Source organism: Rhizobium sp. M10 (assembly GCF_002531955.1).
Taxonomy (GTDB): domain Bacteria; phylum Pseudomonadota; class Alphaproteobacteria; order Rhizobiales; family Rhizobiaceae; genus Rhizobium; species Rhizobium etli_C.
This window is the reverse complement of record NZ_NWTA01000007.1, coordinates 228,112-284,883: the sequence shown is the minus strand read 5'-3', so window position 1 is coordinate 284,883 and position 56,772 is coordinate 228,112. Positions and strand designations below refer to the sequence as shown.

General features: G+C 61.8%; 50 protein-coding genes, 3 tRNA genes and 1 riboswitch (2 of these 54 cut by a window edge). Of the genes, 15 read left to right on the top strand and 38 right to left on the bottom strand.

Features of this window, described 5'->3' with window-relative positions:
* The 6 genes from dprA to rpmG form a co-directional block, all read left to right on the top strand.
* Positions 1-1,040: the 3' portion of a DNA-processing protein DprA gene (gene dprA, locus CO671_RS14600; RefSeq protein WP_097606495.1), read on the top strand. 103 nt of this gene lie to the left of the window's left edge; the window shows 1,040 of its 1,143 coding nt (coding positions 104-1,143); the start codon falls outside the window, past its left edge; its stop codon occupies positions 1,038-1,040.
* A 249-nt stretch (positions 1,041-1,289) separates the two neighbouring features.
* Entirely contained in the window at positions 1,290-3,944 is a 2,655-nt protein-coding gene (gene topA, locus CO671_RS14595; RefSeq protein WP_097606494.1) for a type I DNA topoisomerase, read from the top strand.
* A gap of 1 nt (position 3,945) precedes the next feature.
* The gene (rnr, locus tag CO671_RS14590) at positions 3,946-6,318 is read left to right on the top strand and encodes a ribonuclease R (protein WP_097606493.1); all 2,373 of its coding nucleotides are present in this window, start codon (positions 3,946-3,948) and stop codon (positions 6,316-6,318) included.
* Positions 6,319-6,382: 64 nt separating this feature from the next.
* Positions 6,383-6,835 carry a DUF983 domain-containing protein gene (locus CO671_RS14585; RefSeq protein ID WP_064682240.1) on the top strand — a complete coding sequence of 151 codons (453 nt, stop codon included), beginning with the start codon at positions 6,383-6,385 and terminating at the stop codon, positions 6,833-6,835.
* A gap of 255 nt (positions 6,836-7,090) precedes the next feature.
* A complete protein-coding gene (locus CO671_RS14580; RefSeq protein ID WP_097581573.1) occupies positions 7,091-8,275 on the top strand; it encodes an MFS transporter in 1,185 nt (394 codons plus the stop codon).
* Between the two features lie 93 nt (positions 8,276-8,368).
* The gene (rpmG, locus tag CO671_RS14575; protein WP_003587245.1) at positions 8,369-8,536 is read left to right on the top strand and encodes a 50S ribosomal protein L33; all 168 of its coding nucleotides are present in this window, start codon (positions 8,369-8,371) and stop codon (positions 8,534-8,536) included.
* A gap of 750 nt (positions 8,537-9,286) precedes the next feature.
* Here rpmG and CO671_RS14570 read toward each other — a convergent pair.
* On the bottom strand, positions 9,287-10,660 hold the full coding sequence (locus CO671_RS14570; protein WP_097606492.1) for a PleD family two-component system response regulator: 1,374 nt from the start codon (positions 10,658-10,660) through the stop codon (positions 9,287-9,289).
* Between the two features lie 18 nt (positions 10,661-10,678).
* Positions 10,679-11,050: a response regulator gene (locus tag CO671_RS14565; protein WP_003547430.1), complete on the bottom strand. Its 372-nt coding sequence runs from the start codon at positions 11,048-11,050 to the stop codon at positions 10,679-10,681.
* A 133-nt stretch (positions 11,051-11,183) separates the two neighbouring features.
* Between CO671_RS14565 and CO671_RS14560 the strand changes: the two genes are divergently transcribed.
* Both CO671_RS14560 and CO671_RS14555 read left to right on the top strand, forming a co-directional pair.
* Positions 11,184-11,492, top strand: a complete 309-nt coding sequence (locus tag CO671_RS14560; RefSeq protein WP_010030555.1) for a DUF3572 domain-containing protein — start codon at positions 11,184-11,186, stop codon at positions 11,490-11,492.
* Positions 11,489-12,163, top strand: coding sequence for a hypothetical protein (locus CO671_RS14555; protein ID WP_170964984.1), 675 nt, complete (start codon positions 11,489-11,491; stop codon positions 12,161-12,163). The genes CO671_RS14560 and CO671_RS14555 overlap by 4 nt, the downstream gene beginning before the upstream one ends.
* Here CO671_RS14555 and CO671_RS14550 read toward each other — a convergent pair.
* Positions 12,138-12,725, bottom strand: coding sequence for a GNAT family N-acetyltransferase (locus CO671_RS14550; protein ID WP_097606490.1), 588 nt, complete (start codon positions 12,723-12,725; stop codon positions 12,138-12,140). The two genes, CO671_RS14555 and CO671_RS14550, sit on opposite strands and share 26 nt — an antisense overlap.
* Before the next feature lie 75 nt (positions 12,726-12,800).
* Here CO671_RS14550 and CO671_RS14545 point away from each other — a divergent pair, with 75 nt between their 5' ends.
* Positions 12,801-14,093, top strand: coding sequence for a DNA polymerase IV (locus tag CO671_RS14545; RefSeq protein WP_097606489.1), 1,293 nt, complete (start codon positions 12,801-12,803; stop codon positions 14,091-14,093).
* A gap of 197 nt (positions 14,094-14,290) precedes the next feature.
* Entirely contained in the window at positions 14,291-15,547 is a 1,257-nt protein-coding gene (locus CO671_RS14540) for a L,D-transpeptidase family protein (RefSeq protein ID WP_097606488.1), read from the top strand.
* A 91-nt stretch (positions 15,548-15,638) separates the two neighbouring features.
* Here the strand turns inward: CO671_RS14540 and dnaE are convergent, their stop codons facing one another.
* Positions 15,639-19,136, bottom strand: a complete 3,498-nt coding sequence (dnaE, locus tag CO671_RS14535; protein WP_097606487.1) for a DNA polymerase III subunit alpha — start codon at positions 19,134-19,136, stop codon at positions 15,639-15,641.
* A gap of 484 nt (positions 19,137-19,620) precedes the next feature.
* Here dnaE and CO671_RS14530 point away from each other — a divergent pair, with 484 nt between their 5' ends.
* Positions 19,621-20,085 (top strand): DUF5680 domain-containing protein, encoded by a 465-nt coding sequence (locus tag CO671_RS14530; RefSeq protein ID WP_097606486.1) that lies wholly within the window; start codon positions 19,621-19,623, stop codon positions 20,083-20,085.
* Positions 20,086-20,179: 94 nt separating this feature from the next.
* Here CO671_RS14530 and CO671_RS14525 read toward each other — a convergent pair whose 3' ends face one another.
* The 26 genes from CO671_RS14525 to CO671_RS14400 form a co-directional block, all read right to left on the bottom strand.
* Positions 20,180-20,863 carry an ABC transporter ATP-binding protein gene (locus CO671_RS14525; RefSeq protein ID WP_097581582.1) on the bottom strand — a complete coding sequence of 228 codons (684 nt, stop codon included), beginning with the start codon at positions 20,861-20,863 and terminating at the stop codon, positions 20,180-20,182.
* Between the two features lie 14 nt (positions 20,864-20,877).
* Positions 20,878-22,182: a lipoprotein-releasing ABC transporter permease subunit gene (locus CO671_RS14520; RefSeq protein WP_097581583.1), complete on the bottom strand. Its 1,305-nt coding sequence runs from the start codon at positions 22,180-22,182 to the stop codon at positions 20,878-20,880.
* A gap of 15 nt (positions 22,183-22,197) precedes the next feature.
* Positions 22,198-23,520: a proline--tRNA ligase gene (proS, locus tag CO671_RS14515; RefSeq protein WP_097606485.1), complete on the bottom strand. Its 1,323-nt coding sequence runs from the start codon at positions 23,518-23,520 to the stop codon at positions 22,198-22,200.
* A gap of 589 nt (positions 23,521-24,109) precedes the next feature.
* Complete coding sequence (locus CO671_RS14510; protein WP_004668399.1) at positions 24,110-24,385, bottom strand: DUF1467 family protein; 276 nt, start codon at positions 24,383-24,385, stop codon at positions 24,110-24,112.
* Positions 24,386-24,547: 162 nt separating this feature from the next.
* Entirely contained in the window at positions 24,548-24,952 is a 405-nt protein-coding gene (gene mce, locus CO671_RS14505; RefSeq protein ID WP_097606484.1) for a methylmalonyl-CoA epimerase, read from the bottom strand.
* A gap of 2 nt (positions 24,953-24,954) precedes the next feature.
* Positions 24,955-26,625, bottom strand: coding sequence for a ribonuclease J (locus tag CO671_RS14500; protein ID WP_097606483.1), 1,671 nt, complete (start codon positions 26,623-26,625; stop codon positions 24,955-24,957).
* 17 nt (positions 26,626-26,642) lie between these two features.
* A complete protein-coding gene (locus CO671_RS14495; protein ID WP_010029132.1) occupies positions 26,643-27,407 on the bottom strand; it encodes a biotin--[acetyl-CoA-carboxylase] ligase in 765 nt (254 codons plus the stop codon).
* Positions 27,407-28,852 carry an NADH-quinone oxidoreductase subunit NuoN gene (gene nuoN, locus CO671_RS14490; protein ID WP_097606482.1) on the bottom strand — a complete coding sequence of 482 codons (1,446 nt, stop codon included), beginning with the start codon at positions 28,850-28,852 and terminating at the stop codon, positions 27,407-27,409. The genes CO671_RS14495 and nuoN overlap by 1 nt, the downstream gene beginning before the upstream one ends.
* 18 nt (positions 28,853-28,870) lie before the next feature.
* Entirely contained in the window at positions 28,871-30,382 is a 1,512-nt protein-coding gene (locus tag CO671_RS14485; RefSeq protein WP_097581592.1) for an NADH-quinone oxidoreductase subunit M, read from the bottom strand.
* The gene (gene nuoL, locus CO671_RS14480; protein ID WP_097606481.1) at positions 30,382-32,382 is read right to left on the bottom strand and encodes an NADH-quinone oxidoreductase subunit L; all 2,001 of its coding nucleotides are present in this window, start codon (positions 32,380-32,382) and stop codon (positions 30,382-30,384) included. The genes CO671_RS14485 and nuoL overlap by 1 nt, the downstream gene beginning before the upstream one ends.
* A gap of 7 nt (positions 32,383-32,389) precedes the next feature.
* Positions 32,390-32,698: an NADH-quinone oxidoreductase subunit NuoK gene (nuoK, locus tag CO671_RS14475; protein ID WP_049734055.1), complete on the bottom strand. Its 309-nt coding sequence runs from the start codon at positions 32,696-32,698 to the stop codon at positions 32,390-32,392.
* A gap of 23 nt (positions 32,699-32,721) precedes the next feature.
* Positions 32,722-33,336 carry an NADH-quinone oxidoreductase subunit J gene (locus CO671_RS14470; protein WP_064682221.1) on the bottom strand — a complete coding sequence of 205 codons (615 nt, stop codon included), beginning with the start codon at positions 33,334-33,336 and terminating at the stop codon, positions 32,722-32,724.
* A gap of 141 nt (positions 33,337-33,477) precedes the next feature.
* Positions 33,478-33,969, bottom strand: a complete 492-nt coding sequence (nuoI, locus tag CO671_RS14465; RefSeq protein ID WP_003573902.1) for an NADH-quinone oxidoreductase subunit NuoI — start codon at positions 33,967-33,969, stop codon at positions 33,478-33,480.
* 40 nt (positions 33,970-34,009) lie between these two features.
* Positions 34,010-35,053 (bottom strand): NADH-quinone oxidoreductase subunit NuoH, encoded by a 1,044-nt coding sequence (gene nuoH, locus CO671_RS14460; protein WP_038688207.1) that lies wholly within the window; start codon positions 35,051-35,053, stop codon positions 34,010-34,012.
* A 12-nt stretch (positions 35,054-35,065) separates the two neighbouring features.
* Entirely contained in the window at positions 35,066-37,147 is a 2,082-nt protein-coding gene (gene nuoG / locus CO671_RS14455) for an NADH-quinone oxidoreductase subunit NuoG (RefSeq protein WP_097606480.1), read from the bottom strand.
* A 224-nt stretch (positions 37,148-37,371) separates the two neighbouring features.
* Complete coding sequence (locus tag CO671_RS14450; RefSeq protein ID WP_097606479.1) at positions 37,372-38,073, bottom strand: 5' DNA nuclease; 702 nt, start codon at positions 38,071-38,073, stop codon at positions 37,372-37,374.
* Between the two features lie 2 nt (positions 38,074-38,075).
* Complete coding sequence (gene nuoF / locus CO671_RS14445; RefSeq protein WP_097581597.1) at positions 38,076-39,380, bottom strand: NADH-quinone oxidoreductase subunit NuoF; 1,305 nt, start codon at positions 39,378-39,380, stop codon at positions 38,076-38,078.
* A gap of 10 nt (positions 39,381-39,390) precedes the next feature.
* Positions 39,391-40,548, bottom strand: coding sequence for an NADH-quinone oxidoreductase subunit E (locus tag CO671_RS14440; protein WP_097606478.1), 1,158 nt, complete (start codon positions 40,546-40,548; stop codon positions 39,391-39,393).
* Between the two features lie 16 nt (positions 40,549-40,564).
* Positions 40,565-40,837: a hypothetical protein gene (locus CO671_RS14435; RefSeq protein ID WP_097581600.1), complete on the bottom strand. Its 273-nt coding sequence runs from the start codon at positions 40,835-40,837 to the stop codon at positions 40,565-40,567.
* Positions 40,837-42,027, bottom strand: a complete 1,191-nt coding sequence (locus CO671_RS14430) for an NADH-quinone oxidoreductase subunit D (RefSeq protein WP_097581601.1) — start codon at positions 42,025-42,027, stop codon at positions 40,837-40,839. The genes CO671_RS14435 and CO671_RS14430 overlap by 1 nt, the downstream gene beginning before the upstream one ends.
* A 62-nt stretch (positions 42,028-42,089) precedes the next feature.
* Positions 42,090-42,473, bottom strand: a complete 384-nt coding sequence (locus CO671_RS14425; protein WP_097606477.1) for a four helix bundle protein — start codon at positions 42,471-42,473, stop codon at positions 42,090-42,092.
* Positions 42,474-42,513: 40 nt separating this feature from the next.
* Positions 42,514-43,116, bottom strand: coding sequence for an NADH-quinone oxidoreductase subunit C (locus CO671_RS14420; protein ID WP_097606476.1), 603 nt, complete (start codon positions 43,114-43,116; stop codon positions 42,514-42,516).
* A gap of 18 nt (positions 43,117-43,134) precedes the next feature.
* Positions 43,135-43,719 (bottom strand): NADH-quinone oxidoreductase subunit B, encoded by a 585-nt coding sequence (locus CO671_RS14415; protein ID WP_008521904.1) that lies wholly within the window; start codon positions 43,717-43,719, stop codon positions 43,135-43,137.
* Positions 43,710-44,075, bottom strand: a complete 366-nt coding sequence (locus CO671_RS14410; RefSeq protein ID WP_010055493.1) for an NADH-quinone oxidoreductase subunit A — start codon at positions 44,073-44,075, stop codon at positions 43,710-43,712. The genes CO671_RS14415 and CO671_RS14410 overlap by 10 nt, the downstream gene beginning before the upstream one ends.
* A 247-nt stretch (positions 44,076-44,322) precedes the next feature.
* Positions 44,323-44,399: transfer RNA gene (locus CO671_RS14405), tRNA-Asp, on the bottom strand.
* 51 nt (positions 44,400-44,450) lie between these two features.
* Positions 44,451-44,527 (bottom strand) — tRNA-Asp (locus tag CO671_RS14400).
* A 414-nt stretch (positions 44,528-44,941) separates the two neighbouring features.
* On the opposite strand from CO671_RS14400, the gene CO671_RS14395 reads away from it, so the two are divergent.
* A tRNA-Val gene (locus CO671_RS14395) sits at positions 44,942-45,017 on the top strand.
* A gap of 295 nt (positions 45,018-45,312) precedes the next feature.
* A complete protein-coding gene (locus tag CO671_RS14390; RefSeq protein ID WP_097606475.1) occupies positions 45,313-45,525 on the top strand; it encodes a hypothetical protein in 213 nt (70 codons plus the stop codon).
* Positions 45,526-45,585: 60 nt separating this feature from the next.
* Here the strand turns inward: CO671_RS14390 and CO671_RS14385 are convergent, their stop codons facing one another.
* Positions 45,586-46,134, bottom strand: a complete 549-nt coding sequence (locus CO671_RS14385; RefSeq protein ID WP_097606474.1) for a glutathione peroxidase — start codon at positions 46,132-46,134, stop codon at positions 45,586-45,588.
* Between the two features lie 137 nt (positions 46,135-46,271).
* A complete protein-coding gene (locus CO671_RS14380) occupies positions 46,272-46,631 on the bottom strand; it encodes a hypothetical protein (RefSeq protein ID WP_097581608.1) in 360 nt (119 codons plus the stop codon).
* A 164-nt stretch (positions 46,632-46,795) separates the two neighbouring features.
* On the opposite strand from CO671_RS14380, the gene CO671_RS14375 reads away from it, so the two are divergent.
* On the top strand, positions 46,796-47,401 hold the full coding sequence (locus CO671_RS14375) for a class I SAM-dependent methyltransferase (RefSeq protein WP_097606473.1): 606 nt from the start codon (positions 46,796-46,798) through the stop codon (positions 47,399-47,401).
* Here the strand turns inward: CO671_RS14375 and CO671_RS14370 are convergent.
* On the bottom strand, positions 47,398-47,808 hold the full coding sequence (locus tag CO671_RS14370; protein WP_010030374.1) for a cupin domain-containing protein: 411 nt from the start codon (positions 47,806-47,808) through the stop codon (positions 47,398-47,400). The two genes, CO671_RS14375 and CO671_RS14370, sit on opposite strands and share 4 nt — an antisense overlap.
* 250 nt (positions 47,809-48,058) lie before the next feature.
* Here CO671_RS14370 and CO671_RS14365 point away from each other — a divergent pair, with 250 nt between their 5' ends.
* The gene (locus CO671_RS14365) at positions 48,059-49,045 is read left to right on the top strand and encodes an aldo/keto reductase (protein ID WP_097606472.1); all 987 of its coding nucleotides are present in this window, start codon (positions 48,059-48,061) and stop codon (positions 49,043-49,045) included.
* Between the two features lie 276 nt (positions 49,046-49,321).
* Here CO671_RS14365 and CO671_RS14360 read toward each other — a convergent pair whose 3' ends face one another.
* From CO671_RS14360 to clpX, 5 genes are all read right to left on the bottom strand, one after another.
* Positions 49,322-51,520, bottom strand: a complete 2,199-nt coding sequence (locus tag CO671_RS14360) for an esterase-like activity of phytase family protein (RefSeq protein WP_097606528.1) — start codon at positions 51,518-51,520, stop codon at positions 49,322-49,324.
* 81 nt (positions 51,521-51,601) lie between these two features.
* On the bottom strand, positions 51,602-52,507 hold the full coding sequence (locus CO671_RS14355) for a DMT family transporter (RefSeq protein ID WP_097606471.1): 906 nt from the start codon (positions 52,505-52,507) through the stop codon (positions 51,602-51,604).
* A 91-nt stretch (positions 52,508-52,598) separates the two neighbouring features.
* Positions 52,599-52,750: riboswitch (FMN riboswitch) on the bottom strand.
* A gap of 123 nt (positions 52,751-52,873) precedes the next feature.
* Positions 52,874-53,149, bottom strand: coding sequence for a DNA-binding protein HupB (gene hupB, locus CO671_RS14350; RefSeq protein WP_003547346.1), 276 nt, complete (start codon positions 53,147-53,149; stop codon positions 52,874-52,876).
* A gap of 206 nt (positions 53,150-53,355) precedes the next feature.
* Positions 53,356-55,773 (bottom strand): endopeptidase La, encoded by a 2,418-nt coding sequence (gene lon / locus CO671_RS14345; RefSeq protein ID WP_097606470.1) that lies wholly within the window; start codon positions 55,771-55,773, stop codon positions 53,356-53,358.
* 397 nt (positions 55,774-56,170) lie between these two features.
* A protein-coding gene (clpX, locus tag CO671_RS14340; protein ID WP_004680013.1) for an ATP-dependent Clp protease ATP-binding subunit ClpX crosses the window boundary here: on the bottom strand, positions 56,171-56,772 show its 3' end. Its footprint extends 676 nt past the window's final position; the window shows 602 of its 1,278 coding nt (coding positions 677-1,278); its start codon lies beyond the right edge, outside the window; the stop codon is at positions 56,171-56,173.

Here is a 56,772-nt window from a genome sequence, read left to right as displayed (position 1 = left end):
TTCGCGACCTCATCAATCATTTCGGTTCGGCCGAAGCGGCACTCGCGGCGCTGCCGGAGCTTTCGGCGCGCGGCGGCGCGACGCGGGCAATCCGCATTGCCAGCGAGGCCGAGGCGCACCGGGAACTGGAGGCGGCGCATCGTTTCGGCGCCCGCTTCGTCGGCATCGGCGAACCGGACTATCCGCAGGCGCTGAAACAGATCGACGGCGCGCCGCCGCTTCTTGCCGTCAAAGGCGCGCTTGCCGCCGCCAAACGGCCGGCTATCGGCATTGTCGGCTCGCGCAACGCCTCGATCGCCGGCGCCAAATTCGCGGCGATGGTGGCGCGCGACTGCGGCCGGGCGGGTTACACGGTGGTTTCCGGCCTGGCGCGCGGCATCGACACGGCAGCGCACCGGGCAAGCCTCGAGACAGGCACGATCGCGGCCCTTGCCGGCGGCCTCGACAAGCCCTACCCGCCGGAGAATCACAGCCTCATCGAGGAGATAGCCGGCGGCAACGGCCTGGCGGTCAGCGAAATGCCGTTCGGCTGGGAGCCCCGCGCCCGCGATTTTCCGCGCCGGAACCGGCTGATAGCCGGCATCGCGCTCGGTCTCGTGGTCGTCGAAGCGGCGACGCGCTCGGGCTCACTGATCACCGCACGCCTTGCCGGCGAGTTCGGCCGGCTGGTGTTTGCCGTGCCCGGCTCGCCGCTCGATCCGCGCTGCCATGGCACCAACGGCCTGCTGAAGGACGGCGCTTCGATCGTTACCGAACCTGCCGATGTTATCGAGGCCCTGGCGCCGCTGGCGCAACTCGAGCTGTTCCCCTCGTCGAGGGCGGAGGAACCGGCAGGCGAGAGCAGGCCAATAACGATGCCGCCCGGCGATTCAGACCGGATGCGCATCATCGATGCGCTCGGACCGACGCCGGTCGAGATCGACGACGTCATCCGCCACACCGGCCTTCCGGCATCCGCCGTCTATCTCATTCTTCTGGAACTCGACATATCAGGCAGGCTGCATCGGCATCAGGGCGGCCTCGTTTCGCTTTCCGACTGAGCTTTGCGCGATATGAGAGAGCCGCCTCGGGAGTTGCAGGAGCCGCGTGTCGAATTCGACAGGCGCGCCACCTGAAATTGTATTCAGCGCACAATCTTCCCTCGATTGCACCGTACGCAAGAAGTAAAATTGTAGCAAACCCCTTGACCGCAGCGATTTCCCTGTCCATGTCGGAGGGCCAGTATCCAAGTTGCGCTGCGTGTTGCGCTGGCTTCCACGCCGGCGCGGAGTCTTTTTTAGAGAATCATCATGAATGTTGTAGTGGTGGAATCGCCTGCCAAGGCCAAGACGATCAACAAGTATCTGGGTTCGGGATACAAAGTGCTCGCTTCCTTCGGCCATGTGCGCGATCTGCCTGCCAAGGATGGCTCGGTCCTCCCCGATCAGGATTTCGAAATGCTCTGGGAGGTCGATGGGGCCTCGGCCAAGCGGATGAAGGATATTGCCGACGCGGTGAAATCCTCCGACGGGCTTTTTCTGGCGACCGACCCGGATCGCGAAGGCGAAGCGATTTCCTGGCACGTCCTTGACATGCTGAACAAGAAGCGGGTGCTGAACGGCAAGTCGGTCAAGCGCGTCGTCTTCAACGCGATCACCAAGAAGGCGGTGCTCGACGCGATGGCCGACCCGCGCGACATCGACGTGCCGCTGGTCGACGCCTATCTGGCGCGCCGTGCGCTCGACTATCTCGTCGGCTTCAATCTCTCGCCGGTCCTATGGCGCAAGCTGCCCGGCGCGCGTTCGGCCGGACGCGTCCAGTCGGTGGCGCTTCGTCTGGTCTGCGACCGTGAATCCGAGATCGAGCGCTTCATTTCGGAAGAATATTGGAATCTCTCCGCACTTCTGAAGACGCCGCGCGGCGACGAGTTCGAGGCAAGACTGGTTTCGGCGAACGGCAAACGGCTGCCGCCGCGCGCCATCGGCAACGGCGAAGATGCCGGCCGCCTGAAGGCATTGCTCGAAGGCGCGAGCTATATCGTCGACACGGTCGAGGCGAAGCCGGTCAAGCGCAACCCGGGACCGCCGTTTACGACCTCGACACTGCAGCAGGCCGCCTCCTCCAATCTCGGCTTCTCCGCCTCGCGCACCATGCAGATCGCCCAGAAGCTCTATGAAGGCGTCGATATCGGCGGCGAGACGGTCGGTCTCATCACCTATATGCGAACCGACGGCGTGCAGATGGCGCCCGAGGCGATCGACGCAGCGCGGCGCGCCATCCTCGACCAGTTCGGCGAACGCTACCTGCCTGAGAAGGCGCGCCTTTATTCGACCAAGGCGAAAAACGCCCAGGAGGCACACGAGGCGATCCGTCCGACCGATTTCTACCGCTCGCCCGATCGTCTGCGCAAATTCCTCGACGCCGACCAGATCCGGCTCTACGAGCTGATCTGGAAGCGCGGCATCGCCAGCCAGATGGCGTCGGCCGAGATCGAACGCACGACGGCTGAAATCACCGCCGCCAACAAGGGCGAGAAGGCCGGCCTGCGCGCCGTCGGCTCGGTCATCCGCTTCGACGGCTTCATCGCCGCCTATACCGACCAGAAGGAGGACGGCGAGCAGAGCGACGACGGCGACGAGGATGGCCGCCTGCCGGAGATCAATGCGCGCGAGACACTCGCCAAGCAGAAGATCAATTCGACGCAGCATTTCACCGAACCGCCGCCGCGTTATTCGGAAGCCTCGCTGATCAAGAAGATGGAAGAGCTCGGCATCGGTCGGCCCTCCACCTATGCTGCGACGCTGGCGACGCTGCGCGACCGCGACTATGTGACGATCGACAAGCGCAAGCTGATCCCGCAGGCCAAGGGCCGGCTGGTGACCGCCTTCCTCGAGAGCTTCTTCACCAAATATGTCGAATACGACTTCACGGCCGACCTCGAGGAAAAGCTCGACCGGATTTCGGCCGGCGAGTTGAACTGGAAGCAGGTGCTGCGCGATTTCTGGAAGGATTTTTTCGCGCAGATCGAGGACACCAAGGAATTGCGCGTCACCAACGTGCTCGATTCGCTGAACGAGGCGCTGGCGCCGCTGGTCTTCCCGAAGCGCGAAGATGGCAGCGACCCCAGGATCTGCCAGGTCTGCGGCACAGGCAACCTGTCACTGAAGCTCGGCAAATACGGCGCCTTCGTCGGCTGCTCGAATTATCCGGAATGCAACTACACCCGTCAGCTCTCCTCCGAAAACGGCGGAGAAGCGGAAGGTGTCGCCCTCAACGAGCCGAAGAACCTCGGCACCGATCCGACGACCGGCGAAGAACTGACGCTGCGCTCGGGCCGCTTCGGCCCCTATATCCAGCGCGGCGACGGCAAGGAAGCCAAACGCGCGTCGCTGCCGAAAGGCTGGAAGCCGGAGGATATCGATTATGAAAAGGCGATGGCGCTGATTTCGCTGCCGCGCGATATCGGCAAACATCCCGAAACCGGCAAGATGATTTCCTCGGGCATCGGCCGCTACGGGCCGTTCCTTCTGCATGACGGGTCCTACGCCAATCTGGAAACCGTCGAGGACGTGTTCTCGGTCGGCCTCAACCGCGCCGTGACCGTCATCGCCGAAAAGGCGAACAAGGCGCCGGGCCGCGGTGCCCGCGGCACGCCGGCGGCGCTGAAGACGCTCGGCGATCATCCGGACGGCGGCGCCATCACCGTTCGCGACGGCAAATACGGCCCCTATGTCAACTGGGGCAAGGTCAACGCTACCCTGCCGAAGGGCAAGGATCCGCAGGCGATCACCGTCGAGGAAGCGCTGGCGCTGATCACGGAGAAGGCCGGCAAGGCACCCGCCGGAAAGCCGGCAAGGGCGAAAGCCAAGCCGAAGGCGGCTGCGGCCGAAGCCAAGACCACCAAGACGGCCGCCAAGCCGAAGGCAACGAAGGCGAAAGCGCCGGCGAAATCGAAAAAGGGCTGAGGTGAGCAGGATACCGCGCGACAGAACGAACCCTGCGGGCAAGCGCCCGGGCAAGATCGGCCGCACAGGCAAGGATGCTCCCGCCGTCGAGCCGCTGAACATCGTCCACGGCGCGCTGCCCTCGCGCGAGGTGATCCTGCGCTTCATCGCCGATCATCCGCAGAAGGCCTCGAAGCGTGAACTCGCCAAGGCTTTCGGGCTGAAGGGCGACAGCCGCGTCGAGCTCAAGCAGCTGCTGCAGGAGCTCGAACAGGAAGGCATGCTGCAGAAGAGCCGCAAGTCGCTCATCCGTCCCGGCGCCCTTCCGCCCGTCACCGTTCTCGATATCACCACGCGCGACAAGGACGGCGATCTCATCGGCCGGCCGGCGGAATGGCCCGAGGAGCAGGGTGTCGCGCCTGCCGTCGCCATTCGCCAGCAATCGCCGGCAGGCCGCCAGGGCAAGGGCAAGGCGCCCGTCGCCGGCCTCGGCGACCGTATCCTGGCGAAGATCTTCCCGGCCGTCGATCGCGGCGGGCCGGCCTATACGGCGCGGATCATCAAGGTGATCGACAGGCGCCGCGGCGCCTCGATGGGGGTTTTCCGCACCGCGCCCGGCGGCGGCGGTCGGCTGCTGCCGATCGAGCGGCGCGGCGAGGAGATGGTGATCGATCCCGATTTCACCGGCGGTGCTGCGGATGGCGACCTGGTCGAGATCGAAGTCGCCCGGCTCGGCCGCTTCGGCCTGCCGCGCGCCAAGGTTCTCTCCGTCGTCGGCTCCGTCGGCTCGGAAAAGGCGATCTCGATGATCGCCATCCATGCCCATGGCATCCCGCATGTCTTTCCCCCCGCCGTCATGGCCGAGGCGGAAGCGGCAAAACCGGCGACGATGTCGCATCGTGAGGACTGGCGCGACGTGCCGCTGATCACCATCGATCCCGCCGACGCCAAGGATCATGACGACGCCGTCTATGCCGAGCTCGACTCCTCCCCCGACAATCCCGGCGGCGTCATCGTCACCGTCGCGATCGCCGACGTCTCGTGGTATGTCCGGCCCAATTCGCCGCTCGACCGCGAGGCGCTGAAGCGCGGCAACTCCGTCTATTTCCCGGATCGGGTGGTACCGATGCTGCCCGAGCGCATCTCCAACGATCTCTGCTCGCTGAAGGAAGGTGTCGATCGTCCCGCGCTTGCCGTGCGCATGAGCTTCTCCGGCGAAGGCCGCAAGATCGGCCATACGTTTCATCGCATCATGATGAAGAGCGCCGCCAAGCTTTCCTACCAGCAGGCGCAGGCAGCGATCGACGGCAATCCCGACGACAAGACCGGACCGATGCTCGAGCCGATCCTGAAGCCGCTCTGGCACGCCTATGAGGTGATGAAACGCGGACGCGACCGGCGTCAGCCGCTGGAACTCGACATGCCGGAGCGCAAGATCCTGCTGAAGCCGGACGGCACGGTCGATCGTGTCTTCGTGCCGCCGCGGCTCGACGCGCACAAGCTGATCGAAGAGATGATGATCCAGGCGAACGTCGCCGCCGCCGAGACGCTGGAAAAGAAGCGCCAGGCCCTGGTCTACCGCATCCATGACGGCCCGACGCTGGCCAAGCAGGAAGTCCTGCGCGAGTTCCTGGCGACCCTCGGCATCTCGCTCGCCAAAGGCGGCAATGTGCGCGCCAACAGCTTCAACGGCATTCTGGCGAAGGCGGAGGGCACGGCGCACCAAACCATGGTCAACGAGATGGTGCTGCGCTCGCAGAGCCAGGCGATCTACAGCCCCGAGAATATCGGCCATTTCGGCCTCAACCTGATGAAGTACGCCCACTTCACCTCACCGATTCGCCGCTACGCCGATCTCATCGTGCATCGCGCGCTCGTCGGCTCGCTCGGCTTCGGCGAGGGCGGCATCACGCCGGACGAAGAAGCCGCTCTCGACGATATCGCCGCCGAAATTTCGACCTTCGAGCGCCGGGCGATGGCAGCCGAGCGCGAGACCATCGACCGGCTGATCGCCCATCACTTGAGCACCCGGGTCGGCGAGGAATTTGCCGGCCGTGTCTCGGGGGTGACGAAATCCGGGCTTTTCATCGCTCTGCCGGACTATGGCGCCGATGGTTTCGTCCCTATATCGACGCTCGGCAGCGACTATTTCATCTATGATGAGGCGCATCAGGCGCTCTCGGGTGAACGCACGGGGCTCGGCTATCGCCTCGGCGACAGCGTTACCGTGAAGCTTGCCGAGGCGATCCCGCTTGCCGGCGCGTTGCGTTTCGAAATGCTGAGCGAGGGGCGCGAGATGCCGACGGCGGTGCGCTCCGTCCATAAGGCCGGCCGCCGCGACAGAGGCGAGGTCCGCAAGAAACCCGGCACGAGGCCGCCGCGCGGACGGCGTTAATGCATCTCACGGCATCGAGCCTGATTCAGGAGCCCTACATTTTCGGGCTGAAAAGGAACATGCGATGGGCACACAGACCGATCCGACGGTCCGCTACGGGGGCACGCCCGAGATCGAACGTCCGCTCCGTCGCTCGATCCTGCGCGGGCTGATGAACCGCTGTCCGGCCTGCGGCGACGGCAAGCTCTTTCGCGCTTTCCTGAAACCGGTCGATCACTGCGCTGCCTGCGGCGAGGCGATGCATCATCACCGCGCCGACGACCTGCCGCCCTATATCGTCATCCTCGTCCTCGGCCATGTCCTCGTCGGTGGCTACATGTTGACCGACATGACTTTCGTTCTGCCGGTATGGGTTCATCTCGCCATCTGGGCGCCGATCACCGTCGTCACCGCGCTTGCCTCGATCCAGCCGATCAAAGGCGGCGTCATCGGCCTGCAATGGGCGCTGCGCATGCACGGTTTCGGCGGGGAGAGCGATGACCACGATGATTACGACCTTCCCCGGCGGCCGGATTGAATGCCTTCACCTTCCAGACATATTTAACGTGTAGTGGCTGCCCTCCACCGACCACTACCGAACGCGGGCGTCGTCGATCCTCAACGACTTGACATGGTAAGCTTTTCTTGTCTGAACAGGCTTTACATTCCGCAGGCGGTCACTCACATCGGAAATACTGCGAAACGCTGCTCGTCACCGGGATTTGGCACGTCCGTGTCTTTCTATGCGAAGCGACCGGCCGATTCGCTCGCGAAGCTTTCTAAGGATGGATAAATGTCTCAGCCGAGAAACGGCACACCGGGCGATCTCGAAGAAATCCATTGGCCTTCTCTGGTGGCAGCCATCTCGTCGATATCAGCCGTCGGCATCGCAATCGGTCTCGGACTTCCGCTGCTCAGCATCATCCTCGAAAAACGCGGGATCTCATCGACCCTGATCGGGCTCAATACCGCGATGGCAGGCATTGCGGCGATGGCCGCCGCGCCCGTTACCACCAAGCTCGCGCATATATACGGTGTTGCGCCGACAATGCTCTGGGCTGTGGTGATTTCAGCGCTGAGCGCGCTCGGTTTCTACTATGCCCAGGATTTCTGGATGTGGTTTCCGCTGCGTTTCGCCTTCCACGGCGCAACGACGACGCTGTTCATCCTCTCCGAATTCTGGATCAACGCCGCCTCGCCGCCGTCCAAGCGCGGATTCGTTCTCGGCATTTATGCGACCGTGCTTTCGCTGGGCTTTGCCGCCGGACCGCTGCTGTTTTCGTTGCTCGGCAGCGACGGCATCTTCCCCTTCCTGGTCGGCGCCGGCGCCATTCTGCTTGCCGCCATTCCGATCTTCATCGCCCGCTACGAAAGCCCGGTTCTCGAGGAAAAGCCGGAGCTGCATTTCATGCGCTACGTTTTCCTGGTTCCGACGGCGACGGCGGCCGTTTTCATCTTCGGCGCCGTCGAAGCCGGCGGGCTGTCGCTTTTCCCGATCTTTGCCGTGCGCGCCCATTTTACCGAATCGCAGGCAGCACTTCTGCTGACCATGATGGGCGTCGGCAACGTCATCTTTCAGATCCCGCTCGGCCTGCTTTCGGACCGCATCCCCGACAAGCGGCCGCTTCTGGCCGGCATGGCGCTGATGGGCTTCATCGGCTCGATGATGCTGCCGTTGCTGGTCGACAACTGGCTGCTGATGGCCGGGCTCCTGCTTTTCTGGGGCGGCTGCGTCTCCGGCCTCTATACGGTCGGCCTCAGCCATCTCGGCTCGCGTCTGACCGGTTCCGACCTTGCGGCGGCCAATGCCGCCTTCGTCTTCTGTTATGCGATGGGAACCGTGGCCGGGCCGCAGGCGATCGGCGCAGCGATCGATGTCGCCGGAAATAACGGTTTTGCCTGGGCGATTGCCGCCTTCTTCGGCTTTTACGCCATGCTTTCCGGCATCAGATTGATGTTCATTCGAAAACGGACTTGACTTTTCGGGCGGGATTCGTAGTTTCGCGCCAGAATTTGCCGTGGAGCCCCATCCGGCTTCCACGGCTTTCATTTTCTTAAAGGCAGGACGACCATGGCCAAGGCTACAACAATCAAGATCAAGCTGCTGTCGACAGCCGACACCGGTTTCTTCTACGTCACGACGAAGAACAGCCGTACGATGACGGACAAGATGACGAAGACGAAGTACGACCCGATTGCTAAGAAGCATGTCGAGTTCAAGGAAACCAAGATCAAGTAATCACTTGGCCTGACGGATTTCAAAAAAGCGCGCGCCCTCGGGTTGCGCGTTTTTTATTGTCCGGAACGATCGCGTTTGAGGGATGATAGCGCAAACAAGAAACGCCGCCCTTCCATCTTCGGGAAGTGACGGCGTTTTCCTGAAAGGGGGTCGGCCAGCATGCAAAACGGCACGAGGAACCGTTATGACTTGCCTACTAGCCGACCGACCCCACGACCCAGGAGATGCGGCGGACCTGAGCATCATGGGGTATCGGACAGCTCCTCTAGGGGAGCGCTTCTGTTATGACGCCGATAATTTGCGCAGAAATGAAAGAAAATCAACAAATTCTTAATGATGAATTTTCTTAGCTTGATTCTATGGTTAAAAGTCCAGTTTTGGCACACACAAAGATTTGCCGCCTCTGCTTGCCTCCGAAGCCTAGTGCCGAACGCCTAGAAGAAATTCGACAATATAACTTAATAACTTAAGCCGCCCCTCCCCTTACGTGAGGTGACGCCGCCGCGCTCTATTTGACCCTCTTGTCAGCAGACATTCTTTTATAGTCCCCATTTCATTCCGAGCGCCGCCCGGCATTCCAGAAACTGTCGCACGCCGCCGTTATCCACAGCAACGCCTGGAGTCCATTTTTGGGCTATCGAGTTGCAAAATTTTCGGCCTGCGTCGCGTGGGCGAAGCTTAAAAATCGGTAATAATTCGCTTACGGCAGTGGAAAACCCGCAAATGGCCGTAAAGCGTACGGGTGATTCGTCAGGCAGCCGCGGCAACCACACGATTGCGGCCGGTATTCTTGGCCTCGTAAAGAGCAAGATCGGCCTGCTTCATCAACTGGTCCGGGGTCAGCACCGAGCCAATCCGCGAGGCGATGCCGAAGGAAGCGGTGACGTTCAGCGCTTCTCCGGAGTGCTTCAGCATGAAAGGGGCGCTCTCGACCGCAGCGCGCAAGCGCTCGGCGACAGCGGCGGCCACTTCCGGCGATGTGTCCGGCATGGCAACGACGAACTCTTCCCCGCCGTAGCGGCAGGCAAGATCGGCGCCGCGGATGGTCGAACGGACGCGGTTTGCGAATTCGCGCAGGACTTCGTCGCCGCCGTCATGGCCGTAAGTGTCGTTCACCTGCTTGAAACGGTCGATATCGGTGATCAGCACCGAAAGCGGACGGCCCCGCGCCATCGAGCGGTTGAAGAGCACACTCAGGTGATTGTCGAGATAGCGCCTGTTGTAAAGTCCGGTCAGCGGATCGGTCACGGCAAGCTTGATCGTCTGCTTGACGCTGGCGCGCAGACGGTCGTTGTAGCGCTTGCGACGGATCTGCGTCAGGCTGCGGGCGACCAGCTCGTTCGGATCGACGGGACGGATGATGTAATCGTTGACGCCGAGATCGAGGGCGCGCACGACCATCTCGTCAGCCCCCTGCTCGGTGATGATCAGGATCGGCAGGAAGCGTGTGCGCTCCAGCGATCGCAATTGCGAGCAGAGGCGAAGCGGATCGTAATCGTCGAAATTGGCGTTGACGATGACGAGGTCGAAGACATTCTCGGCTGCTTCGAAAAGGGCTGCCTGCGGATCGGAGAGGGCGAGCACATCGGCGACGGGCTTCAGCGCCCTGACGATGCGTTCCTGCGAATTGGCGCGGCTATCGACCAGCAGCACCTGGCCGGCCTCGTCGGCGCGGCCCTCGCCTGCCCGCATCAGATCACCCATGCCCATCGTATGGGCGGTGTCGGCGCGGATCCGCAGCTCATCGCTCAACGTTTTCAGCCGCAGCAGGCTCTTTACCCGGGAGATCAGCTGCAGATCATTGACCGGTTTGGTGAGGAAATCGTCGGCGCCGGCCTTCAGGCCACGCACGCGGTCGGCCGGCTGGTCGAGTGCTGTGACCATGACGACGGGGATATGGGCGGTCTTCTGGCTGGCCTTCAGCCGCTCGCAGACCTCGAAACCATCGATACCGGGCATCATGATGTCGAGCAGGATCAGATCGACCTGATTGCGCTCGCAGATTGCCAGCGCCTCGTGGCCGTCGGCGGCGGTCATCACGTCGAAATACTCCGCGAGCAGCCGCGCTTCGAGCAGCTTCACGTTGGCCGGAATATCGTCAACCACCAGTATTCGCGCAGTCATAAGCGTCTTTCCGATGCGTCAGGCATCGCCCAGATAGGTCTTGATCGTCTCGATGAATTTCGGAACCGAGATCGGCTTGGAAACATAGGCCTCGCAGCCGCCCTGGCGGATGCGCTCCTCGTCGCCCTTCATCGCGAAAGCCGTGACGGCGATGACGGGAATCACGTGCAGCTCGTCGTCTTCCTTCAGCCATTTGGTGACTTCCAGGCCGGAGACCTCGGGAAGCTGGATATCCATGAGGATGAGGTCGGGGCGATGCTTGCGCGCCAGATCGAGCGCCTCCATGCCGTTTCGCGTCTGGATCGTGGTATAGCCAGACGCCTCGATGAGGTCGCGAAAGAGCTTCATGTTGAGCTCGTTATCTTCTACAATCATCACCTGTTTGGGCATGACAAGCTGTCCCTACGTCCGTTCGCGCAGCGGTTCGTCCCATGAGAAAGACACATGCGGATGAAGAGCTCCGTGAAACCGATAGCGCACGCTAGCGGTATTTGGTTGAAGAAAAGGTAACTTACCCCTCGAAATGCAAAGCAACTTCAAGACTTCGAAACAACTGGCGGCCGATCCGCACGAGACGGCGATCGCCGTGCTCGGCTGGCTTGCCGGCGATCCCGACATGTTCGGCCGCTTCCTCGCGCTCACCGGCGTGGCGCCGGAACAGGTGCGCGGCGCCGTCAACGATCCCGGCTTCCTCTCCGGCATGATGGATTTCCTGATGAACCACGAACCGACGGCGATGGCCTTCTGCTCGGCGAGCGGCCTCAGCCCGGAGACGGTGACCGCCGCCTGGCGGCATTTCTCCTCGCCGGGTCTCGATTCCGGGGAATATTGAGCGTGACCGACCTCGATATTTCGCATATCCGCCTCGGCGAGCGGCCGCTGATCGTCTGTGACGTCGACGATGTGGTGCTGCAGTTCATCGATCCGTTCCAGCTTTTTCTTCAAAGCCTGGGTCATGCGTTCCTGCCGCGATCGTTCCGGCTGCACGGCAACATCGTCTCGACAGCGGACGGTGCGGAGATCGAGGGCAACCAGGTCAGCCGACTGATCGAAGAATTTTTCGAAGCGCAGGAACTGTGGCAGACGCCGGTCGACCACGTCGTCGAAACGCTCGGCCGGCTTTCGCAGGCGGCCGATATCCTTTTCCTGACGGCGATGCCGCCACGATTCCAGGATCAGCGCCGCCGCCTGCTGGACAGCGCCGGGCTGGTCTTTCCGCTGCTTGCCACCGAGCAGCCCAAGGGGCCGATCGTCCACGCGCTGCATGCCAGCCGCTCCTTTCCCGTCGCATTCATCGATGATATGGCGCACAATCTGCATTCCGTCAGGGAACACGTGGCCGATTGCCTGCTCATTCATCTGATGCCGGATTCACCGGTCCATCGTTTCGCGCCGCCAGCGGCCGACGACATTACCCGCGCCATCGACTGGGCGCATGCCGCTGAACTGATCGACGCGCATTTCCTTTCCGGCACGTTCAGTCGCGCAATTCCAGCCGCATGAGCGGCCGTCCGTCCTTGCGCCTTGCCACAGTCTCGAAGCCGGCCGCATCAAAGATCGCCGTCGAACCGATGCAGAGCGTCACGGATTTCGACTGCTTCACGTGGTCGATCGGACAGGCTTCCAGCAGCCGTGCGCCCTGGCGCCTGGCGTGATCGATCGCGCCGGCGAGCAGCCGATGGCTCATTCCCTTGCCGCGCAGCCTGGGCAGCAGGAAGAAGCAGCTGACGGCCCAGATCGACGGATCATGCGCATCGCCCTCTTCCAGCGGCCGCGAAACGGTGCGCGGCGAGTTGAACTGCGGCACGTCGTGGCGTGGCCCGACCTGCACCCAGGCGACGGGCTCGCCACCGGCATAACAGAGGATGCCCGGCGGCGGCCCTGCCTCGATCCGCTCTCGCATATGCGCCTTGCGCTCGTCGGCCGCCATTTTCGTCCTCACCGCATGCGGCAGACGCAGCGCCACGCACCAGCAATTGTAGAAAGCGCCCTGCGGCCCGAACAGGGTTTCGAAGTCCCGCCAGCGTTCCGCCGTCACCGGCTCGAAACGAAGATCGTTATCCAAAGGCAAAGCTCCCCCTGCTCTTGAGACTCGTCAGCTTAAGGCGTAGTGTCGCAACGTTCAACCTTTGTTCTCACCATGACGCCCGCGCCTGACAAGACACCCGGCTTCTGTCGCGACTGCCTTGCCGAGCAGAAGGGCGAGGCGCGCCGTTGCGTATCCTGCGGCAGTCCGCGTCTGGTGCGCCATCGCGAGCTCCATGCACTGACACTGGCGCATATCGATTGCGACGCCTTCTACGCGGCTGTCGAGAAGCGTGACAATCCTGAGCTTGCCGACAAGCCCGTGATCATCGGCGGCGGCAAACGCGGCGTCGTCTCCACCGCCTGCTATATCGCCCGCATCCACGGCGTGCGTTCGGCGATGCCGATGTTCAAGGCGCTGGAGGCGTGCCCTCAGGCCGTCGTCATTCGTCCTGATATGGAGAAATATGTCCGGGTCGGGCGCCAGGTGCGGACGCTGATGCAGGATCTGACGCCGCTGGTGCAGCCGCTGTCGATCGACGAAGCCTTTCTGGAGCTTGGCGGCACCGAACGGCTGCATCACGACCCGCCGGCGCGCACGCTTGCCAAATTCGCCCGGCGCGTCGAAAGTGAGATCGGCATTACCGTCTCGGTCGGGCTTTCCTATTGCAAATTCCTCGCCAAGGTCGCCTCCGACCTGCAGAAGCCACGCGGCTTTTCCGTCATCGGCCGCGAAGAAGCGGTCGAATTCCTGGCGCCGCGACCCGTCACCACGATCTGGGGTGTCGGCAAGGCCTTTGCCGCGACGCTGGAAGCGGATGGCATCCGCACCATCAGCCAGTTGCAGCAGATGGAGGAGAACGACCTGATGCGCCGCTACGGCAGCATCGGCCAGCGGCTCGCCCGCCTGTCGCGCGGCATCGACGACCGCGAGGTGCATCTCAACGATGCCGCCAAGAGCGTCTCGGCCGAGACGACCTTCTTCGACGACATCTCGCGCTACGACGACCTGGTGCCGATCCTGCGCAATCTTTCCGAAAAGGTCTCCTGGCGTCTGAAGAAAGGCGACATCGCCGGCCACACCGTCGTGCTGAAGATGAAGAGCGCCGACTTCAAGACGCGCACCCGCAACCGCAAGCTCGAGGACCCGACCCAACTGGCCGACAGGATCTTCCGCATCGGGCTCGAGCTCCTCGAAAAGGAGACGGACGGCACGAAATTCCGCTTGATCGGCATCGGCGTCACCGACCTCGGCGATGCTGCCCGCGCCGATCCGCCCGATCTCATCGACCGGCAATCGGGCCGGCGGGCGGCCGCCGAAGCGGCGATGGACAAGCTGCGCGACAAGTTCGGCAAGAACACGGTCGAGACCGGCTACACCTTCGGCAGCAACAAGCGCGATCACTAAAGCGTGTCGCGATCTTTCAGATAAGCTTCTCACGCTTTAGGTCTTTATTTTCTCGCATGTCTTTATCGCAAAACCGCGCACACTTTTGCGAGACATGCTCTCACACGTGAGGCGGGCAACCGGCTCGGCGCCTATAAAATCTTCCTTAAACTTCGTCCCATAATGTGCCGGACCAGTATTGCGTATGGTTGGGTATCATGGTCTCGCGTTTCGTCTTCGGCTTCGGCTTGCTGTCGGCCACCGCACTCGTGCACCCTGCTTTTGCCGCGGATGTGCGCACGCTGCAGATCTTCGTTTCGAAGAACAAGCAGTCGCTTGCGGTCTATGACGGCACCGAGGTCGTCGCGACCTCGAAGGTCTCGACCGGCAAGGACGGCCACACGACGCCGAGCGGCATTTTCTCGGTGCTCGAAAAGCGGAAATACCACGAATCCAATCTCTATTCCGCCGCCCCGATGCCCTTCATGCAAAGGCTGACCTGGTCTGGCATCGCCCTGCATGAATCGAATTCCGTGCCGCATTATCCGGCCTCGCACGGCTGCGTGCGCATGCCCGGGGCCTTTGCAAAAATGCTCTATGGGATGACCGAGGCCGGCATTCCCGTCATCATCAGCGACGGCGAGCTGGCGCCGCAGCCGATCGACCATCCGACGCTTTTCCATCCCGATGCGCCGGCGACGATGCCGCTGTTTTCGGATCTCGAACTGCGGCCATCCATGCCCGACAGCCCGCAAAAGCCGGTGCAGGTGGCGATGAACGATACCGCCGCTATGCCGATGCCGATGGTGCAGCCGCTTGCAACGCATGAAATCGAGCCGCCAACCGAGCCGATCAGCATGCTCATCACGCGCCGGACGCTGCGCGAGACGGTGATCGACATTCAGACCCTTCTCAACCAGCTCGGCTTTTCCGCCGGCGATCCGGACGGCTTGCTCGGCCCGGCGACCGTACAGGCGGTCACGGCCTTCAAGACGCTGCGGCCGGCGGAATTTGCCGGCGACAGAAGCCTGATCTCCGACAGGCTGCTAAAAGCCGTCTATGCCGCAGCCGGCAAGGGCGAGCCGCCGAACGGCGTCATCATGGTGCGAAAGGCATTTAAGCCGGTCTTCGAGGCGCCGGTGACGATCGCCGATCCGGGGCTGGCGCTCGGCACGCATTTCTTCACCCTGCACGCGGTCGATGAAAAGGCCGGCACGGCGGACTGGCTCGGCATCACGCTCGAAAACAATCTCTCGCGCGAGGCGATGAAGCGGCTCGGGATCAGCAATCAGGAAAGCTCGATCGTCACCGGCAAGCCGATCGCCCGTTCGCTGAGCCGGATTACCATCCCCGACGAGACCCGCCGCAAGATCGACGCGCTGATCGCGCCCGGCTCGACGCTGACGATCTCCGATACCGGCCTCGGCCGGGAGACCGGCGAAGGCACGAATTTCATCACCATCACCCGCGGCTGACGGCCATCACCCCGGGGCGAAGTAGATCACCCTGGGTAAGGTGTATTCCCCAGGGTAATCTACTTCGCCCCCCGGGCGATCCGCGTCGCGATCACACAAGCTCGACGTCGACGACGCCGGGGGCAGCGCGAAGGGCGGCGGCGATCTCCGGGGTGATGCGGTATTTCTCCGGCAGCGCCACTTCGACCTCGCGCTTGCCCTCTTCCTTGATGACGATGAAGGAAACCAGGCCGTCGCCCTTGGCGTTCAGATGGCCGGCGACCATTTTCAGCGGTCCGGAATCTCTGATATAGACGCGCAGCGCCTTCTGCATCTGCAGCGACTTTTCCTCCAGCGACTGGATCGTCTGGATGCGCAGACCGATGCCCTCCGGCCGCTCCTCGCCGGTCGCGGTCAGCAGGAAGGATTTTCCGGACTCCAACATGTCGCGGTACTGGTTCAGCATTTCCGAAAACAGCACGGCCTCGAACTGGCCCGACGAATCCGAAAAGACGATGATGCCCATCTTGTTGCCGGTGCGGGTCTTGCGCTCCTGCTTGGAGATGACGGTGCCGGCAAGGCGCGCATTGGACGCGCCCTGTTTGATCGCTGCGGAAAATTCGGCGAAGGTCTGCACCCGCATCTTCTGCAGGATATTACTGTAGGAATCGAGCGGGTGGGCGGTGAGATAGAAACCCAGCACCTGGAATTCTTTCAGCAGCCGCTCCGAGGCAAGCCAGGGCGAAAACGGCGGCAGGGCAATCTTCTCAGGCCCCGACGTCAGGGTGCTGCCGAAAATATCCGACTGACCGCTCAACTTGTTTTCCTGCGCCCGCTGGGCATAGCCGAGGATACGGTCGAGGCCGGCTGAAAGCTGGGCGCGGTCAGTGCCGAAGCAGTCGAAGGCACCGGCAAAGATCAGGCTTTCCAGCACGCGGCGGTTGACCTGGCGCGGATCGATGCGCAGGCAGAAATCCTCGATGCCGGCAAAGGGCTTGTCGCCGCGCACCTCGACGATATGGTCGACGGCGGATTCGCCGACGCCCTTGAGAGCGGCGAGCGCATAATAGATGCGGTTGTCGCCGGTTTCGAACTGGCGGAAGGAAGTCTGCACCGACGGGGCGATCACCTCGATGCCGAGGCGCTTGGCGTCCTGGCGGAAGTCGTTGACCTTTTCGGTGTTGGACATGTCGAGCGTCATCGAGGCGGCGAGGAATTCGACCGGATAATGCGCCTTCATATAGGCCGTCTGGTAGGAGACGATGGCGTAGGCGGCGGCATGCGACTTGTTGAAGCCGTAATTGGCGAACTTCGCCAGCAGTTCGAAGATATTGTCGGCTTGCGGCTTCGATACGCCGTTCTTGACGGCGCCATCGACGAAGCGTTCGCGCTGCTGGTCCATCTCGGCCTTGATCTTCTTACCCATGGCGCGGCGCAAAAGATCGGCTTCTCCGAGCGAATAACCGGACAGGACCTGGGCGATCTGCATCACCTGTTCCTGATAGACGATAACCCCTTGAGTTTCCTTGAGCAGGTGGTCGATCATCGGATGGATCGATTCCAGCTCTTCGTCACCGTGCTTGCGGGCGTTGTAGGTCGGGATGTTCTCCATCGGGCCCGGACGATAGAGCGCCACCAGCGCGATGATGTCCTCGATGCAGTCCGGCCTCATGCCGATCAGCGCCTTGCGCATGCCGGCACTTTCCACCTGGAACACGCCGACCGTCTCGCCGCGTGACAGCATCTCGTAGGTCTTCTTGTCGTCCAGGGGAATGGCCGCAAGGTCGACACTGATGCCGCGCTTGGCGACGAAATCGACGGCGACCTTCAGGACGGTCAGCGTCTTCAGGCCGAGGAAGTCGAATTTGACCAGGCCCGCCTGCTCAACCCATTTCATGTTGAACTGGGTGACCGGCATGTCGGAGCGCGGATCGCGATACATCGGCACCAGCTTGGACAGCGGCCGGTCGCCGATGACGATACCGGCAGCATGGGTCGAGGCATGGCGGTAAAGCCCCTCGATCTTCTGAGCGATATCGAGCAGGCGCGCGACCACCGGCTCCTTGGCTGCCTCCTCCTGCAGCTTCGGCTCCTCCTCGATCGCCTTGGAGAGCGGCGTCGGATTGGCCGGATTGTTCGGCACGAGCTTGCAGATCTTGTCGACCTGGCCGTAGGGCATCTCCAGCACGCGGCCGACGTCGCGCAGTGCTGCGCGCGCCTGCAGCGAACCGAAGGTGATGATCTGAGCCACCTGTTCGCGGCCGTACTTGGCCTGGACGTAGCGGATCACCTCTTCGCGGCGGTCCTGGCAGAAGTCGATGTCGAAGTCCGGCATCGACACGCGTTCCGGATTGAGGAAGCGTTCGAACAGCAGCGAAAACCGCAAGGGATCGACGTCGGTGATCGTCAGCGCGTAGGCGACCAGCGAACCGGCGCCCGAACCGCGGCCGGGACCAACCGGAATGTCATGCTGCTTGGCCCATTTGATGAAGTCGGCAACGATCAGGAAGTAGCCGGGAAAGCGCATGCGTTCGATGACGCTGAGCTCGAATTCCAGCCGCTCGCGATAATCCTTTTCCTCATAACCCGGCGACATGCCGAGGGTCGAAAGCCGCATGTCCAGCCCTTCGACCGCCTGGCGGCGCAATTCGCCCGCCTCGGCGCGTTCGGCCTCCTCGGCGTCGTCGGTCGCACCCGTGAAGCGCGGCAGGATCGGTTTGCGCGTCTTCAATACGAAGGAGCAGCGCTTGGCGATCTCGATCGTGTTCTCCAGCGCTTCCGGCAAATCGGCAAAGAGCTTGGCCATTTCGGCGCGGCTCTTCAGGTAATGATCCGGCGTCAGGCGAAAGCGGCTGTCGTCGGAAACGATGGCATTATGGGCGACGGCCATCAGCGCATCATGGGCGTCGTAATCATCGCGTGTCGGAAAGAAGGCCTCGTTGGTCGCGACCAGCGGCAGATCGTGGGCATAGGCGAGCCCGATGATCTTCTGCTCGTGCCGCTTGTCGTAGGTGCCATGCCGCTGCAGCTCGACATAGAGCCGGTCGCCGAAGAGACGCTTGAGCATGAGCAGCCGCGCTTCGGCCTGGGCGGAATGGCCCTCCCTGATCGCCCCGTCGACCGGCCCCGTCAGGGCGCCGGTCAAGGCGATCAGCCCTTCCGTGCCCGCCTCCTCCAGCCAGGAGGATCGGACATGGACGGCCTGATTGCCTTCACCGCCGAGATAGGCGCGGCTGATGAGGTCGACCAGCCTTTCGTAACCGGCCTCCGTCGCTGCGAGAAGAACGATCGACGGCAGCTTGACCAATGCCTGCTGGCCGCCGCGTTTTTCGGTCTCCAGCCCGTCTTCCATGTCGATCGAGACCTGGCAGCCGATGATCGGCTGCAGCCCGTCGTCCATTGCCTTCTGCGAGAATTCGAGGGCGACGAACAGATTGTTGGTGTCGGTAATGGCGATGGCCGGCTGATTGTCTCCGGCCGCCTTGTAGAGAATCTTCTTCAGCGGCAGCGCGCCTTCGAGAAGCGAATAGGCGGAATGGACTCTCAGGTGAATGAAGCCCGGCGTGTCGCCGATCACCTCACCCGTCGAAGCCTTTACCGTATCCGCCATGACATGCCTTCCCAATCACCGAATGAATCAGACGCATTGTCGGCATGGAGGGCAATGATGTCCAGAAGAAGTCCGGTGTTCGAACCACATGATGGCCATGCAGTCCCCTGAAAACTTTAGATCGCGATGACGATGAGCGAGAAGCTGGCAACGAACATTGCGATGGAGGTGAATGCTGCGATATCACGGATCATGTCAGTCATTTGGCTCTCCTTTACTCGTTATGTTTTCAATTTGTTCGATCTATGTTCCGATGTCAACAGGAATCTTTTCCTTCCTGCTTGCGTTTGAAAAACACCCCGGCGACGCAACGATTCGGTGAAAGCTTCGGCGACGGGCTTGAGATGCCGAGCCGCGGCCTCGCCGGCCCCGGTGCCGCAAAGAACGTGGACACATCCCGCCGACGACAAAGGCTCCCCCGCATTTGTTCTGTTTATGTTCTGCACATCCTGCTATATCCCAACTGATGAGTCAGGAGGACCCTATGCCCGAGACAGCGATGCTGAACGAATTCGTCGTCGAAGCCAAAGCTGCCAGCTATGTCGGCGGCGGCGTGCCGCGCCCGCCCTGCCGGCCGGGGTCTCACGATATCGGCTATGAGCGCGGCGACTGGCGCTATCTCGACAGCTATTTCGGCGGCACCGACTTCGCCGGACAGGAGGTGGTGTGGTTTGCCGACGAGCCGATCTGGGCGATGAATTATTTCGGCTGGGTCATTGCGCCCGATCTCATCGATGCCAGCGCAGCGGGAACTGTGATCAAGGCGGCGCTTTCTGCCATGTACCGGCAGGGCCGCTTTCTCGGCGGAATGGAATTCGACCATCCGTTCGGGCGCTATGTCGATCGCAGCGAAGGCGGCTGTGAACGGTTCAGCGGTCATGAATGCATCGTGGTCGACGGACGGAAGGCTTACGCGCTCGACTATCGCGGCGGCCTGATCATCCCCTGACGGATCCGGAGGCGGGTCGATTCGAACCTGCCGCCAGACGCGTCATCTCTTCGTCTTTATCCCGGAACCGCTGCGCACGTCCGGGCGACATCGATCAGAAATCGACGACCTTGCCGTCGGAGATCGTCACGCGCCGATCCATGCGGCGGGCGAGTTCGTGGTTGTGCGTGGCGATCAGGGCCGCGAGGCCGGACTGGCGCACCAGGGCCTCCAGCGCGTCGAAGACGTAGCTTGCTGTTTCCGGGTCGAGATTACCGGTCGGCTCGTCGGCCAGAAGCAGGGTCGGCGCATTGGCGACGGCGCGGGCGATCGCAACGCGCTGCTGCTCGCCACCTGACAGTTCGGCCGGGCGGTGCGAGCCGCGATGGCCGATGCGCATATAGTCGAGAAGCTGGCCGGCCCGCTCTCCGGCTTCCTTCCAGGACAGGCCGGCGATCAGCTGCGGCATCATGATGTTTTCGAGCGCCGAAAATTCCGGCAGGAGGTGATGGAACTGATAAACGAAGCCGATCTCGCGGCGACGGATCGCCGTGCGCTTCTCGTCACTCAGCCCGTCGCAGGCATGGCCGTTGATGGTGACTTCGCCGCCGTCGGGATGCTCGAGCAGACCGGCGACATGCAGCAGCGTCGACTTGCCCGTGCCCGAGGGCGCGACAAGGGCGACGATCTCGCCTTTCGACAGCGAGAAATCCGCACCCTTCAGGATCGAGAGCAGCGTATCGCCCTGCCCGTAATGGCGCTCGACGCCGGTAAGCTTGAGGACGACGTTGCGATTCATGAATGCGGCATTCCTTATTCGTAGCGCAGGGCCTGCACCGGATCGAGCCTGGAGGCGCGCCATGCCGGGAAGATGGTGGCGATGAAGGAGAGGCTGAGCGCCATGACCACGACCGAAATCGTTTCGCTGAGATCCATCTCCGCCGGCAGCTGGCTGAGGAAATAGACCTGCGGATTGAAGATCACGGTGCCTGATATCCAGGAGAAGAACTGGCGGATGGATTCGATGTTGACGCAGACGAGGACGCCGAGCAGCACGCCGGCGATGGTGCCGACGATACCGATCGCCGCCCCGGTCATGAAGAAGATGCGCATGATGGCGCCGGCGCTGGCGCCCATCGTGCGCAGAATGGCGATATCGCTGCCCTTGTCCTTCACCAGCATGATGAGGCCGGAGATGATGTTCAGCGCCGCCACCAGCACGATCAGCGTCAGGATCATGAACATGACGTTGCGCTCGACCTGCAGCGCCGAGAAGAAGGTCTGATTGCGCTGGCGCCAGTCGGTCAGGTTGATCTGGCGACCGGCCGCCTCTTCCACCTTCGGCCGCAGAGCGTCGATATCATCGGGATGATCGACGAAGAGCTCGATCGACTGCACCAGCCCCGCCGCATTGAAATAGAGCTGCGCTTCCTCGAGCGGCATGAAGATGATCGAGGAATCATATTCCGACATGCCGATCTCGAACAGCCCGGAGATCTTGTAGGATTTGACGCGCGGGTTGACGCCCATCGGCGTGACGTCACCTTCCGGCGAGGTCAGCGTGATGAGGTCGCCGACGCGCAGACCCAGTTGGTCGGCCATGCGGGTGCCGATCAGCACGCCCTCGCCGGAGGCATAGCCCACCATGTCGCCGGATTTGATGTTGTCGGAGATCGTCTTGAGCTTGGTCAGGTCTTCGGCGCGGGCGCCGCGCACCAGGGCGCCGGTGCTGCCGCCGGCCTGGGCGGAAGCAAGCACCTGCCCCTCCACCAAAGGCAGCGCCATCTTGACACCGGGTACGGCTGCAAGCCTGCTGGCAAGGTCGGGATAATCGGTAAAGGGACCATCGACCGGCTGGACGATCATGTGGCCGTTGATGCCGAGGATGCGCGAGACGAGCTCGGTGCGGAAGCCGTTCATGACGGCCATGACGATGATCAGCGTCGCGACGCCGAGCATGATGCCGACGAAGGAGAAGCCGGCGATGACCGAGATAAAGGCTTCCTTGCGCCGGGCGCGCAGATAGCGCCAGGCCACGAGGCGTTCGAAGGTGGAAAATGGCTTGCCAGCCGGACCCAAGCCGGATGTTGAACTCCGGTCCACTGCTGCCTCTGCCATTTCGCCTCCGTTTCCTTAAGCCACGAACCTGTTGATCGCCGCTTCGATGGTCATCGTTTCGCGGGCGCCGGTCTTGCGGTCCTTCACTTCGACCTCGCCGTTCGCGACCGCGCGCGGGCCGGCGATGATCTGGACGGGTACGCCGATCAGGTCGGCGGTTGCGAATTTCGTGCCGGCCCGGTCGTCGGTATCGTCGTAGAGCACATCCTTGCCGGCCTTGGTGAGCGCGGCGTAGATCAGCTCGCAGGTATCGTCGCAGGCCTGATCGCCCGACTTCATGTTGATCACCACGATATCGAAGGGCGCGACCGAAGCCGGCCAGATGATTCCGTTGTCGTCATGCGATGCTTCGATGATGGCGGGAACAAGGCGCGTCGGGCCGATACCGTAGGAACCCATGTGAACAAAGTGTTCCTTGCCATCAGGCCCCTGTACTTTCGCGCCCATCGACTCGGAATATTTCGTGCCGAAATAGAAGATGTGACCGACCTCGATGCCGCGCGCCGAAAGACGCTCGCCTTCCGGAACGGCGTTGAAAGCCGCCTCGTCGTGCATTTCCGAGGTCGCCGCATAGAGCGAGGTCCACTTGTCGAAGATCGCCTTCAGACCCTCGACGCTGTCGAAATCGGTGCCGTCACCGGGAATATCGAAGCCGACGAAGTCCTTGTGGCAGAAGACCTCGGATTCGCCGGTATCGGCGAGGATGATGAATTCATGGCTGAGATTGCCGCCGATCGGGCCGGTGTCGGCACGCATCGGAATGGCGCGCAGGCCGAGCCGATCGAAAGTTCTGAGATAGGCGGCGAACATCTTGTTATAGGAATGCTCCGCTCCTTCGCGGGTCAGATCGAAGGAATAAGCGTCCTTCATCATGAACTCGCGCGAGCGCATGGTGCCGAAGCGCGGGCGGATCTCGTCACGGAACTTCAGCTGGATGTGATAGAGATTGAGCGGCAGGTCCTTGTAGGATTTGACGGAGGAACGGAAAATATCCGTCACCATCTCCTCGTTGGTCGGGCCGTAGAGCATCGGCCGATCCTGGCGGTCCTTGATGCGCAGCATCTCCTTGCCGTAAGCGTCGTAACGGCCGCTTTCCTGCCAGAGTTCGGCCGACTGCAGGGTCGGCATCGAAAGCTCGATGGCGCCGGCACGGTTCTGCTCCTCGCGGATAATGGCGTTGACCTTGTCGAGCACGCGCTTGCCGAGCGGCAGCCAGGAATAGATGCCCTGCGACTGCTGGCGGATCATGCCGGCGCGCAGCATCAACCGGTGGGAGACGATTTCCGCCTCCTTGGGGTTTTCCTTGAGGATGGGCATGAAATAGCGGGACAGACGCATGGCGGATTCCGAAGCAGTTGAGATCCCGCGGAGAACGGAATCGACGGTACATTGGTAATGTGGGAGCGTTCATAGCCGCTTCGCGGCGGGAAGGAAACCCGCAACTGCCGTCGGCCGCCTCCCGGATACGCATGTTCACGCCCGCAAAATGAAAGGGCGTGAAAAAGCGCGTGTTTATAAGGACTTGAACGAAAATCTTGTCAACAGAAATATTTTGCTAGAGTGTAGCAAAAATGCAAAAAAAGCTAATGACAAAGCCCAATGTTTGAGCTAGCTTTAGCTCACAAAACAGGCAGGAAGCTAAATTCTTGCCGAATTCGCGGTCAAGTCTTGGGAGGATCAGATCTTAGGCGCGCTCGTCGCAGCCCCGGCAACGGTTACAGATCACGCGATACTTAAAACAAGGCTTTCAGCCTTGTTTTTTTTTGGCTTTTGCCTCCCATCCCAACCAGAAACGAGATCGCCTTCCGTAAGGAAATGCGCCCTCATTCCGTTAGGCGAGCTCTTTGCCGCAACAGCATGACGCCGATATGACGAAATCGATTTTTTGTGAGTTTTACATCTGCCCAAACTTTGAGCAAAAGCTACTTCAATAGAAGCTAGGCCCTAGTTGTGGAAGGGCGTCGAAGCCCCAGCCGAAATAGGTGTCGCAGACATACCAGAGGCCGTAGATCAGAGCCGAGATCAGCGTCGTCAGCGAAAAGACGAAGCCGGCGCGAAAGCGGGTGGGCGCGCTGGGAACGGTGCCGAGCACGATATCATCGTCTTCCGCCTGGGTGCGCAGGCCGATCGGCAGGACGGCGAAAAGCGTCATCCACCAGATGATGAAGTAGACGGCAAATCCCTGAAGGAAGATCTGAAGCATTATGGTTCCCGGTGATGTCGCGCCGCCATGTGGCGAAGCCGTCCTCTCACTTTCAATTGCGCGCCTTTATACGGCGGAATGGCGGCCAATTCAAAGCGAACGAAACATTTCGCCGCCTTCGGGTCACTCTGCCGCAGCGCAAGCACTTCACATGAATTGGGTTCAGGCCTGTTCAAGCTCGATCAGCGTGCCGAAGAAATCCTTGGGATGCAGAAAGAGCACCGGCTTGCCATGCGCGCCGGTCTTCGGCTGGCCGTCGCCCAGCACCCGCGCCCCCGCCTCGACCAGCCGGTCGCGGGCGAGGATGATATCGTCCACTTCATAACAGATGTGGTGCATGCCGCCGGACGGGTTCTTGTCGAGGAAGGCTGCGATCGGCGAGGCTTCCCCAAGCGGCTCAAGCAGTTCGACCTTGGTGTTCGGCAATTCGACGAAGACGACGGTGACGCCGTGTTCCGGCAGCGCCTGCGGCTGCGACACGGCAGCGCCCAGCGTATCGCGATAGGCGGCCGCGGCCGCCGTCAGGTCGGGGACGGCAATGGCGATATGGTTCACCCGGCCGAGCATGATCAGACCTTGGTGACGAAGGCGGTAACGACGGGCTTCTTGCCCCAGCTCTGGTTGGCAGCGGCGCGGATGGCGCGACGAACGGCCTCCTGCAGCATGTCCAGATCCTTGCGGCGGGCGCGCGGAATGCTTTCGATGGCGCTGATCGCCGCGTCGAACAGCGTATCCTCCATCTCATCGCCCTCGTCGTCATAAACAGGCAGGCCGATCGAGACGAGATCGGGATCGCCGACGATATCATAACGCGCGTCGAGCACGATGCTGACCGCGACATGGCCGACATAGGAGAGTTTCTTGCGCTCGCCGATCCCCATCTCCTCGAAATCGCCGATCAGCATGCCGTCCTTGTAGATGCGGCCGTGCGGCGCTTCGCCGATCACCTCGACCGGACCGGGCGCCAGCCGGAGGATATCGCCGTTGCGCACCCGCGGGACGATCGAAATGCCTGATTGCTCGGCAAGCTCCTTGTGCGCCGTCAGATGCGTCGCCTCGCCATGCACCGGCACGACCACCTTCGGCCGCGTCCACTCGTACATGCGCTGCAGCTCATTGCGGCGGGGATGGCCGGAAACGTGGACCAGCGCCTCGGTATCGGTGATGATGTGCACACCCTGCTCGACGAGGCCGTTCTTGATGTCCTGGATCGCCTTCTCGTTGCCGGGAATGGCCCGCGAGGAAAAGACGACGATATCGCCCGCCGCAAAGGCTACATTGCGCATTTCGTCGCGGGAGAGCTTTGCAAGCGCTGCCCGCGCTTCGCCCTGGCTGCCGGTCAGGATGACGACCACCTTGTCGCGCGGGATATAGCCGTATTCCTCCTCGGAGATGAAGGGCTTCACGCCCTCCATCAGGCCGATATCCTGAGCGACGTCGACGACCCGCTTCAGCGAGCTGCCGAGCAGCAGCACTTCGCGGCCGGCCGCCTCGGCAGCCTCGGCGACGGTGCGGATGCGGCCGACATTCGACGAGAAGGTGGTGATCGCCACCCGGCCTTCGGCATCTTCGATGATCTTGCGGAGGCTTTCCGAGACATCCTTTTCGGAGGGCGAAACACCGTCGCGCAGCGCATTGGTGGAATCGCACATCAGCGCCAGCACGCCCTCGTCGCCGAGCTGACGGAACCGCGTCTCATCGGTCAGGGGGCCGAGCGAGGGCTCGTGGTCGATCTTCCAGTCGCCGGTGTGGATGACGTTGCCGGCCGGTGTGCGGATCATCAGCGACATCGGCTCGGGGATCGAATGGTTGACGGCCACACCTTCGATGCTGAAGGGGCCGACATTGATCGTGTCGCCTGCCTTGAACGGCGTCACCGGCACTTCGCCGATCCTCGCCTTCTCGAAATTGCGTTTGGCTTCGAGCAGACCTGACGTAAAGGCCGAGGCGAAAACCGGCACGTTGAGACCGGGCCAGAGATCGGCAAGCGCGCCATAATGATCTTCATGGGCATGGGTGATGATGATCGCCTTGAGGTTCTTGCGCTCGCTGGCGAGGAAGCGGATGTCGGGCAGGACCAGGTCGACGCCCGGCAGATCCGGGCCGGGAAAGGTGACGCCGCAATCGACCATGATCCACTGGCGATGCTCGGGCGGGCCGTAGCCATAGAGAGCGAGATTCATGCCGATCTCGCCAACGCCGCCCAGAGGCAGGAATACCAATTCGTCCTGTTTCGCCATAATTTTCGTTTTTTCCGCTATCCAAAAAACACATCACCGGCGGCAATGGGCATAATCCTGCCAGCGCCGGTATCGAGCATCAACAAGCCATTATCATCAATTCCGGCGAATTGGCCGGAAATCGATCGGTCCGGTAAATTCACCGTGATCTTTTCGCCGATGCCGCAGGCGATGGTGCGCCAGCGCGCCGTGATCTCGGCAATGCCGCGGCCCTGGTCCCATTGATCGAGCACATCCGCCATCGCCGCGAAGAGATGGGCGAAGAGCTCATCCGGCGAAGCCGCGCTTGCATGCTGACGCAGACAGGTGACGGGATAGAGCGGATTATCCGGCATGACCGAGACATTGATGCCGATGCCGACGATCAGCGCGTAGCGGCCGTCCGGCAACTGCTCGCCCTCGACGAGGATGCCGCAGGTCTTTTTCCGGCCGATGAGAATATCGTTCGGCCATTTGACCTCGAGCGGTTCGGCGCCCGGCGGCAGCACCTGGCGGATCGCCTGGTGCACCGCAACGGCAACCGCCAGCGGCAGCGAGCCGAGGCGCTCCATCGGCGCCGGGTCGATCAAAAGGAGGGAAGCGTAGAGATTGCCGCGTTCGGACACCCAGAGGCGGCCGCGGCGGCCGCGGCCGCCGGTCTGCCTCTCGGCCGTCACCCAGAGATTTCCGGGATCGCCCGCCCGCGCCCGGGCGAGGCATTCGCTGTTGGTGGACGATGTTTCCGACAGCGCCTCGTGCCTGAAATCGCCGAGCGATATCCGGCGCCGTCTGTCGGAAACCATTAGAAGAGCGTCGCGGCGGCAAGCTCTGCCGCACCGCCGATCGGCCCGCCGATGAGCACATAGGCAGTGACGAAGAGACCGGAAAGACCGAAGACCAGACGCAGGGCGCCGGAGACCCGGGCGAATTCGCCGGTCGCCTCATCGAACCACATCAGCTTGATGACGCGCAGATAATAATAGGCGCCGACGACCGAGGCGAGAACGCCGATGATGGCAAGCGCATAAAGCTTGGCTTCGATCGCCGCAACGAAGACGAAGTACTTGGCGAAGAAACCGGCGAGCGGCGGAATGCCGGCGAGCGAGAACATCAGCGCCGTCAGCACCACGGCCATGAACGGGTTGGTCGCGGAAAGGCCGGCGAGATCATTGACGTCTTCGACGACGGTGCCGTCCTTGCGGCGCATCGACATGATGATCGCGAAGCTGCCGAGGGTCATGACCATATAGATGACCATGTAAAGCATGACGCCGGAAACGCCGGTCTGGTTGCCGGCGGCAAGGCCGACCAGCGCATAGCCCATATGGCCGATCGAGGAATAGGCCATCAGCCGCTTGATGTTCTTCTGGCCGATCGCCGCAAACGAGCCGAGCAGCATCGAAGCGATCGAGATGAACACGACGACCTGCTGCCAGTCCGCCAGAACCGGCTGGAAGGCGGTGATGACGATTCGGGTCATCATCGCCATGGCGGCAACCTTCGGGGCCGCGGCCAGGAAGGCGGTGACCGGCGTCGGCGCGCCTTCGTAGACGTCTGGCGTCCACATGTGGAAGGGAACGGCCGAGATCTTGAAGGCAATGCCGGCGAGGATGAAGACCAGGCCGAAGACGAGGCCGAGCGACCGTGCGCCCTCGACGGACAGCGCCTGGGCGATTTCGGAGAAATGGGTGTGGCCGGTGAAGCCATAGACCAGCGACATGCCGTAGAGCAGCATGCCGGAGGAAAGTGCGCCGAGGACGAAATATTTCAGGCCGGCTTCGGTCGACTTGAGGCTGTCGCGGTTGATCGCGGCGACGACATAGAGCGCCAGCGACTGCAGCTCCAGCGCCAGATAGAGTGAAATCAGGTCGTTGGCCGAGATCATCAGCAGGATGCCGAGGGTCGCGAGCACCAGCAGAACCGGGAACTCGAACTTGTCGAGCTGGTTTTCCCGGGCGTGGCCCATCGTCATGAACAGGGCGACCAGCGAGCCGATGAGCGCCACCAGCTTCATGAAGCGGGAGAAGCCGTCGGCCATGTAGACGCCGCCATAGGCAAGGCCTTCGGCCGGCACGAAGAGCAGCCACAGGCCGGAGGCCAGCAGCAGCACGATGGCGAGGCCGGTGACGACGAGGCCCGACCGCTCGCCTGAGAAGACGCCGACCATCAACAGGACCAGGGCGCCGACCGCGAGGATCAGCTCCGGCGCGGAAAGATGCAGACTGAGGAGGATTGTTTCAGCGGTCATGTCCGATAAGTCCCGTCATCAATTCATAGACAGCGCAACATTCTGCGCTGCGTGCACGGCGGCCGTGTAGTTGTTGACCAGCAGATCCACCGAGGCGGCCGTGGCATCGAAGACCGGAGCCGGGTAAACGCCGAAGAGGATGGTCAGTGCGACCAGCGGGTAGAGGATCAGCTGTTCACGCGGCGAAAGGTCGAGCAGCGCCTTCAGCTTTTCCTTCTCCAGCGCGCCGAAGATCACCCGGCGATAGAGCCAGAGCGCATAGGCGGCCGAAAGTATGACGCCGGTGGCGGCAAAGAGCGCGACCCAGGTGTTGACCCGGAAGACGCCGATCAGCGTCAGGAACTCGCCGACGAAGCCCGAGGTGCCGGGAAGCCCGACATTGGCCATGGTGAAGACCATCATGGCGACGGCATATTTCGGCATGTTGTTGACGAGACCGCCATAGGCGTTGATCTCGCGGGTATGGGTGCGGTCGTAGACGACGCCGACGCAGAGGAAGAGCGCGCCCGAGACGATGCCATGCGACAGCATCTGGAAGATCGAACCCTGAACGCCCTGCATGTTGGCGGCGAAAATGCCCATGGTCACGTAGCCCATGTGCGCCACCGAGGAATAGGCGATCAGCTTCTTGATGTCGTCCTGCATCATCGCCACCAGCGAGGTGTAGATGATGGCGATGACGGACAGGGCGAAGACGAGCGGCGCGAAATAATCGGACGCCACCGGGAACATGCCGAGCGAGAAGCGGATGAGACCGTAGCCACCGAGCTTCAGCAGGACGCCGGCCAGGATCACCGAGCCGGCCGTCGGCGCCTGAACGTGGGCATCCGGAAGCCAGGTATGGACCGGCCACATCGGCATCTTCACCGCGAAGGAGGCGAAGAAGGCAAGCCATAGCCAAGTCTGCAGCGCCGGCGGGAACTTGTAGGCGAGCAGCGCGGTGATGTCGGTCGTTCCGGCCTGCCAGTACATCGCCATGATGGCGAGCAGCATCAGCACCGAGCCGAGCAGCGTATAGAGGAAGAACTTGTAGCTCGCATAGACGCGGTCCTTGCCGCCCCAGACGCCGATGATCAGGAACATCGGAATGAGGCCCGCCTCGAAGAAGACGTAGAAGAGCACGATATCGAGCGAGACGAAGACGCCGACCATCATCGTTTCCAAGATGAGGAAGGCGATCATGTATTCCTTCAGGCGCTTCTCGATCGAGAGCCAGCTCGCCAGCACGCAGAAGGGCATGAGGAAGGTCGACAGGATGACGAACAGCATCGAGATGCCGTCGACGCCGACATGGTAACCGATGCCGGTGCCGAGCCAGTCATGCTTTTCGAGCATCTGGAAGCCCGGATTGGCGTTGTCGAAGCCGACCCAGATGACGAGGGAAACGACGAAGGTGAAGACCGTGGTGATCAGCGAGATCCACAGCACGTTCTTGCGGCCGGCTTGGCTCTCGCCGTTCATCAGCAACAGGAGCACCACGCCGACGAGCGGCAGGAAGGTGACCGTTGAAAGAATAGGCCAATCGGTCATCAGAAGGAACTCCCGAGCATCATCCAGGTAACGAGCGCCGCAATGCCGATCAGCATGGCGAAGGCGTAGTGATAGAGGTAACCGGTCTGCAGGCGGACGACGCGGTCGGTGACGGCGACGACGCGGGCGGCCACGCCGTTCGGGCCGTAGGTGTCGATGACGCCGACGTCACCCTTCTTCCACAGGAAGCGGCCAAGCGCTCTGGCGGTGCGGACGAAGAGGAAGTCGTAGAGTTCGTCGAAATACCACTTGTTCAAGAGGAACTGGTAGAGCACCCGATGCTGCTTGGCGAGGACGCGCGGCGTCTGCGGCGAGCGGATATACATGTACCAGGCGGTGACGAAGCCGAGCACCATGGCGATGAAGGGGCTCAGAGCCACGAGCGCCGGCACGTGGTGGAACTCTTCGACGAGTTCGTTCTCGGCGCCGGTAAAGAGCGCGCCCTTCCAGAACTCGGCATATTCCTCACCGTAGAACCGGCCTTCGAAGAGCACACCCGCCAGCACCGCGCCGATCGCCAGCAGATAGAGCGGCACCAGCATGACCTGCGGCGATTCGTGAACATGGTGCATGACCTCGTGCGAAGCGCGCGGCTTGCCGAAGAAGGTCATGAAGATCAGGCGCCAGGAATAGAAGCTCGTGAAGAGCGCGGCGATGACCAGCATCGAGAAGGCAAAGCCGGCGACCGGCGAGTGCGAAGCATAGGTCGCCTCGATGATCACATCCTTGGAGAAGAAGCCGGCAAAGCCGATCGGCGTGAAGGGAATGCCGACGCCGGTGATCGCCAGCGTGCCGATGATCATCAGCCAGAAGGTCACCTTGATGTGCGGCCGCAGGCCACCCATGTAGCGCATATCCTGCTCGCCATCGACGGCGTGGATGACCGAGCCGGCGCAGAGGAAGAGCAGCGCCTTGAAGAAGGCATGCGTGAACAGATGGAAGATCGCCGCGCCATAGGCCCCTACCCCGAGCGCCACGAACATGTAGCCGAGCTGCGAGCAGGTGGAATAGGCGATGACGCGCTTGATGTCGTTCTGCACGAGGCCGACAGTCGCCGCGAAGAAGGCGGTGATCGCGCCGATCACGGTGACGACGACGAGCGCATCGTGCGACAGTTCGAAGAGCGGCGACATGCGGGCGACGAGGAAGACGCCGGCGGTGACCATGGTGGCGGCATGGATGAGGGCCGAGACCGGGGTCGGGCCTTCCATGGCATCCGGCAGCCAGGTGTGGAGCAGGAACTGTGCCGACTTGCCCATGGCGCCCATGAAGAGCAGCAGGCAGATGCCGGTCAGCGCATGCGCCTTGTCGAGCTGCATGCCGAAAAGGTTGAGGATCACTTCGCTCGCCTCGCCGCCGCCTTCATGCGGGGCGAAGTTCGAGGCATTGGCGAAGATCGTATCGAAGTTGATCGAGCCGAACAGCACGAAGACGCCGGCAATACCGAGCACGAAGCCGAAGTCGCCGACGCGGTTGACGATGAAGGCCTTCATCGCCGCGGCCGTCGCCGAGGGCTTCTTGAACCAGAAGCCGATCAGCAGATAGGAGGCGAGACCGACGCCTTCCCAGCCGAAGAACATCTGGGCCAGGTTGTCGGCCGTCACCAGCATCAGCATGGCGAAGGTGAAGAGCGAGAGATAGGCGAAGAAACGCGGGCGATGCGGATCGGTATGCATGTAACCGATCGAATAGACGTGCACCAGCGTCGAGACCGTGTTGACGACGATCAGCATGACGGAGGTCAGCGTATCCACGCGCAGCGACCAGGAGGCATCGATGCCGCCGGACTGAATCCAGCGCAGCACCTCGACCTTGATCGGGCCGCCTTCGGCGTGGCCCATGCCGACGGTGAAGAAGACGTACCAGGAGAGGATGGCGGCGATGATCATCAGGCCGCTGGTGACATATTCCGAAGCCTTGGCGCCGATGGCGCGGCCGAACAGGCCGGCGACGATCGCACCGATCAAGGGAAGAAAGACGATAGCCTTATAGAGGAACATGAGCCACTCAGCCCTTCATCATATTGACGTCTTCGACCGCGATCGAGCCGCGGTTGCGGTAGAAGACAACGAGAATTGCAAGACCGATCGCCGCCTCGGCAGCCGCCACCGTCAGGATGAACAGCGCAAAGACCTGTCCGACGATGTCGTTCAGGAAGGAGGAGAAGGCGACCATGTTGATGTTGACGGAAAGCAGGATCAGTTCGACCGACATCAGGATGACAATGACGTTCTTCCGGTTCAGGAAGATGCCGAAGACGCCGAGCGTGAAGAGGATGGCGCTGACCGTCAGGTAGTGGGAAAGACCGATGACCATGTTCTTTGTTCCTTGACCTGCCTTTAGACGCCCTGCCCGGGCTTGACCGAAACCACCTCGACGGCGGTGGCGGGCGTGCGAGCAACCTGCCTGGGGATATTCTGCCGCTTGATGTTGGTGCGGTGCCGGAGCGTCAGGACGATGGCGCCGATCATGGCGACCAACAGCACCAGGCCGGCGATCTGGAAGAAGTAGACGTAATTGGTGTAGAGCACGTCGCCGAGGGCGGCCGTATTGGTGCGCTCCGTCAGCGCCGGGATCGGCATGGCGACTGATTTGGCGATCTCAGGCGAGATGACGCTGCCGCCGATGACGACGATCAGCTCGGCAGCGAGAATGATCCCGATCAGCCCGCCGATCGGCGCATATTCGAGAACCCCTGCCCTGAGCTCGGTGAAGTCGATATCGAGCATCATCACCACGAAGAGGAAGAGCACGGCGACGGCGCCGACATAGACGACAAGCAGGATCATCGCCAGGAACTCGGCACCGAGCAGCAGAAAGAGGCCGGCCGCGTTGAAGAACACCAGGATCAGGAACAGAACCGAGTGAACCGGGTTCTTCGCCCAGATGACCATGAACGCCGACGCCACCGCGACAAAGGCGAAAAGATAGAAAAATAGAGCCTGCAGACCCATGTTGGTGCCTTTTTCATCTTCCCCCGGGCAGCCGGGAGTTTTTCTGCCCGATAGAGCTTTGCGCGGCTGACCGGCAAAGCTCCTGTGCATATTGACCGCGACAGGAGCAGCAGAGCTCCATCGCGGCATTTCAAAACCCAATCAGCGGTACGGCGAGTCGATCGCGATGTTGCGGGCGATTTCACGCTCCCACCGGTCGCCGTTATCGAGAAGGCGAGCCTTGTCGAAATAGAGCTCTTCGCGGGTTTCAGTCGCGAATTCGAAATTCGGACCCTCGACGATCGCGTCAACAGGGCAGGCTTCCTGGCAGAAGCCGCAATAGATGCACTTCACCATGTCGATGTCGTAGCGCACGGTGCGGCGCGTGCCGTCGTTGCGGCGCGGACCGGCCTCGATGGTGATGGCCTGGGCAGGACAGATCGCCTCGCAGAGCTTGCAGGCGATGCAGCGCTCTTCGCCGTTCGGATAACGGCGCAACGCATGTTCGCCGCGGAAACGCGGGGAGACCGGACCCTTTTCGAAGGGATAGTTGATCGTCGCCTTCTGGCGGAAGAAATAGCGCATCGACAGAAAGAACGCGCCGAAGAATTCCTTGAGGAACAGCGAGTTGATGGAGCTGGACAAGCTTCCCATCTTCAACCTCCAATTTTGCCGGAAACGAGAGCGGGCGTCATCAAGCCCATCCCATCAGTTTCAGCACGAATGCAACGATGATGACCATGGCGAGCGACAGCGGCAGGAAAACCTTCCAGCCGAGGCGCATGAGCTGGTCGTAGCGGTAGCGCGGAACGAAGGCCTTGACCATCGCGAACATGAAGAACACGAAACAGGCCTTCAGCGTGAACCAGATGATGCCGGGAACCCAGTTGAGGATCCAGATATCGACCGGTGGCAGCCAGCCGCCGAGGAAGAGGATCGTCGTCAGCGCGCACATCAGGCAGACGGCCGCATATTCGCCGAGCATGAACATCATGTATGGCGAAGAGCCGTATTCGACCATGAAGCCGGCAACCAGTTCCGATTCAGCTTCCGGAAGGTCGAACGGCGGACGGTTGGTCTCGGCCAGCGCCGAAATGAAGAAGATGATGAACATCGGGAAAAGCGACAGCCAGTGCCAGTCGAGGAACGACGCCGGCAGGCCAAGCATGGTGCCGAGGCCGGTATGCTGCGCATTGACGATATCGGTGAGGTTCAGCGAACCGACGCAGAGAAGCACGGTGACGATGACGAAGCCGATCGAGACTTCGTAGGACACCATCTGCGCCGCCGAGCGCAGCGCGCCGAGGAAGGGATACTTCGAGTTCGAAGCCCAGCCGCCCATGATGATGCCGTAGACCTCGAGCGAGGAGATCGCGAAGATGTAGAGGATGCCGACATTGATGTTGGCGATCACCCATCCGTCGGCGAGCGGTACCACCGCCCAGGTGGACAGCGCCAGAAGCACCGTCACCAACGGAGCAAGCAGGAAGACCGCCTTGTTGGCGCCGGCCGGAATGATCGGCTCCTTGAAGACGAATTTCAGAAGGTCGGCGAAGGACTGGAACAGGCCGAAGGGACCAACGACGTTCGGGCCGCGGCGCAGCTGCACGGCCGCCCAGATCTTGCGGTCGGCAAGCAGCACGTAAGCAATGAAGACGAGCAGGCAGACCAGAAGCAGCAGCGACTGCCCGATCATGATGATCGCCGGCAAGACATAGGTCGAAAAGAAAGAATCCATGGTCCCCTGCCCTTACTCTGCCGCGACTTTGAAGTTGTTGCGGGCCAATGCCGAGCACTCGGCCATGACAGCCGAGGCACGCGCGATCGGGTTCGTCAAATAGAAGTCTTTGACCGGCGACGCAAACCCTGACTTGTTCATCTTGCCGGCTTTTTTCGCAACTGCGGCAATTTGGGCGCTATCGGTTTCGGCGATCTCGTCGATGGCGGCGAAATGCGGGAAAGCGGCATAGAGCCGGCCACGCAGTTCACTCAGCGAATCGAAGGGAAGCTTCTTGCCGAGCACGTCGGAAAGGGCACGGATAATTGCCCAGTCCTCGCGGGCATCGCCCGGCGCAAAGCCTGCGCGGCTGCCCATCTGGACGCGACCTTCGGTGTTGACCCAGGTGCCGGACTTTTCGGTATAGGCTGCGGCCGGCAGGATGACGTCGGCATGATGGGCGCCGTTATCGCCATGCGAGCCGATATAGACAGTCAGCCCCGCCTTCTTGGCGGTGAAGTCGAGTTCGTCGGCGCCGAGCAGGAAGAGCACGTCCATCGACGTCAGCATCTCGGCGGCATTGACGCCCTTGGCGCCCGGCACGAAGCCGAGGTCGAGGCCGCCGACGCGCGAGGCGGCGGTATGAAGGACGGCAAAGCCGTTCCAGCCTTCGACAACCGCGCCGACCGAACCGGCGAGCTTGGCAGCACTGGCGAGAACGCCGGCGCCGTCGCTGCGCGACAGCGCGCCCTGGCCGATGATGATCATCGGCTTGGCGGCGTTCTTCAGGACGTCGGCAAAGGCATGGCCGCCATCGACCAGATCCTTCAGCGTGTCGGGACCGGCGCCGAGATAGTCATAGCTGTAGCGCAGTTCGCCCGGCTCGCCGATCACGCCGATCGGGAACTTGCCGCGGCGCCAGCGCTTGCGGATGCGGGCGTTGAGGATGGCCGCCTCGAAGCGCGGATTGGCGCCGATGATCAGCAGTGCGTCGGCCTGGTCGATGCCTGCGATGGTCGGGTTGAAGAGGTAGCTTGAACGGCCGAGCGACGGATCGAGTGCCGCCCCATCCTGGCGACAGTCGAGATTGGCCGACCCCAGCGACTTCACCAGTTCGGAAAGCGCATACATTTCCTCGACGGAAGCAAGATCGCCGGCGATTGCGCCGATCTTGTCGCCCGAGGTGGCGCCGACGGCAGCCTTGATGGCGCCGAAGGCCTCGGCCCAGCTGGCGGGCTGCAGGCGGCCGTCGCGGCGGACATAGGGCCGGTCGAGGCGCTGGGTCTTCAGGCCGTCCCAGATGAAGCGGCTCTTGTCGGAGATCCACTCCTCGTTGATTGCTTCGTTGACGCGCGGCAGGATGCGCATGACTTCGCGGCCGCGGGTGTCGACGCGGATCGCCGAACCGACGGCATCCATGACGTCGATCGATTCGGTCTTGTTCAGTTCCCAGGGGCGCGCGGTAAAGGCGAAGGGCTTGGAGGTGAGCGCGCCGACCGGGCAGAGGTCGACGACGTTGCCCTGCAGTTCCGAGGTCATCGCCTGTTCGAGATAGGTGGTGATCTCGGCATCCTCGCCGCGGCCGATCAGGCCGAGTTCGGAAATGCCGGCAACCTCGGTGGTGAAGCGGACGCAACGCGTGCAGTGAATGCAGCGGTTCATCACCGTCTTGACCAGCGGGCCGATATACTTGTCTTCGACGGCGCGCTTGTCTTCCTGGTAGCGCGAGGTGTCGATGCCGAAGGCCATCGCCTGGTCCTGCAGGTCGCATTCGCCGCCCTGGTCGCAGATCGGGCAATCGAGCGGATGGTTGATCAGCAGGAATTCCATCACGCCCTCGCGGGCCTTCTTGACCATCGGCGTGTTGGTGAAGACCTCGGGCAGTTCGCCGTTCGGGCCGCCGCGGATGTCGCGAACGCTCATGGCGCAGGAAGCCTGCGGCTTCGGCGGGCCGCCCTTCACTTCGACAAGGCACATGCGGCAATTGCCGGCAACCGACAGGCGCTCATGGAAGCAGAAGCGCGGAACCTCGGCCCCGGCATCCTCGCACGCCTGCAATAGCGTGAAATGATCCGGAACTTCGATCTCGTTGCCGTCAATCTTCAGTTTTGCCATCGTCGCTCAGTCCTGTTTCCCGTTTGCCTGATGACGGCAAACAAACCCGTTTTTGCAACATTTTCATTGCCGAGCCGGATCTTCCGTCCTGCCGGCAGCTGATGTCGCCCAAATTTTCTGTCGCGCGTTCCAGACCCGGAACCCGCACCGGCATCTGCAGCGTGAGGCCCCCGCCCGTCCGCCGATTTGCCCATGTTTCCGGCCGGTTTGCACGGCCGGATAGTTCATTTCCTTCTGCGGCCCCGCCCGGCGAGAACCTTCGCCTGGCCGATCCAGTCGTCGCGGGCGATGCGGCCGTTGAAGCCAAGCTCGGCGTCGAGCCGGGCGATGTCCTCGTCGGTCCAGGCGGCAATCTCGGCAAAGCTGCGAACGCCCTTGGCATTCAGCACTTGCTCCAGCTTCGGGCCGATGCCGGAGATCAGCTTGAGATCGTCGGCCTTTGCAGCCCGCGCCACCGGCTTTGCCTTCGCGACCGGCTTTGCCTTGCTGGCCGGCTGCGGTTCGCTTGCCGGGATCGTCGCGCTCGCCGGCTTGACCACCGTCAGTCTCGGCCTCGCCTTCTTCTCGAGCTCGGGTTTGTCGGCTGCGGGCTTGGTGAAAACCTTGACGGCCGGACGGATATTTTCCGGCCGGATGTCGACATCCGGCATCGGCTCGTCCGGCGGCGTGTCGTCGAGGGCGGCGGCGAGCTTGCCGGTCGTTTCCAGCGCGCTCTGAAAGGCCCCGAAAAAGGCGCCCGCCATCTGTGTCGAGAAACCGAAGCCGATCGCCGTTGCGGCGGCAAAGGCTGCGGCGGGATGCGCCATCAGCGGATGCACAGGCATCGCCTGTGCGTTTTCCAGCATCTCGGCGGCAAGACGGCCGAAGCCAGCCGCGATATCGACGGTCTCTTCCTTCTTCCCACTTTTCGATGCCTTGTCCGTCATGATTATTCAGCCGCCTCCAGAACCGCGCCGTGGTCGAGCGCGCTTGCCGTATACTGGTCGATGCGCTTTTCGATCTCGGGACGGAAGTTACGGATCAGACCCTGCACCGGCCATGCGGCGGCGTCGCCGAGCGCACAGATGGTGTGGCCTTCGATTTGCTTGGTCACCTGGAACAGCATGTCGATTTCGCGCTTCTGGGCATTGCCCTTGGCCATGCGTTCCATCACCCGCCACATCCAGCCCGTGCCTTCGCGGCAGGGCGTGCACTGGCCGCAGCTCTCATGCTTGAAGAAGGCGGAGATGCGGGCGATCGCCTTGATGACGTCGGTGGACTTGTCCATGACGATCGCAGCGGCCGTGCCGAAGGAGGAGCCGACGCCGCGCAGGCCGTCGAAATCCATCGGGCAGTCGATGATGTCCTTGGCCGGAACGATCGGGCAGGATGCGCCGCCGGGAATGACGGCGAGCAGATTGTCCCAGCCGCCGCGGATGCCGCCGGCGTGGCGGTCGACCAGTTCGCGGAAGGTGATGCCCATTTCCTCTTCGACCGTGCACGGCTTGTTGACGTGGCCGGAGAGCATGAACAGCTTGGTGCCGACATTGTTCGGACGGCCGATCGACGAGAACCAGCCGGCGCCGCGACGCAGGATCGTCGGCGCCACGGCGATCGATTCGACGTTGTTGACCGTCGTCGGGCAGCCGTAGAGGCCCATATTGGCCGGGAATGGCGGCTTCAGGCGCGGCTGGCCCTTCTTGCCTTCGAGGCTTTCGAGCAGCGCGGTTTCCTCGCCGCAGATATAGGCGCCGGCGCCATGATGGACGAAGATGTCCATGTCCCAGCCGAGCTTGTTGTTCTTGCCGAGCAGGCCATAGTCATAGCATTCGTCGATTGCCGCCTGCAGCGCTTCGCGCTCGCGGATATATTCGCCGCGCACATAGATGTAGGCCGCATTGGCGCCCATGGCGAAGCTCGCGACGACGCAGCCTTCGATCAGCGTATGCGGATCGTGGCGCATGATGTCGCGGTCCTTGCAGGTGCCGGGCTCGGATTCGTCGGCATTGACGACGAGGTAATGCGGGCGGCCGTCGCTTTCCTTCGGCATGAAGGACCATTTCAGGCCCGTCGGGAAGCCGGCGCCGCCGCGGCCGCGCAGACCGGATGCCTTCATCTCGTTGATGATCCAGTCACGGCCCTTTTCGAGGATCTGCTTGGTGCCGTCCCAGTGGCCGCGGCTCATCGCGCCCTTCAGGGACTTGTCCTTGAGGCCGTAGATGTTGGTAAAGATGCGGTCTTTATCTTGTAACATGCTTCACCTCTTACCGCGGCTTCTTGCCGAAGACCTTGATATATTCCGCTTCGCCGCCCTTGGCGAGCGCCTTGGCCTGCTTGACCCAGTCGTCCCGCTCGATGCGGCCGCGGAAGTTCAGGTAGCCGTCGACCCATTCGCGTTCGGCCTTCTTCCAGCTCGCGACCTGCGCGAAGGTGAAGATGCCGATTTCGTTCAGCGTCGCCTCGATCTTCGGGCCGACGCCGGAGATCATCTTCAGATCATCCGGTGCGGCGGGCTTTTCGATGCCGGCCGGACGGTTCTTGTCGGTCAGCGAAGGCTTTGCCGCCGGGGCTTCGGCCTTGACGGCCGGGGCCGGCTCGGCAGCCGCCGTGCCGGAGACCGGCTGTTCTTCGGCTGCCTTGGCGTTCTTGGCCGCTGCCTTCGGCGCCGTTGCCGGCGTCTTCAGCGCCGCATTGGTCTCGGCATCGGTGCTCTTCGGGCGGGCGGCCTCGGAGGGCGGGACCGGAGCGGCGTCAACAGGAGCCGATACGCTTTCGGCATCGGCCTTCTTGGCGCGTGTCCTTGCCTTCGGCTCTTCCGTCGTCAGCGACGTCAGGCCGCCTTCCGGTGCGGAGAATATCCGGTCGATCTGGGTGCCCGGCTTGATGCTCGTGCCATTGCCGGCGGCAAAGGTATCGATGATCTCTTCGAGACGGGCGGGCGTCAGATCCTCATAGGTGTCCTTGCCGATCATCACCATCGGGGCGTTGACGCAGGCGCCGAGACATTCGACCTCTTCCCACGACAGCGTGCCTTCGGCATTGCGCTCGAACGGATGGGAATGGATCTTGCTCTTGCAGACCGACATCAGCGCTTCCGAGCCGCGCAGCATGCAGGGCGTCGTGCCGCAGACCTGGACATGGGCGCGGGTGCCGACGGGATGCAGCTGGAACTGCGTATAGAAGGTCGCGACTTCGAGCACTCTGATATAGGCCATGTCGAGCATGTCGGCGATCTTTTCGATCGCCGCGCGCGTGACCCAGCCGTCCTGCTCCTGCGCCCGCATCAACAGCGGAATGACCGCCGACTGCTGGCGGCCGGCGGGGTATTTCTGGATCGTCTTGTCCGCCCAGACCGCATTTTCATCGCTGAAAGCGAATGCGGCAGGCTGAAATTGATCTTCGGCTAATCGACGAACGGACATTCTTCCTCACGCCTTGTCAGTTTAGGGTTCCACACCGCGAAGCGGTCAAAGACTGCATTTCGCAGGCATAGGCCGACTGGTCTTTCTGCATAAATACGACGAATTTGCTGCCGTTCGGAATGGCAGCCTTGATCTGATAGCCCTTGGACAAAAGCTCGCCCATGGACGTTTTCGCCGCCGGCGGCGTCACTTCCTTATGGCCCAGCGGCGTGCCGAGCGTGTCGGCCTCCTGAGCCGAAACCCCGGATGCCGAAAGAAGAAGTGCGACGGCAAGCGGCAGACGCTGCATCAGCGGTCCACCTCGCCAAAGACGATATCGAGCGAGCCGAGGACGGCCGCGATGTCGGCAAGCTGGTGGCCGCGGCACATGAAGTCCATCGCCTGCAGATGGGCATAGCCGGGCGCGCGGATCTTGCAGCGGTACGGCTTGTTGGAGCCGTCCGAGACGAGATAGACCCCGAACTCGCCCTTCGGCGCTTCGACCGCGGCATACACTTCGCCGGCCGGCACATGGTAGCCCTCGGTATAGAGCTTGAAGTGGTGGATCAGCGCTTCCATCGAGCGCTTCATCTCGCCGCGCTTCGGCGGCACGACCTTGCCGTCGATCGACGAGAAAGGACCGGTCTTGGCATCCGACAGCAGGCGGTTGACGCACTGCTTCATGATGCGGACCGATTCGCGCATCTCGATCATGCGGATCAGGTAACGGTCGTAGTTGTCGCCGTTCTTGCCGATCGGGATGTCGAATTCGAGATCGGAATAACATTCGTAAGGCTGGGCGCGACGCAGATCCCAGGCAGCGCCCGAACCGCGCACCATGACGCCGGAGAAGCCCCAGGCCCAGCAATCTTCCAGCGAGACGACGCCGATATCGACGTTGCGCTGCTTGAAGATGCGGTTGCCGGTGAGCAGGTTGTCGATGTCGTCGAGCGCCTTCAGGAACGGGTCGCACCAGTCGCCGATATCCTGCACAAGCTTTTCCGGGAGATCCTGATGGACGCCACCCGGACGGACATAAGCAGCGTGCATGCGCGAACCGCTGGCGCGCTCATAGAACACCATCAGCTTTTCGCGCTCTTCGAAGCCCCAGAGCGGCGGCGTCAGCGCACCGACGTCCATCGCCTGCGTCGTGACGTTCAAGAGATGCGACAGGATGCGGCCGATTTCCGAATACAGCACGCGGATCAGCTGGCCGCGGATCGGGATCTCGATGCCAAGCAGCCTTTCGACGGCCAGCGCATAGGCATGCTCCTGGTTCATCGGCGCGACGTAATCGAGACGATCGAAATAGGGCACGGCCTGAAGATAGGTCTTGGTCTCGATCAGCTTCTCGGTGCCGCGGTGCAAGAGCCCGATATGCGGATCGACCCGCTCCACAATTTCGCCGTCAAGCTCCAGGACAAGACGAAGAACGCCATGCGCCGCCGGATGCTGCGGCCCGAAATTGATGTTGAAGTTGCGGACGTTATGTTCGGTCATGGCGATCAACTCGCTTAGAGTGAATAGTGAATAGTGAGTAGTGGTTAGTTTTCATTCACTCACTATTCGTCAGCTTTCCTGTGCTGAACGCTCCGGATAAGCGATCCCAGCATCTTTCCAATTTCGTCGCATCGGTCGAGCAATTCGTCCAAGGCCGAGGCTTGAAGGAAGCCAATTCGTCCGGCGATGATCAAATGCGTCTCCAACTCTTTCAACGAGCCCTGAGCGATCTTGAGAAATTGGACAAACGAGCCCCGATTTTCTCTCCCATACCCCTCCGCGATATTCGCGGCTACAGAAGCAGAAGATCGTCTAATCTGGCTGGTCAATCCGTAAATCTCTTCCCGCGGGAAGGTTCTCGTCACCTCATAACAAACGACAGACAGTTCGATAGCAAATTGCCAGACCTTCAAATCACGATAGGAACTGATTTTCCTGTTCGCCACCCAAATATCTGCCCACTACTCACTACCGACTAATCACTACTCACTGCTTCGCTTTTTCGTCCCCCGGCAGCACGTATTCAGTACCTTCCCAAGGCGACATAAAGTCGAAATTTCGGAATTCCTGCTTCAGTTCTACCGGCTCGTAGACGACGCGCTTTGCCGCATCGTCGTAGCGAACTTCGACGAAACCTGTCGTCGGAAAGTCCTTGCGCAGCGGATGGCCTTCGAAGCCATAGTCGGTCAGGATGCGGCGCAGATCCGGATGGCCGGTGAAGAGAACGCCGTACATGTCCCAGGTTTCGCGTTCGAACCAGTCAGCACCCGGATAGACGGCGCAGGCCGACGGCACCGGCGTATCCTCGTCGGTTGCGACCTTGACGCGGACGCGCAGATTCTGCTTCGGCGACTGCAGATGATAGACGACGTCGAAGCGCAGCTCGCGCTGCGGCCAGTCGACACCGCAAATATCGATCAGGTTGACGAAACCGCATTTGGCGTCGTCACGCAGGAAGGTCAAAAGCGCGATCAGGTTTTCACCCGTCGTCGTCAGCGTCAGCTCGCCATACTTCAGCTGCGACGCGGCGATCAGGTTGCCGCGCGCTTCGCCAAGATAGGACGCAAGCTCAGTCAGGGCTTCACTCATATGCCTTGTCCTTAACCCTTAGCGTTCGATCGTGCCGGTGCGCCGGATCTTCTTCTGCAGCAGAAGCACGCCGTAGAGCAGCGCTTCTGCCGTGGGGGGACAGCCCGGCACATAGATGTCGATCGGCACGACACGGTCGCAGCCGCGCACCACGGAATAGGAATAGTGGTAGTAGCCGCCGCCATTGGCGCAGGAGCCCATCGAGATGACATAGCGCGGCTCGGGCATCTGGTCGTAGACCTTGCGCAGAGCGGGCGCCATCTTGTTGGTCAGCGTGCCGGCGACGATCATGACGTCGGACTGGCGCGGCGAGGCACGCGGCGCAAAACCGAAGCGCTCGACGTCATAACGCGGCATCGACAGCTGCATCATTTCGACAGCGCAGCAGGCAAGACCGAAGGTCATCCACATCAGCGAGCCGGTGCGGGCCCAGTTGATCAGCTCGTCGGTCGAGGTGACGAGGAAGCCCTTGTCGGCGAGCTCGTTGTTGATCTCGCCGAAAAAGGCGTCATTGCTGCCGATCGGCTTGCCGGTCGAGGGATCGATGATCCCCTTCGGCTGCTGGGCAACGAGCGGCTGATTGCTCACAGGGGTCACTCCCATTCCAGGGCTCCCTTTTTCCATTCATAGATAAAGCCGATGGTCAGCACCAAGAGGAAGACCATCATGGACCAGAAGCCGAACCAGCCGATGGCGCCGAAGGAAACGGCCCAGGGGAAGAGGAAGGCGACTTCGAGGTCGAAGATGATGAAGAGGATCGACACGAGATAGAAGCGGATGTCGAACTTCATGCGGGCATCATCGAAAGCGTTGAAGCCACATTCGTAAGCCGAGAGCTTCTCCGAATCGGGTGCTTTGAAAGCCACGGCGAACGGCGCAATGAGCAGCGCCAGGCCGATGACAAGCGCGATAGCGATGAAGATAGCGATCGGAATATAGGAACTGAGCAGTTCAGTCATCATGTTCATCCTTGCTTGCCGGAGGCGCCAGGCGGCGCATTTGGGCAATTGCCCGGCAAGCGAACGTGCGTTGCAACAAGCCGTGGTTAGCGCAGCCGAAGCCCCGGCGCAAGACTTTTACAGAGGCAATTCGACGCGTCGCGCGCGGACATTATCAAGCAGATGCAACGATGTCGCGACAAATCCGCAGAAGCTGATTCAAGCTGCATGCCTGACCCCTGGAAACTGCATGGCTTTCGGAAGAGAATGGCGCGAGTGACGGGGCTCGAACCCGCGACCTCCGGCGTGACAGGCCGGCACTCTAACCGACTGAGCTACACCCGCGCATGACGGACGGAAGAACCGGACGGCGGCGTTTTGTCGCCTCTTTTGAAATGGCGCGAGTGACGGGGCTCGAACCCGCGACCTCCGGCGTGACAGGCCGGCACTCTAACCGACTGAGCTACACCCGCACTTCATTTCAAGCAATCCGGATGCCTTCGCACCCTCACCAAAACGGCTGCCCGTTTCGATGAGCGGCTAACTACGGGGTTCGTCTTTTAGTGTCAAGCAGGTTTGGAGACAAAACCATGACAGTCGTTGAATTGTTTCAGCAAGGCCCATGCGGGGAGAATGAAAAGGCGGCAATTCCGTTGTCCGCCGCGGCACCGACGCCCGATCGAAGCCGACGACACGGTCGAAGCCGAGATGCCCGCCGCCTTCCCCTCCCCTTTATCCACAGCCCGGCTGTGCCCGACCGCCACGGCAAAGGACAGGACCGCCGCCAAAAAAATCAAAAATTCTTCACAAACACTCTTGCGGTTTTGCCGCGATCCGCATAGATCACGGCCACCAACGCGGCAGGCCGATCCGGCTTCGCTCGCGATGGGCGATTAGCTCAGTTGGTAGAGCGCCTCGTTTACACCGAGGATGTCGGGAGTTCGAGTCTCTCATCGCCCACCATTTTTTCTCCTGTTAGCGTCAATTACCCAAGTGATATCGCGGGCTCGCAGACCGACGCTTGGCGCCCCTCGGTACCCATCTTCGAGGCGGCATTCGGGACAACATTTCGGCACAGCAAGGCGCGACGTCGGCAGATCCAGATGTGCTCGCCGTCTGAAACCTCCACCAAAACGGACTACTCCGGCCTGCTCCGCCACCTCCTATTGGGCGAATGGATGGGAGCCGGCGAACGTGGGAATATTCGCCGCCCGGAAAGTCTCCGCGCTTGAAGGTTTCTCACGCCTGGAGGGGTGCCATGAGAACTCTCTGCTCCGCATTGACGCTGTGCATCGCGATTGCCGTTGGCGCGCCAAGTGCCACCTATGTCAACCTGCCTGGCTATGCATTCAAGACGAATCCGAACTGCCAACGCCACCAGCCGAAGACGCGATTTGACGCAAGGTGCGACTGGCCGAGATTGGGATTCAAGGACTTTACGCCGCCGCTGGTGACCGTGCTTGGGATCTGAAGACGCTGAGCGCCTTCGCAAATCATTGCAGCCCGGATGCGCCTGGCAGCCGGAGGGCAATCATGCCTTCGCCAGTTCCTTGTCCACTGCCGAGACCAGCCGCGAATCATCGGCCGTCACGTCAGGCGCGAAGCGGGCGACGACTTTGCCGTCGCGGCCGATCAGGAATTTTTCGAAGTTCCAGAGAATGTCGTCCTCATCGCCGGCTGATATGCCGTGGGCTTTCAGGCGTTCGCGCATCGGGCCGTCGCCGGTGGTCTTCACGCCGGATTTGGTCAGTTGCCGGTAAAGCGGGTGCTGGGTCTCGCCCTTGACCGAGATCTTCGAGAAGATCGGGAAGGTGACATCGTAGGTGCTGGTGCAGAAATCGAGGATCTCGGCGTCGGTGCCGGGCTCCTGGCCCTTGAAGTCGTTGGCGGGGAAAGCGGCAATGACGAAGCCGCGCTCGCGCTTTTCCCCGTAGAGCTTTTCCAGCCCCTCATATTGCGGCGTGAGCCCGCATTTCGAGGCGACATTGACGATCAAGAGCACCCTGCCCTTGTAGTCGTTGAGCGTGGTTTCACGACCACCCACTGATCTGACAGGAATATCCAGCACGTTCGCCGTCACGGGAACCTCCAGTTTGGTGAGAAAATTTCCGCAAACTTAGCGATATCGCCGCGATTGTCATCAGCGTCGGCATCACATCGGCGTCAACAGAATGCGGATGCCGGTGCGGGCTTGCGGCCGGCACCGGCTTGGACATATCAGGCGGGAGAGGTTTCCTTGACGTCGTCGAGCAGGAAATGCACGACGATATAATCCGTCTTGAAATGGCGGCCGCTGTCGGAGACCGACTCGACGCTGCCGCCGTCCTTCGGGTGCCAGGCGTGGTAGTGGGGATTGGTGGTGATCAGGGTGACGGCCTTGCCGGCCAGGTCCCCTTCGCCCAGCCGGAAGCGCATCTCGGCAAGCGGCCAGATCCGCTCGTAATCCTCCATGGTGATGCGCGCCCTCAGCGCCTTCCGGTGCAACGGCGCCTCGCCGGCCTCGGCGGGTGATTCCAACATCACCTCCTCGGCTCCGTTGAAGACGGCGTTGAATTCTTCCGGCCACATGCGTCTCATGAAATCGCTCCTCCCGAGGCTTTTTCGTCGGTCCACGAATGAAACTTAGCGATTTGTCCGAAAGAAGCAAATTCCCGTCATGTGGTTGTCATCGAGGTCCGCTGCTCCTACGTTCCCCGCAGACCGCATCAGGGCCGTCAACCGCCCGCAATCCGAGATCAGAAATGAAGACACGTGAAGAAAGGCAGGCGCTTAGGGCGAGCATGCCGCGCACCCCGCTCAGCGCCCACCATTTGGAAAACGCCCGCCTGCTGCCGGATCGCGGCGAGCTGCTCTACCGGATCCCGAATGGCGGCATCGGCGTCGAGGTGGGGGCCGCCTTCGGCGAATATACGGCGGAGATTCTCGAGAAGAATCGCCCGGCGCAGCTCTACCTCATCGATCCCTGGTCGATGGACCGCTACAGCTCCGGCCTCGATTCGATTCATACGCAGTTCGCGACCGAGATCGCGGCCGGACGGCTGCATCTGATGCAGGGCACGTCGCTCGAAAAGCTCGCCGAATTCGAGGACGATTTCCTCGACTGGGCCTATATCGATACCGACCATTCCTTCGAGCTCACCTGGCAGGAACTGCTGCTGTGCGAAAAGAAGGTGAAGCGGACGGGGCGCATTGCCGGGCATGATTTCTGCACCGGCAATACCGTCAAACCGATCGTCTATGGCGTCGTCGAGGCGGTCACCAAGTTCTGCAAGGATTACGGCTGGCAATTCGAGTTCCTGACCGTCGAATCACATGCGCATTTTTCCTACTGCCTGAAGCGGCTCTAACCGGCCGACACCGCACCGGAATATTGCGTGTCAGTGACCTTTTCCATCCAGTCGACATGCTTGCCGTCCAGCGCCTCGTGTATGGCGATGTGTGTCATCGCCGTGTCCGGGGCAGCACCATGCCAATGTTTTTCGCCCGGCGCGAACCAGACGGTGTCGCCGGCGCGAATCTCGCGGATGTCATCGCCCCAGCTCTGGGCAAGGCCCTTGCCCGAGGTGACGATCAGCGTCTGGCCGAGCGGATGCGTGTGCCAGGCCGTGCGGGCGCCGGGTTCGAAGGTGACGGAGGTTGCCCGCACCCGGGCCGGCGCCGGCGGCTCGATCAGCGGATCCTGGCGAACGGCGCCGGTGAAATAGTCGGCCGGCGGTTTCATCGAGGGGCGAGAGCCGGCGGGTTTGATCTCCATGATCGTTCCTTTTCTATTCCATTGCGGTTGAAGCCTTGTAACCTGACGATATTTCATCGAGGCGAGCGATCAAGGCCGGATCGGCAATTGCCGCATAGTCGCCCTGCTGATAGGCCAATATCTTTCATCACCTAAAGCGCGTCGCATTGAACTTGGTTCATGCGACACGCTTTAGTTCTTTGTTTTTACGCATGTCGTTATCCCGGAACCGCTGCACACTTCCGGGCAACATGCATTGGGAGAATTTCTCATGAAACATCATGCTTTCGGCCGCATGCCCTTCACCGTCACCAATGTCGGCTTCGGCGCCTGGCAGATCGGCGGCTCATGGGGCGATATCAGCGAGGCGGACGGGCGCGCGGCGCTGAATGCCGCGCTCGATGCCGGCATGACCTTCATCGATACGGCCGACGTCTATGGCGACGGCCGCTCGGAAAAAATCATTGCCGACGTGCTGAAGACGCGTGGCGGCGAGCGCCCAATGGTCGCCACCAAGGCGGGCCGCCGCCTCAATCCGCATGTCGCCGAAGGCTACAGCAAGGCCAATCTCGAAGGCTTCATCGACCGCAGCCTGAAAAACCTTGCCGTCGACAGCCTCGATCTCGTGCAACTGCACTGCCCGCCGCGCGAGGTGTTTTACCAGCCCGAGGTCTTCGACGGTCTCGACGCATTGCAGAGGGCCGGCAAGATCAAGGGGTACGGTGTCAGCGTCGAGAAGGTCGAGGACGGGCTGAAGGCGATTGAATATCCCGGCGTCGTCAGCATCCAGATCATCTACAACATCTTCCGCCAGCGCCCCGACCACCTGTTCTTTGCCGAAGCCCGCCGCAGGAACGTGGCGATCATCGCCCGCGTGCCGCTGGCAAGCGGCCTGCTCTCCGGCAAGATCACCCGCGAGACGCATTTTGCCAGCGACGACCACCGCAATTTCAACCGCCATGGCGAAGCCTTCGATGTCGGCGAGACCTTTGCCGGCGTGCCCTTCGAGGTCGGCCTGCAGGCGGTGGAAGAGGTGCGCAAGCTGGTGCCCGCCGGCGCGACGATGGCCGCCTTTGCGCTGCGCTGGATCCTGATGAGCGACGCCGTCACCGTCGTCATCCCCGGCGCCCGCAATGGCGAACAGGCCAAGGCCAATGCCGCGGCCGCCGATCTCGCGCCGCTTTCGGCCGATGTCATGGCGGCGACGCGCGAGATCTACGCGCGGCTGATCGCGCCGCATGTGCATCAGCGCTGGTAGGGTTGGAGCGTCGCTCATTGTAACGTTGCGGGCTGCCGCTTTACCCCTCCCCAACCCCTCCCCACAAGGGGGGGACTAAGCCGTGTTGTCCGGCAACGACCAAAAGCAGAGGTCTTGCTGGCTGTTACCGTTCGACGAATTCGTACGATAAAGTTACGTGAAGCGGTGCGGCATCTTAGCCCCTCCCCTTTGTGGGGAGGGGTTGGGGAGGGTCTTGGATTCAACGACAGAGGCCGGGCTTTCGCCCGGCCTCTCCCTGTATCCCTCTATGACGCCTCAGTTCGTGGCGCTGAGATCAACCGGGAAGAACAGCGTCTCGCCGGAGGAGTCGCTGACGCCGTCGTTGTCTGTGACGGCATAGGGTTTGCCCGATGCATCGAAGGTGAAGCCTTCGAGCTTGTCGAGCACGTAGCCGTTGGTCGCCGTCTTGAGTTCGCCGAGAAAATCGTGGGCTTCGGTCTTCTTGACGACGGGCAGTTCGCCGCCGAGCTTGGCGGGCTTCAGTTCCGAGATCGCTACCTTGTAGAGCTTCTTCAGCTTGGCGGCATCGCCGACGAGGTTGTCGCGCTCGATGATGTAGACGCTGTCGCCCTGAGCCGAAATTTCCGACAGGCCGACCCAGCCGCTTTCCGTCTTGTCGAGCGGATAGCGCACCGCGCCCCATTCCTTCTTCTTCGGATTGTAGGAGACGAGCTTGACGAAGCCTTTCTCGTCGTCGCCCCACTCGCGCTGGACCGCCATCCAGAGCGTGGCATCGTCACCGCTGCCGATCATGGTCACCCCTTCGAAACCGAAGCGGATTTCATTGGCGGCGAGCTCCTTCGGCAGGGCGATCTCGGCCTTGATGTCGCCCTTGGCATTGACGTTGTAGAGGGCGTGCGGGACGAGACGCTCGCTGTAACCTTCCGAGGCGAGCCAGAAGGAGCCGTCGGCGGCGACCGCGATGCCTTCGATGTCGAGCTTCTGGGCCGGGGCGCCGTCACGCTTGACGACGAGCGCATCGGTGATGACGGCTGGCTTCTTGCTGGCATCGATCGTGTAGATCGTCGGCTGCGAGCCGAGAACGCTATCGCTGACGGCATAGAGCATGCCCGGCTTGCCGGGAACGGCAGCGAGACCCGAAAGGGCTGCGAAGCCGATCGGATTGCCGTCCTTGTCGGCGGAGACGATCTTCGGATAGGCTTTCTCGCCTTCCGAGCGCTCGTAGATCATCACATGCGAGCGCGTGCCGCCGTCCTTGCCGAGGTCGAGCTCGTTGGCGGTGGCAAAGAGATTGCGCTGGGGAATAGCGACCCCACCCTCCGGCGAAATGCCGGACGGCAGCAGCTGGATGAGTTCGGGGTCGGCGCCGGTATCCTTATAGACGCCGACGACCGAGGCGCGCTCGGCGAGCAGGAAGAAATATTGGTCGTCGCCGAACTTGGCAGCTTCGAGGCCTTCCGGCTCGACGCCCTTCGATCCCGAACGGCTTTCCGGATAGTGACCGATATGGGCGACGGCGCGTTCGAAGGATGCACCCGATTCGTAGAGAAGCTTGCCCGTCTTGTCGAAGATGGTGAAACCGCGCGAGCCGCCCTGGTAATCGCCTTCATTGGCAACGACGAGGCGGTTGTCGTCCAGCCACTTCACGGCATCGGGCTCGCGCAGCACGCCCTTGGATTCGCCGGTGAATTTCAGGGCGCCGTCCCGCTTGGTGTCGATGCCGGTGAGATCGACGCTGCCGGCGGAGAAATGCGTCTTCACTTCAGCCGTATTGGCGTCGATGATGACGATCTCGTTGTTTTCCTGCAGCGTCAGGGCAATCTCGTTCAGCCCGTTGAAGGCGACGAATTCCGGTTCCGGATCCTCAGGGGCAACGCCGGCGAGACCGGTCAGAGTCACATGCTTGATGCTGCCGCAATCAACAGTGCCGTTCTTGACCTGGAAGACGACGAGGTCGCCGGCCGGCATCTGCGGGATCTTGCCGTCATTGACGTCTTCGTCGCGCTCGTTTTCGATCGCAATAGTGCCGAGCGTCTTGTCCTTGTTGAGGGCGATCGAATCCGGCTGGCCGCCGAGATCGCAGCTGTTTTCGATCTTCTTCGTCGCCACGTCGACGATCGCCAGGCGGCCCGAGGGCTTCGCCTTGCTCTCGGAGGTGTTGACGGCCACGAGCGCCTTGCCGGCGCTCGAGGTGACCGATGTCGGCTCGCCGCCCATCATCAGCGCGCCGCCTAATTTCGGCGCCTTGGCGTCGCTGATGTCGATGAAGCCGATCGCGCCGAGCGGGCTGTCGCTGTAGATCAGCGTATTGCCATCGTCGGTCGCGGTGATGATTTCGGCCGATGTCGGCGACAGCTTGTCCTTGTCATCAGGCAGGTTCTGAGCGACCGGGAAAGAGGCGATGCGGTTGAAGACCGGCTCGGCGGCGGCCGGAAAGGCAACGGATGCGAGAAGCACGGCAGCAAGCGCTGCCTGGCGCGATGAAATCGTCATGAAATCCCCCATGTGTCGAATAGTCGAAACATGGGTTTTCTGCGGGACTGCCATGACAGAGACATGACAGTCCGCGACATTTCACACGGAGGCCGCTCGCCTCTCCCGGCGCATCTCGTTGCGCATGATGAAGAGCGATGCGGCAAGGATGAGTCCGGCTCCCAGCCAGAGATAACCGGCCGGCGCATAACCGAAGAACAGCCAACCGGCGAGCACGTTGAGCGGCAGCTTCAGACCGTCGAACGGCTGCACATAGGCAGCGTCGGCGCTGGCATAGGCAAGGGTCAGCAGATATTGCGCCACGACCGTCAGGAGACCCGCCAGAAGGAAGAGAGCTAGCGTCGCACCCGTCGGCACGGCGAGGCCCGCCGCAAGCGCCAGCCCGCCGTTGATCGGCGTCAGCAGCACTAGCAGCCAGAGGGTGATCGTCTCCGGCTTCTCAATGCCGGTCAGGCTCTTGGTGATCAGCGACGAGGCGCCCCAGAGCAGCGCCGAGAGCACCGGCAGCAATGTTGCCCAGGTGAAGCTGTCGGACCATGGCTGCAGGATGATCATCGCGCCGGCAAAGCCGGCCGCGGTCGCCATCCAGCGGGCGGGACCGACGCGTTCGCCAAGGAACAGGCGGGCGCCGAGGATGATGAAGAAGGGCGAGGTCATGACAAGCGCAATCGCCTGCCAGATCGGCACCGAAGCAAGACCGGAAACCCAGGCCGCGCCGCCGAGCGCGGCAAAGACCACGCGCACGACATGCCGCCGGGGATAGCTGGTGCGCATAGCCGAAAGGCCTGCCTTTCGCAGGAAGGGCAAGGAGAAAAGGAAGGCGAAGGCATATTGCCAGAAGACCGCCGAGGCCGGGGGAAAGGCGAGCTTCATGGTCAGCCACTGGGTGACGACGTTGAGGAGCGAAAAGGCCGCGCCTCCAAGCACCATGAAGGTTGCGCCGGCAAGGGCGCGGGATTGCGAGACTGCAAGGGAATTCTGATTCATGTCTATTATCCAGAATAGGGACCAACATAAATCAGGACGCATGAGGCGACGACACGCTGACGCCGGCAGTCCCCTGCCCGCACGCGGCCATGCTCATTCTCTTTCATCCGGACTATACCGTCGGCTCCGGAATCGCACCGGATCTGCTGACCCTTCCCGCGCGACAGCTTGGGAAAGCGCTCGCGGGCTCGGGCCGCAGCCCTTACCGCCGGTGGGGAGTTTCACCCCGCCCTGAGAACAGGTCCGTGGTAAAACAAAGTGCCGCATGCGGCAAGCGGCCAGAACAAAAAGGGGCTCGGCAAAGCCGAACCCCTCTCAAAAACCCTGCACAGCCGGTCTCGTTTACGGCTGGCGGATAATCTTCAATCAGCCGTTGACGGCGTCCTTCAGGCCCTTGCCGGGCGTGAACTTCGGCACGTTGCGAGCCGGAATGTCGACTTCAGCGCCGGTGGACGGGTTGCGGCCCTTCGATGCTGCACGATGAGAAACGGTGAAGCTGCCGAACCCTGCGAGGCGGATGTCGCCCTTGTTCTTGAGTTCAGCCTGGACAACGTCGAAAACCGCGTCGACAGCGGAAGCCGCGTCAGACTTCGTCAGTCCTGCCTTTTCGGCCACTGCGGACACGAGTTCATTCTTGTTCATGTTTCCACCCCTTTCTAAATGGTATGAAACGACTCAAATGTAAGCTAGGCGCAGAATAGGTTTCATCAGGCCCGCCGGGAACCCAGAAGCCCTGCAAATCAAGGAAAAGCAAGCGTCTACATGACGTTTTCACAAAAAAGGCTGGCGTTTCCGCCAGCCTTTTTGCGTCTTTTGCGCCAAATGGGCATAAATGTGGCAAGCGCCACTCAATGCGCTATGGTTGCGCCCGTCTCATCAAGGCCTTCGACCGATGTGATCACAGGCGTTTCCACCGTGCCATCCCACTCGATCGGCTCGGGCCGGCGGATCAGCGCGTGCTTGATCACCTCGCCCATGCGGGAGACCGGGATGATCTCCATGTTGTTCTTCACGTTGTCAGGAATCTCCGCCAGGTCCTTGGCGTTTTCTTCCGGAATCAGCACCTTCTTGATGCCGCCGCGAAGCGCTGCGAGCAGCTTTTCCTTGAGACCGCCGATCGGCAGCACACGGCCGCGAAGGGTGATTTCACCGGTCATGGCCACATGCTTGTTCACCGGTATGCCGGTCATGATCGAGACGATGGCGGTCGCCATGGCGACACCGGCCGACGGGCCATCCTTCGGCGTTGCGCCTTCCGGCACGTGCACGTGGATGTCGTTCTTTTCGAACATCGGCGGTTCGATGCCGAAATCGACGGCGCGCGAGCGGACATAGGAGGCCGCTGCCGAAATCGATTCCTTCATGACGTCCTTCAGATTGCCGGTGACCGTCATGCGGCCCTTGCCCGGCATCATCACGCCTTCGATCGTCAGCAGCTCGCCGCCGACTTCCGTCCAGGCCAGACCGGTGACGACGCCGACCTGATCCTCGCCCTCGGCTTCGCCGTGGCGGAAGCGCGGGACGCCCAGGTAATCGGCGATGTTGGCGGCCGTCACGTGAACGGACTTCGTCTTGCCCTTGATGATCTCGGTGACCGCCTTGCGGGCGAGCTTCATCAATTCGCGTTCGAAGCTGCGGACACCGGCTTCGCGGGTGTACTGCTGGCTGATCGCCATCAGGGCATCGTCGCTGACCGAGAATTCCTCGGGCTGCAGCGCATGTTCCTTGATGGCCTTCGGCAGCAGGTGCCGCTTGGCGATCTCGCGCTTTTCATCCTCGGTGTAGCCGGCGATACGGATGATTTCCATGCGGTCCATCAGCGGCGCAGGAATGTTCAGCGTATTCGCCGTGGTGATGAACATTACGTCGGACAGATCGTATTCGACTTCCAGATAGTGGTCCATGAAGGTCGAGTTTTGCGCCGGATCGAGCACTTCGAGCAAGGCCGAGGACGGATCGCCGCGGAAGTCCATGCCCATCTTGTCGATCTCGTCGAGCAGGAAGAGCGGATTGGACTTCTTCGCCTTCTTCATCGACTGGATGACCTTGCCGGGCATCGAGCCGATATAGGTGCGGCGGTGACCGCGGATTTCGGCTTCGTCGCGAACGCCGCCGAGCGCCATGCGGACATACTCACGGCCGGTCGCCTTGGCGATCGACTGGGCGAGCGAGGTCTTGCCGACGCCGGGAGGACCGACGAGGCACAGGATCGGGCCCTTGATCTTGGTGGCGCGGGCCTGCACGGCCAGATATTCGACAATGCGTTCCTTGACCTTGTCGAGACCGAAGTGATCGGCTTCGAGGATCTTTTCGGCATTGTTGAGATCGGCCTTGATCTTCGACTTCTTGCCCCACGGGATACCGAGCAGCCAGTCCAGATAGTTGCGCACGACGGTGGCTTCGGCCGACATCGGGCTCATCTGGCGCAGCTTCTTCAGCTCCGCATCGGCCTTTTCACGGGCCTCCTTGGACAGCTTGGTCTTGGAGATGCGCTCTTCCAGTTCGCTCATCTCGTCGCGGCCTTCCTCGCCGTCGCCGAGTTCCTTCTGGATCGCCTTCATCTGCTCATTCAGGTAGTATTCGCGCTGGGTCTTCTCCATCTGGCGCTTGACGCGCGAGCGGATGCGCTTCTCGACCTGCAGCACCGAGATCTCGCCTTCCATGAAGCCGAGGGCCTTTTCCAGGCGCTGCTTGACGCTGGTCGTCTCCAGCATCTCCTGCTTCTCGGTGATCTTGATCGACAGGTGCGAGGCGACCGTATCGGCGAGCTTGGAATAGTCGTCGATCTGGCTGGCGGCGCCGACCACTTCGGGCGAAATCTTCTTGTTGAGCTTCACATAGCTTTCGAATTCGGAAACGACCGAGCGCGACAATGCTTCCAGCTCGACCGGATCGTCATGCGGCTCCTCGAGCACATGGCCGAGCGCCTCATAGAAATCTTCGCGGCTGGTATAGGTGTCGATCTCGGCGCGGGCGCGGCCTTCGACCAGAACCTTGACAGTGCCGTCGGGCAGCTTGAGCAGCTGCAGCACATTGGCGACCGTGCCGACATTGTGAATTGCCGAAGGATCCGGATCATCGTCGCTGGCGTTGATCTGCGTCACCAGCATGATCTGCTTGTCCGACCCCATGACCTCTTCGAGCGCACGGATCGACTTTTCCCGTCCGACGAACAGCGGCACGATCATATGCGGGAAAACCACGATGTCGCGCAAAGGCAGAACAGGGTAGGCAGTGCTGCTCGCTACAGACGTTTTCTTCGTCATTTTTTTGTCCTTTCCATCGTCCCGTTACCGGGCTCTCTGCACGGCCGCTTGGGACCGGCCGGCTCTCACTTGGCTCTACAAGTGGAGGTTCTGACTACGCTTTTCAAGCCACGCTAACGCCCGCGTTCCCCGGATGTGACAGCTTTGTTACAACGGAACGCCAACACTATGAAGCGCGTGGCTGGACCGGCGCTTACCATTTCCGGCCAGGCTAAATACAACGCCAGCAACAGGCTTACGAGATCATCCCATCATTGCCAAGCATCACCCCTGCGCAACATCGGCAAAGGCAATTCCGGTCCCACCGGCAAATACTAACAGCGCCTCGGATGATTTTTCAAATAGAAAGGGGCCTGCTGATGGCAAGCCCCCAAAATAATGGTGCGAAAGCGCAAGGTCACGCCGAAGCGTTGGCCTTTTCTTCCTGACGGTCGGCATAGATATAAAGCGGACGGGCCGAACCGCGCACCACTTCCTCCGAGATGACGACCTCGCGCACGCCTTCCAGCGTCGGCAGTTCGAACATCGTGTCGAGCAGGATCTTCTCCATGATCGAGCGGAGGCCGCGGGCGCCGGTCTTGCGCACGATCGCCTTGCGGGCGATTTCGCGCAGGGCGTCTTCGTGGAAGGTCAGTTCGACATCTTCCATCTCGAACAGGCGCTGGTACTGCTTGATCAGCGCGTTCTTCGGCTCGGACAGGATCTGGATCAGCGCGTCTTCATCGAGATCCTCGAGCGTCGCCAGAACCGGCAGACGGCCGATGAATTCGGGGATGAGGCCGAATTTGACCAGATCTTCCGGCTCGAGTTCGCGCAGGACTTCGCCGACGCGGCGGTCGTCCTGGGCCTTGACGGTCGCGCCGAAGCCGATCGAGGTCTTCTCGCCGCGGGCGGAGATGATCTTGTCGAGGCCGGCGAAGGCGCCGCCGCAGATGAACAGGATGTTCGTCGTGTCGACCTGCAGGAATTCCTGCTGCGGGTGCTTGCGGCCGCCCTGCG

What these genes read in the sequence shown, in the direction of transcription:
- topA (WP_097606494.1), top strand. Translation starts at nt 1,290, where the DNA reads ATGAATGTTGTAGTGGTGGAATCGCCTGCCAAGGCCAAGACGATCAAC.
- CO671_RS14585 (WP_064682240.1), top strand. Translation starts at nt 6,383, where the DNA reads ATGGGCACACAGACCGATCCGACGGTCCGCTACGGGGGCACGCCCGAG.
- CO671_RS14580 (WP_097581573.1), top strand. Translation starts at nt 7,091, where the DNA reads ATGTCTCAGCCGAGAAACGGCACACCGGGCGATCTCGAAGAAATCCAT.
- rpmG (WP_003587245.1), top strand. Translation starts at nt 8,369, where the DNA reads ATGGCCAAGGCTACAACAATCAAGATCAAGCTGCTGTCGACAGCCGAC.
- CO671_RS14570 (WP_097606492.1), bottom strand. Translation starts at nt 10,660, where the DNA reads ATGACTGCGCGAATACTGGTGGTTGACGATATTCCGGCCAACGTGAAG.
- CO671_RS14565 (WP_003547430.1), bottom strand. Translation starts at nt 11,050, where the DNA reads ATGCCCAAACAGGTGATGATTGTAGAAGATAACGAGCTCAACATGAAG.
- CO671_RS14560 (WP_010030555.1), top strand. Translation starts at nt 11,184, where the DNA reads ATGCAAAGCAACTTCAAGACTTCGAAACAACTGGCGGCCGATCCGCAC.
- CO671_RS14545 (WP_097606489.1), top strand. Translation starts at nt 12,801, where the DNA reads ATGACGCCCGCGCCTGACAAGACACCCGGCTTCTGTCGCGACTGCCTT.
- CO671_RS14540 (WP_097606488.1), top strand. Translation starts at nt 14,291, where the DNA reads ATGGTCTCGCGTTTCGTCTTCGGCTTCGGCTTGCTGTCGGCCACCGCA.
- dnaE (WP_097606487.1), bottom strand. Translation starts at nt 19,136, where the DNA reads ATGGCGGATACGGTAAAGGCTTCGACGGGTGAGGTGATCGGCGACACG.
- CO671_RS14530 (WP_097606486.1), top strand. Translation starts at nt 19,621, where the DNA reads ATGCCCGAGACAGCGATGCTGAACGAATTCGTCGTCGAAGCCAAAGCT.
- CO671_RS14525 (WP_097581582.1), bottom strand. Translation starts at nt 20,863, where the DNA reads ATGAATCGCAACGTCGTCCTCAAGCTTACCGGCGTCGAGCGCCATTAC.
- CO671_RS14520 (WP_097581583.1), bottom strand. Translation starts at nt 22,182, where the DNA reads ATGGCAGAGGCAGCAGTGGACCGGAGTTCAACATCCGGCTTGGGTCCG.
- proS (WP_097606485.1), bottom strand. Translation starts at nt 23,520, where the DNA reads ATGCGTCTGTCCCGCTATTTCATGCCCATCCTCAAGGAAAACCCCAAG.
- CO671_RS14510 (WP_004668399.1), bottom strand. Translation starts at nt 24,385, where the DNA reads ATGCTTCAGATCTTCCTTCAGGGATTTGCCGTCTACTTCATCATCTGG.
- mce (WP_097606484.1), bottom strand. Translation starts at nt 24,952, where the DNA reads ATGCTCGGCCGGGTGAACCATATCGCCATTGCCGTCCCCGACCTGACG.
- CO671_RS14500 (WP_097606483.1), bottom strand. Translation starts at nt 26,625, where the DNA reads ATGGCGAAACAGGACGAATTGGTATTCCTGCCTCTGGGCGGCGTTGGC.
- CO671_RS14495 (WP_010029132.1), bottom strand. Translation starts at nt 27,407, where the DNA reads ATGGTTTCCGACAGACGGCGCCGGATATCGCTCGGCGATTTCAGGCAC.
- nuoN (WP_097606482.1), bottom strand. Translation starts at nt 28,852, where the DNA reads ATGACCGCTGAAACAATCCTCCTCAGTCTGCATCTTTCCGCGCCGGAG.
- CO671_RS14485 (WP_097581592.1), bottom strand. Translation starts at nt 30,382, where the DNA reads ATGACCGATTGGCCTATTCTTTCAACGGTCACCTTCCTGCCGCTCGTC.
- nuoL (WP_097606481.1), bottom strand. Translation starts at nt 32,382, where the DNA reads ATGTTCCTCTATAAGGCTATCGTCTTTCTTCCCTTGATCGGTGCGATC.
- nuoK (WP_049734055.1), bottom strand. Translation starts at nt 32,698, where the DNA reads ATGGTCATCGGTCTTTCCCACTACCTGACGGTCAGCGCCATCCTCTTC.
- CO671_RS14470 (WP_064682221.1), bottom strand. Translation starts at nt 33,336, where the DNA reads ATGGGTCTGCAGGCTCTATTTTTCTATCTTTTCGCCTTTGTCGCGGTG.
- nuoI (WP_003573902.1), bottom strand. Translation starts at nt 33,969, where the DNA reads ATGGGAAGCTTGTCCAGCTCCATCAACTCGCTGTTCCTCAAGGAATTC.
- nuoH (WP_038688207.1), bottom strand. Translation starts at nt 35,053, where the DNA reads ATGGATTCTTTCTTTTCGACCTATGTCTTGCCGGCGATCATCATGATC.
- nuoG (WP_097606480.1), bottom strand. Translation starts at nt 37,147, where the DNA reads ATGGCAAAACTGAAGATTGACGGCAACGAGATCGAAGTTCCGGATCAT.
- CO671_RS14450 (WP_097606479.1), bottom strand. Translation starts at nt 38,073, where the DNA reads ATGACGGACAAGGCATCGAAAAGTGGGAAGAAGGAAGAGACCGTCGAT.
- nuoF (WP_097581597.1), bottom strand. Translation starts at nt 39,380, where the DNA reads ATGTTACAAGATAAAGACCGCATCTTTACCAACATCTACGGCCTCAAG.
- CO671_RS14440 (WP_097606478.1), bottom strand. Translation starts at nt 40,548, where the DNA reads ATGTCCGTTCGTCGATTAGCCGAAGATCAATTTCAGCCTGCCGCATTC.
- CO671_RS14435 (WP_097581600.1), bottom strand. Translation starts at nt 40,837, where the DNA reads ATGCAGCGTCTGCCGCTTGCCGTCGCACTTCTTCTTTCGGCATCCGGG.
- CO671_RS14430 (WP_097581601.1), bottom strand. Translation starts at nt 42,027, where the DNA reads ATGACCGAACATAACGTCCGCAACTTCAACATCAATTTCGGGCCGCAG.
- CO671_RS14420 (WP_097606476.1), bottom strand. Translation starts at nt 43,116, where the DNA reads ATGAGTGAAGCCCTGACTGAGCTTGCGTCCTATCTTGGCGAAGCGCGC.
- CO671_RS14415 (WP_008521904.1), bottom strand. Translation starts at nt 43,719, where the DNA reads ATGGGAGTGACCCCTGTGAGCAATCAGCCGCTCGTTGCCCAGCAGCCG.
- CO671_RS14410 (WP_010055493.1), bottom strand. Translation starts at nt 44,075, where the DNA reads ATGACTGAACTGCTCAGTTCCTATATTCCGATCGCTATCTTCATCGCT.
- CO671_RS14390 (WP_097606475.1), top strand. Translation starts at nt 45,313, where the DNA reads ATGAGAACTCTCTGCTCCGCATTGACGCTGTGCATCGCGATTGCCGTT.
- CO671_RS14380 (WP_097581608.1), bottom strand. Translation starts at nt 46,631, where the DNA reads ATGAGACGCATGTGGCCGGAAGAATTCAACGCCGTCTTCAACGGAGCC.
- CO671_RS14375 (WP_097606473.1), top strand. Translation starts at nt 46,796, where the DNA reads ATGAAGACACGTGAAGAAAGGCAGGCGCTTAGGGCGAGCATGCCGCGC.
- CO671_RS14370 (WP_010030374.1), bottom strand. Translation starts at nt 47,808, where the DNA reads ATGGAGATCAAACCCGCCGGCTCTCGCCCCTCGATGAAACCGCCGGCC.
- CO671_RS14365 (WP_097606472.1), top strand. Translation starts at nt 48,059, where the DNA reads ATGAAACATCATGCTTTCGGCCGCATGCCCTTCACCGTCACCAATGTC.
- CO671_RS14360 (WP_097606528.1), bottom strand. Translation starts at nt 51,520, where the DNA reads ATGACGATTTCATCGCGCCAGGCAGCGCTTGCTGCCGTGCTTCTCGCA.
- CO671_RS14355 (WP_097606471.1), bottom strand. Translation starts at nt 52,507, where the DNA reads ATGAATCAGAATTCCCTTGCAGTCTCGCAATCCCGCGCCCTTGCCGGC.
- hupB (WP_003547346.1), bottom strand. Translation starts at nt 53,149, where the DNA reads ATGAACAAGAATGAACTCGTGTCCGCAGTGGCCGAAAAGGCAGGACTG.
- lon (WP_097606470.1), bottom strand. Translation starts at nt 55,773, where the DNA reads ATGACGAAGAAAACGTCTGTAGCGAGCAGCACTGCCTACCCTGTTCTG.